Origin of the sequence: Streptomyces sp. NPDC058284, assembly GCF_042881135.1 — a bacterium.
Classification (GTDB): Bacteria; Actinomycetota; Actinomycetes; order Streptomycetales; family Streptomycetaceae; genus Streptomyces.
In genome coordinates, this window is sequence record NZ_JBHVYE010000044.1 from 1 (window position 1) to 43,610 (window position 43,610).

A 43,610-nucleotide genomic window follows, 5' to 3' on the forward strand; every position below is an offset into this window, starting at 1 on the left:
TCGAGCGGAGCCGAGAGCTTGGGGACGATTGCGATCGGAGTGCGGAGTTCGAGGTCATGTGGCGGAGCCACATGACCTGGGGCTCCGTGCGCCGAGGGCACGTGCCGGGCGCCGGGGCGCAGACGGGGGTTCAAAGACAGGCCTCAGCCCCCTCAGGGGCGCGGGGAACTGCGCGAACAACCCGAGACGACCCGCATCCGCCGAACCGAAGAAGCCCCGCCCGGCAGGCGGTCTGGCGCGGGCGTCTGCCCGGCCAGGGCCCTTCGCGGCTGCGGGTCGTTCTTCGGTCGCTCGCGCAGTTCCCCGCGCCCCTTACAGGGCCCTCAGGTCAAGTAGTCCCGGCCCAGACGCTCCGCGAGGACCTCCAGGATCGGGCCCGCCTCCGCGATGCACCGCACCACGTCCGGCTCCACGTCCGTCAATGCGTACGCACGGCGGATACCGGCCGCACCCAGCGTCTCCGGAGGCAGCGCGAGGCGGCCGCAGACCGCGACGACCTCGACCCCGGCGGCCCGTGCCGCCGCCGCCACGCCCGCGGGGGCCTTGCCGTGCAGGGTCTGCTCGTCGAGCGAGCCCTCGCCCGTGATCACCAGGGTGGCCCGCTCAAGCGCGGGCGCGAAGCCCAGCACGTCGAGCATGACGTCGATGCCGGGCCGGAAGCCCGCGCCGAGGCCGACCAGCGCGCCGTACCCGATGCCGCCCGCGGCTCCGGCGCCCGGCGACTGCGCGTACTCGGCGGCCTTGGGGCCGATGGACTCCTCCAGGACCGTGGCGAAGTGGGCGAGGGCCGCGTCGAGGGCCTCGACGTCCTCGGGGGACGCGCCCTTCTGCGGACCGTAGACGGCGGGCGCGCCCTTCGGCCCGGTCAGCGGGTTGTCGACGTCGCTGGCGAGGACGATCTCGACGTCCTTCAGCCGGGGGTCGAGACCCGACAGGTCGGCGGTGGCCAGTTCCCCCAGCGGTCCGCCGCCGGGTCCGACGGGTTCGCCGTCCGCGTCGAGGAAGCGCGCGCCGAGCGCGGCGAGCATGCCCGCGCCGCCGTCGGTCGTGGCGCTGCCGCCGACGCCGAAGACGATGGTGCGGGCCCCCGCGTCGAGCGCCGCGCGCAGCAGCTCCCCGGAGCCGTACGTCGTGGAGGTGAGCGGCGCGAAGACGCCCTCGGGGAGCAGCTGGAGGCCCGAGGCCTCGGCCATCTCCACCACGGCGGTGCCGTCCTTCAGCGCGTACGCCGCCGTGACCTGCTCGCCGAGCGGGCCGGTGACCCGCACCTCCCGGCGCTCGAAGCCGCCCGCGACGGCCGCGGCGACCGTGCCGTCACCGCCGTCGGCGACCGGCAGCGCCTCGACCGGCACGCCGGGGGCGACGCGGTGGAGTCCGGCCGTCACCCGCTCGGCGACCTGCACGGCCGTGAGCGAGCCCTTGAACTTGTCCGCGGCGATGAGTACGCGGTGCGCGTTCCCGCGCTGTGCGCCGTCGCGCCCAGCGTGCGCCTGCCGCTCGTGTCCCGCCGTCCCTGCAGCGTCCGCCACCTTGGTTTCCCCTTGCTTTCCGGGCCTTGCTCGCGTCAAGGCAGTCGCGCCGCTGCGACCATAACCGCAGACAGGGCCCGCTGCCCATGGCCGACCGGGGCGCGAGACGGCGCGCCCCGACGAAAAATCCCGCCATATCGCTCCATAGTGGTGCGCCATGAGCACGGAATTGATCGATCAGCCCCCTCCCGGCGAGGACCCGCCGGACCCGCCGCCGACCGACCGGGACCCGGCGGACGGCTCACCGCACGACGGCACGCCGGACTACGTGGTCGTCGGCATCGGCGTGGCCGCCGTCCTCGCGGTGGTCGGCTGGGCCGCGATCGGCAAGAGTTCCTTCGAACGCGCCTCGGACGCCGCGCTCGCCTGGGTCCTCGCCAACTTCGCCTGGCTCTTCGTGATCGCCGCCGACGCCTTCCTCGTCCTCTGCGTGGTCCTCGCGCTCAGCCGTTTCGGCGGCATCCGGCTCGGCAAGGACGACGCGCGGCCGGAGTTCACCAACCTCGCGTGGATCGCGATGATGTTCAGCGCGGGCATGGGCATCGGCCTGATGTTCTACGGCGTCGGCGAGCCCCTGACCCACTATCTGAACCCTCCCCCGTCCTCGGGCGGCGAGCCCCGCACCGGCGGCGCGGCGCGCACCGCCCTGGAGTACTCGTTCTTCCACTGGACGCTGACCCCCTGGGCGATCTACGGCATCGCGGGCCTGGCCCTCGCCTACGCGGGCTTCCGCAAGGGCCGCGGCAACCGCCTGAGCGCGGTCTTCGTGCCGCTCATCGGGGCCCGGCGGGCGGCAGGCTGGCCCGGCCGCCTCATCGACCTGCTCGCCGTCTTCGCGACCGTCTTCGGCACGGCGACCAGCCTCGGCGTCGGCACGCTCCAGGTCGCCACGGGGCTCAACCTCACCACCGGCGTGACGGACTCCACCACCCTCCAGCTGATCATCATCGTGGCGCTCGGCGCCGCGTTCGTGGTCTCGGCCTTCTCCGGCGTGCACAAGGGCGTCAAGTGGCTCAGCACCCTCAACATCGTGCTCGCCGCCTGCCTGATGCTGTTCGTCTTCGTCCTCGGGCCGACCGTCTTCGTCCTCGACGCGATCCCCTCCAGCGTCGGCGGCTACCTCCACCAGCTGCTTCCGATGGCCTCGCGCACGGGCGCGTTCACCGACAGCGGCTGGCTCGGCACCTGGACGATCTTCTACTGGGCGTGGTGGCTGTCCTGGGCGCCGTTCGTCGGCACGTTCATCGCCCGCATCTCGCACGGCAGGACGATCCGCGAGTTCCTGATCGGCGTGCTCCTCGTGCCGAGCGGCGCCACCATCGTGTGGTTCTGCGTGATGGGCGGCACGGGCATCCGGCTCGACGCGACCGGCCGGGTGGACATGGCCGCGAAGGTGGAGGAGGGCGCGGAGGCCTCGCTCTTCGCCATGCTCGACGCGCTGCCGCTCGGCACGGTCACCTCCTGGGTCGCGATGATCCTCGTCATGACGTACTTCGTCACCAGCGCCGACTCCGCCTCCCTGGTGATGGGCTCGCTCAGCAGCCGCGGCTCGCTGCACCCGCCCACCTGGCTGGTCGTCACCTGGGGCGTCCTGATGGCGGCGGTCGCGGCGGTGCTGCTGGTCGCGGGCGGGCTGAACTCGCTGCAGAGCACGACGATCCTGGTGGCGCTGCCGTTCGTCGTGGTGATGCTGGCGCTGTGCTGGGCGCTCCTGAAGGAACTGCGCGCGGACCCGGGCGCGGGACCCGCACGCGGCCAGGCGCTGCACGGGCTGCGGGACGCGGTGCGCACGATGGTCGGCGACGCGATCACCGAGCAGACCCCCGACCGGCACCGCCGCCTCCGACGGGCCATCAGGTCCCGCAGCGGGGAAGGGGATTGACGTCCCGCCGGGCCCATGCCGGGCTGCGGCTACGCTTTCCGGATGACCATCCAGGACTACGCCACGTACATCGCCGGACTCCCCCGCGTCCTCGTCGGCGCCGCCGCGCTCTTCCGCGACGCGGAGGGCCGCGTACTCCTCGTCGAGCCCAACTACCGTGCGGGCTGGGCCCTGCCGGGCGGGACCGTCGAGTCGGACGACGGGGAGACGCCGCGGCAGGGCGCGCGCAGGGAGACCCTTGAGGAGATCGGGCTCGACGTCGGGCTCGGGCCGCTGCTCGTGGTGGACTGGGTGCCGCCGGGGCCGGTGCGGAGCCGGCCGCCGCTGGTGGCGTACTTGTACGACGGCGGGGTGCTCGACGCCGACCAGTTGAAGTCGGTCAAGTTGCAGGAGGAGGAGCTGCTCTCCTGGCGCCTGGTGGCCCCCGAGGACCTCGCGGAGCACCTGCCCGAACCGCTGGGGCGCCGGGTCGCCGCCGCCCTCGACGTGCTGGCGCGGGGCGGCGGGCCCGTGGAGCTGGAGGACGGGCGCAGGCCGTAGCGCCGCAGAGGCCCGCGGGCGCGGGCGCGGACCAGGGCCTCGTCAGAAGAGGACGTCGTCGGAAGAAGACGTCGTCAGAACAGGACGTCGGCCCCGGTCCGCGTCGCCCCGCCCTCGAAGGCCAGCAGTCGCTGCTTGCGGTCGAGCCCGCCCCCGTACCCCGTCAGGCTGCCGTTGGCGCCGATGACGCGGTGGCAGGGCACGATGACGCCGATCGGGTTCTTGCCGTTGGCGAGGCCGACCGCGCGGGAGGCGCCGGGCCTGCCGAGGAGTTCGGCTAGTTCGCCGTACGTACGGGTCTCGCCGTAGGGGATCCCCTGGAGCGCACGCCAGACCGTGCGCTGGAACGGCGTGCCGTCGAGCCGCAACGGCACGTCGAACTCCGTGAGCTCCCCTGCGAAGTAGGCCGCCAACTGGTCGGTGGCCTCGGCGAACGGGGTCGCATCGCGGTGGCCGAAGGTCTCCTCGGGCGGGCGGTGGCGCTGGTCGGTCATGTAGAGGCCGCTGAGCACGCCGTCGGTGGCGACGAGGGTGAGCGTCCCGTAGGGGCTGTCGATGTGGGTGTGCAGGCGTTCCGTGACCATGGTCGGGATGTTCCTTGCGTCTCGTCGTCCCCTACGCGGGGAGGAAGTTGATGGGGTGGACGTCGGTGGCCCACAGGTACTGGACGGCGTAGGCCCGCCAGGGGCGCCAGGCCGCGGCGCGCGCCGTGAGCGCGGCCGGGGTGTGCGGCAGGCCCAGCTCCTTCGCGGCGCGGCGGATGCCGAGGTCGGAGGGGAGGAACGCGTCGGGGTCGCCGAGCGCCCGCATCGCGATGACCTCCACCGTCCAGGGGCCGAAGCCGGGGAGCTCGGCGAGCCGGGCGCGGGCCTCGTCCCAGCCGTTCTCCACGCCGAGGCCGAGGCTGCCGTCGGCGAGCCGGTGCACGAGCGTGGTGAGCGTGGCGCGGCGGCTGCGGGGCAGGGCGAGCGACTCGGGGTCGAGTGCGGCGAGCGCGTCGGGGCCGGGGAAGAGGTGGGTGAGGCCCCCTTCGGGGTCCTCGACCGGCGTCCCGTGCGCGGTGACCAGGCGTGCGGCGTGGGTGCGGGCGGCGGCCGTGGAGACCTGCTGGCCGAGGACGGCGCGTACGGCGAACTCGGCCTCGTCGACCGTGCGCGGCACCCGCCGCCCCGGGGCCTTGTCGACGAGCGGCGCGAGCAGCGGATCGGTCCGCAGCCGGCCGTCGACGGCGGCCGGATCGGCGTCCAGGTCGAGCATGCGGCGGCAGCGGCTGATGGCGATGGTCAGATCGCGCAGGTCGGTGAGGGCGAGCCGGCAGCCGATGTGGTCGGGGTACGGGGTGAGGGCGACGATGCCGTGCCCGTAGGGGAGGCTCAGGGTTCTGCGGTACGCGCCGTCCCGCCACTCCTCGACGCCGGGCACGGCGGTGGCGACGAGGTGCCCGAAGAGGTTGTCGGGGTTGAGCGGGGCGCGGAACGGCAGCCGCAGGGAGAGGACGCCGCCCGCCGCTCCGGGCCGCGCGATACCCGGCCGCTTCGGCGCGCGGGCCCGCAGCTCGCCGGGGGCCAGCGCGAAGACCTCGCGCACCGTGTCGTTGAAGGTGCGGATCGAGGCGAAGCCCGCGGCGAAGGCGATCTCCGCCATGGGCAGCTCGCTCGTCTCGATGAGCAGCCGCGCGGTCTGCGCGCGCTGGGCGCGGGCGAGCGCGAGCGGTCCTGCGCCGAGCTCGGCGAGGAGCTGGCGCTCGACCTGCCGGGTGGAGTAGCCGAGGCGGCGCGCGAGGCCGGGGACGCCCTCGCGGTCGACGACGCCGTCACCGATGAGGCGCATGGCGCGGGCCACGAGGTCGGCGCGCTGGTTCCATTCGGGCGAGCCCGGGCTGCTGTCGGGGCGGCACCGCTTGCAGGCCCGGAAGCCGGCCTGCTGGCAGGCGGCGGCGCTGGGGTAGAACGTCATGTTCTCGGCCTTGGGCGGGACGACCGGGCAGCTGGGGCGGCAGTAGATCCGGGTGGTGACGACTGCCGTGAAGAACCAGCCGTCGAAGCGGGCGTCCTTCGACTGAACGGCGCGTACACAGCGTTCCGTGTCGGTGTGCATGCTCTCAAGGATCGCGGTTCCTGCGCCGGGTGGCTGGCGAGAATGCGACATCGACGTAGCGCTGCCTGGCCGCCCGCGCGGGCCTACCGCGCCGCTGCCTCCGCCGCGGTGAAGGCGTCGTACGCCTCCTGGCCGAAGAGGACGAAGCGCACCTCGTCGAAGTGCGCGGGATCCGCGGACTCGCGGACCGTCCGGACGGCGATGCGGGCCGCGTCGTCGAGCGGCCAGCGGTAGATGCCGGTGGAGATCGCGGGGAAGGCCACCGTACGCGCGCCCAGCTCGGCGGCCACGCGGAGCGACTCGCGGTGGCAGGAGACGAGCAGCTCCGAGCGGTCCTCGTCGGCGGACCAGACGGGGCCGACGGTGTGGATCACGTGCCGGGCGTCGAGCCGGCCCGCGGTGGTGGCGACGGCACGGCCGGTGGGGAGCCCCTTGCCATAGTGCGAAGCGCGCAGGCGGCGGCAGTCGGCGAGGATGTCGGGGCCGCCGCGCCGGTGGATGGCACCGTCGACGCCCCCGCCGCCGAGGAGCGAGGAGTTGGCGGCGTTGACGATGGCGTCGGCGTGCTGCTGGGTGATGTCCCCTTGGACCAGCGTGATGCGCGCGGTCACGGTGTGCTCCTCAGTGCTTTCCATACGGCCTTCGCGGCGTTGTGCCCGGACATGCCGTGCACTCCGGGTCCTGGGGGCGTCGCGGACGAGCAGAGGAAGACCGCGGGGTGCTGGGTGGCGTACGGGAAGAGGGACGGCTTGGGCCGCAGCAGCAGTTGCAGGCCGCTCGCGGCGCCGCAGGCGATGTCGCCGCCCATGTAGTTGGCGTTGGACGCGGCGAGCTGGGGCGGGCCCGCCGTGGCGCGGGCGAGGACGCGGTCGCGGAAGCCGGGGGCGAAGCGCTCGAGCTGCCGCTCGATCGCGTCGGTGAGGTCGCCCTCCCAGCCGTTCGGGACGTGGCCGTACGCCCAGAAGACGTGCTTGCCCTCCGGCGCGCGGGAGGGGTCGACCAGGCTGGGCTGCACGGTGATCAGGAACGGCGCGTCCGGCGCCCGGCCTTCGCGGGAGGCGGCGTGCAGCGCGGCGCCGATCTCCTTGCTGTCCGCGCCGACCTGCACGGTCCCGGCGCGCCGCGCCTCCTCGGCGGTCCAGGGGACGGGGCCGTCCAGGGCATAGTCGATCTTGAAGACGCCGGCCCCGTACCGGTACCCCGCATAGGCGTTGCCGAGCCCCGCGATCCTGGCGAGCGCGGTCGGCGAGGTGTCGAACACGTAGGCGCGGGCGGGCGGCAGGTCGTCGAGCCGCTTGACCTCGTAGTCCGTGTGGACGGAGCCGCCGAGGTCCTTCAGATACGCGGTGAGCGCGTCCGAGATGGACTGCGAGCCGCCGCGCGGGACGGGCCAGCCGCGGGCGTGCGCGGCCAGCGCGAAGACCATGCCGACACCGCCGGTGACGATGCCGTCGAGCGGGGCGATGACGTGGGCGACGAGTCCCGCGAAGAGCGTGCGGGCCCGCTCGTCGCGAAAGCGCCGCATCAGCCATGTCGACGGCGGCAGCCCGACGAGTCCGAACCGGGCGAGGGTCACGGGGTCCCTCGGCAGCGAGCTCAGCGGCAGGGACATGAAGTCCCGGAGCAGGACGTCCCACTTGGGCAGGAACGGCTCGATCAGCCTCCGGTAGGCGCCCGCGTCGCGCGGCCCGAACGAGGCGGCGGTCTCGGCGACGGAGCGGGACAGCACGGCGGCGGTACCGTCCGGGAAGGGGTGGGCCATGGGCAGCGGCGGCTGCAGCCACTGGAGCCCGTAGCGCTCCAGGGGCATCGAGCGGAACGCCGGGGAGTTGATGCCCAGCGGGTGGGCGGCCGAGCAGGGATCGTGCCGGAACCCCGGAAGCGTCAGCTCCTGTGTGCGCGCTCCGCCGCCCACGGTGCTCTTCGCCTCGAAGACGGCCACGGAGAAGCCGCGGCGGGCCAGCTCGACGGCAGCGGTCAGCCCGTTCGGCCCCGCCCCCACGATGACGGCATCAAGCATGGACGGCACCTTGGGACTCCTTCGTCAGCCGCTGGCCACGTCAGCCGCTGGCCACTTCCGCCAGGATAGGCCGGGGCACCGGCGCCGATCCGCGGGCCCCGGCCCTCCCGGAGCCCGCCTTCGAGTGAACTGTCACGCGTGCCGTGCGCCCATCCTGAGCGCCAGTTCTCGTGCGTGGTCGGCTGCCGCCGGTCCGCGGCTCGGGTCGGGCGCCTCGGAGAGGAAGACGAGAGCCAGCATCAGTGCGGCGTCCAGGCGGCAGACGTGCAGGCACGGATCGCTGTCGGGTGGCACCGTGGCCGTCCTCGCGTAGCCGCTGCGGATCGCTGCCATGTCGAGCTCGTTCTCCGGGTACCTGGCGTACTCGGTCAGGCGCCCGAACTCCAGCGAGGTGGAGCCGAGCAGGGCGTTCGACCAGTCGAGCAGGGCGACGGTCCGCCCCTGCCGACGCCGGATGTTGTCGCTGCGGACGTCGAGGTGGAGGAGGCTGTCCTCGGTGAGGCCGGTGAGCCGGCCGGCGATGAGGGACGGGTCCGGCGGCTCGGGCCAGTCATCGACGAGGCGGCCGATCTCGGCCCAACGGCGCCCGATGCGTGCGGTGATCGCGCTCGCCGTGGGCACCGCCTCCGATGCGACGGGCCGCAGCCGCGGCGGCGGCACCTGGTGCAGCCGTGCGAGGAGCTGCCCGAGCGCGAAGGAGTCGAGAGCCGACCCGTCATCGGGGACGTATGCGGAGAGCAGTACGTCAGGGGAGTCCGGATCGTCCGCCAGGACGAGTTCCTTCGCCTCCGCGACCGGCAGACCATGGGCGGCCAGATGCCGCGCGATCTCGTACTCCTGAAGGAGCAGGGTCCGGGTGTCCACGTGGGGGTCATTGGCGTTCGAGTCGAATCGCCGGTGCGCGAGACGTACCGCGACGGGCCGCCCGTCGCGCCCTTGGGCCTGGTAGACGGAGAACTCCAGTCCCTTGCCCACCAGTTCCAGACTGCTCAGGCCCCACCGCTCGGCAAGGCTGTCCAGCTCGGCGAATCTCTCACTCATCATGTGCACCTTCGGGGATCTTGCGGTCGTCGGTGATCCTGCTGTCCTTCAGCAGGGTGAAAGCGATGGGCGGACACATCAGCAGGGTGACCGCGCCGCCGACCGCGAAGGCCGTCCGCGGCCCCGCCGACGTGCTCAGCCAGCCGAAGATCAGCGCGCCGAGGGGCATCGTCCCCCAGGCGAACAGCCGGTACACGCCGGTTGCCCGGCCGAGGAGGCGGTCCGGGATGAGTTCCTGACGCAGGGAGACAGCCACGACGTTCCAGACCATGAGACCGAACCCGGCGGCGCAGTAGCCCGCGGTGACCACGTACACGCTGTCGGTCGCCGCTACCGCCAGGCCGCCCAAGCCCATGAGGGCCAGGTTTCCGATCAGGGTGGGGACCCGGCCCAGCGCTCCGGTCATACGGCTCGCGGCCACGCTGCCGGCGACGCCCCCGGCGGCTCCGGCGGCAAGCAGCGCCCCGTATGCGGCGTCCGGGAGCCCGAGCACGTCGCGCACCAGGATGACGAAGACGGCGATCTGTCCGAGGTAGACGGCGTTGATGACGCCGGCGGAGAAGGTCAGGGCGCGCAGCAGAGGATCACGCAGCACGTGGACCAGGCCCTCGCGGATGTCGGTCAGGAGCCGCGGCCTGACCGCGGACCGCTCGGGCCGCGGCCCGCGAACGCCGGTCAGCAGCGCTGCGGACACCAGGAAGGAGAGCGCGTCGAGCAGGAGGGGAATCACCCTGCCCAGCACGAAGAACACACCCCCGAGCACATGTCCCAGCAGGTCGCGGCCCACGGTCTGGACCGCGAAGAGCCTGCCGTTCGCCGCCTCCAGCTTCTCCCTGGGAACGATGCCCGGCAGCAGCGCGAAGGACGCGCAGTCGAACAGCACCTCCCCGACACCCAGCAGGAACGCCGCGGTCATCAGGGGCCAGAAGGTCAGCCAGTCGCAGGCGAGCAGCACCACGGTGACGATCAGCGTCGCGGCGCGCAGCAGGTCGGCGGCGACCATCAGACGACCACGCTCGAACCGGTCGGCGTACGCCCCTGCCGGCAGACCGAACAGCAGCCAGGGAACCGTGGTGGCCGCGGTGACGGCGGACACCTGGAACGCGTCGTGCAGCAGCGCGGCGGACAGCAGCGGAAGGGCCGCGAAGCGCATGCCGTCGCCGACCGCCGACGCGCTCGCGGCGCCGATCATGCGGTGGTAGCCGGAACCGAAGCGAACAGTGGTGTGCGCGCTCACCCCGTGCTCCCCGGTGAGAACACGGCGCACCGCAGCTCGCTGGTGTAGCGGTGACCGCGCACGCTCAGCCAGCGTTGGGCGGGCGTGGGCAGCATCTCGGAGATCTCCAGTGTGCCGTCCTTCCGTGCGGCAAGTCGGCACAACTGCCGTACCAGGAGCGGTGCGTGCCAGTCGACGTAGACCGGTTTCGGCTCGCCGGGGATCTTGACGAAGACGTGCCGGGGCAGGCCGAGCTCGGAGCGCAGTCGGCAGGCCGCGACGAACTCCGCGGCCTCCTCCCCGCCCGTCCGCCCCACGGGTCCCTCGAAGGCGGCCGCACCGCGCAGGCGGGCGGCGGAGACCCGCCAGGTCTCGCGTTGCAGGACGACACGGCCGCAGCGGATACGGGGGATGTGCGCCAAGGCGGGGGCGTCCAGTCCCGCCCCGCCGAAGTGCCGCGGGAAGGCGAACGGGGAGAGCGGGTCCTGGCGGATGCTCGGTCCGCCGGCCGGGGGCGCCATGAGTCGCAGCCTTCCCGCGACCCCGTGGGCCCGCAGCTCCAGCCGTCCGTCACGGAGCACGACGTACAGCTGGGACGGCTGCACCACCCGGTCGCGCGACTGCCCGGAACGGCCGTAGACCTCCAGGTCGTAGCAGGGGTAGACGAGCTGTGTCGATGACTTGTCCGGGTGGCCCCGGGACAGGTTGGCGAGGACCTCGCCGTCGTCGAGCAGGGACAGGTAGCCCTCGTAGACCTGCGGCAGCAGCTCCGGCGCGCGTTCCTGGATCAGGGGACCGAAGCTGGTGTGGGTGATGACCTCCCGGACGGCGTGGCAGTCTCCGATCACCGCGGTGAACCGGCCCTCGCGCAGGTCCTGAAGGCTCGTGGCGGCGAACAGCACGTCCGGGTCGACGACCGCCGCGGGTCTACGGGGACGGTCGGCGAGGATCGCCTCCATCCGCTCCCTCTCCACGACGACCTCCGGCCGGTCCGTGCCCCCCTCCCCCATCAGGGCGTCGGTGATCGAACGGTCGAGCGCCGCCAGCTCGGCCTCGACGGCGGCGCACTCCTCCTCGATGGCGTGCCGGTCCCGGAAGAACTCCGAGTAGAGGCGGTCCAGGGGGACCTCGACACCGGCGCCGAAGCGCTCCGCCACCCATCGGGTGAGAATGGCGAGCTCACGCCGCATGCGCAGGCGTGGACGCGCGAGCACGGTCTCGTACACGATCGACAGTTCGTCCGTGATGAAGCGGGCGATGTCCGGGCCGATGGTCAGGTCGACCGGCTCGCCGTGGGCCTCCTCGAACAGGACGCTCCGGTCGGCGTAGTGCAGGCCGCTGTTGCGGTTCGCGGGGGTTCCCGTCACCTTCTCGAACCTGGCCTTGATCGCGGCCAGCGCGGCGGGGCGCTCGGCGAGGGGCAGCGTCGCGAAGCGGGCCAGGTCCTCCTCGAAATGCCCGATGGCCGAGAGGACCGGCGCGGCCTGCTCCGGTGGAGCGGAGAGCAGTTGGCGGCGCAGGGCGGTCAGGGGCTCGTGGTCGCCGACGGGGATCTCGAACTCGGCCACCACCCATTCCCGCGCGACCAGCTCCTTCAGCACCTGGTCGAAGGGGGCGGGGGTGTGGGAGCCGAACGCGGTGTCCCACTCCGCGCGCAACTCGCGCAGCGTCCGTTCCCCGTCGCAGCGCTGCCACAGCCATTGCTCGTGCGCCGCCGCCTCCCTGCCTCCGAGGTGCTGGAAGTTCCAGTCGGTGTCGAGGCCGTCGCGGGTGGTGAACGCGTAGAGGTCGATGCGTCCTTCGCGCAGGAAGGACAGCGGGCGCCTGCGCGGACGTACGCAGTCGAACAGGCCGGGGACCTCCGCGGCGCTCTGGGCCAGCTTCTCCGCGGCCCAGTGGCTGAAGAGCGTCCGGCGCTCCATCTCGCGTTCCGAGGTCCAGGCGATGCCCGGCGCTTGTCCGACCCGGCCCACGGTGAACGGTCCGAAGTGGGAGTGGGTCTCGTTCTTCGTCGTCACCCGCTGGAGGTACATCGTGAGCAGGTCGGTCATCCTCCGGGTGTGCCGGCCCATGTCTTCCTGGAAGCTGTCGAGCCATGCGGCGAACTCCGGGTACGCGGAGTCGTTCGACAGCAGCAGCACTTGCCGCAGGCGCTCGTCGCCGAACGCCTCGGCCACGGCGGTTCTCGCAAGGTTGAGGCGCGTGCGGTACCGGGCCGTGTACGCCTCCTGCTCCGCGGTGAACTCCTCGGCGGACGCCTGGTAGGTGTGCAGGGTGTGCGCCGCCTCGTCGGGCAGTGCCGCGGTGGCACGCCGCACTTCACGGCCGGACAGCGGTCGCAGCAGGCCCACGCGCGACGCCGACTGCCGGCAACCGGGCACCTGGTGCTGCCGCAGTACGGGCTTGAGGTCCCGCGCCAGCGAAGCCAGCCGGTCCCTGCTCTCCAGGAGAGCGTGGGCCTCGTCGAGGGAGGCGGTGTCCACGAGGGGGTCGAGCGCCTCCATCGGGAAGCCGGCCTGTCGGAGCACGACGATCGGCACGAGTCGCCACGCCTCGCCCGGTGCGGGGTTCGTGCTGCTCTGGGAGTCGTTGACGCTGGTCACAGCCCTGCCTCGGTGCTCGTGCGGACGGGACGACGCTCGTGCAGCGCGTCGAGGACGGCCAGGGGGTCCGCGGGGAGCGCGGGCAGCAGGCCGGGCCGCGGCGCCCAGGGCTTGACCCGCACCCCGTGGTAGTCGGACCCGGCGGTCGGGACGAGGCCGAGCCGGTCGCATACATCGGCGAGGAGGCGGCTCTCGGCCGGGGTGTGCCAGCTCGTCCACACTTCGAGCCCGGCCAGTCCGGCCTCCCGCAGCGGCTCGAGCAGCGCCACGCACCCGGGTCCGTCCAGGTCCGTCACGAACTGGCCCGGGTGGGCGAGGACGGCGGCCCCGCCGGCCTCCTCGATCCATGACAGGACGTCGACCACGTCGGGCTTCTCGGGGTGCTCGACATGGAGCGGCCTGCCGGGACGGCACCAGTCGGCCACGAGCCGGTCGTACGCATCTGCCGTGTAGTCGGCGAACCTCGCATCGTCGTGCGCCGCCTCGAGGAGCAGGGCGAGATAGTCGCCCACATAGGCCACCCGGTGGCCGCCCAGGCGTCGCACCACGTCGTCCCAGGTGAGCGGCGCTCCAATGGTCTGCGCGCGGTCGGTCCAGGTGCGCCACCACGCCAGTTCGGCGTCGTGGACACCACCGATCCGTTCCCGGAACCGCAGGTCATGGGGGTCGATGAAGTAGGCAAGGCAGTGGGTTTCCGCGCCGCGCCAGGTGGCGGTGACCTCGCAGGCCGGTACCACGGTGAGGCGCCCGCCGACGGCCTGCTCGAACGCGGCGACGCCGGCCACGGTGTTGTGGTCGGTCACGGCGGCCACGCGCAGCCCGGCGTCGACACAGCGCCGGGCCAGCTCGGCCGGGGCCTCGTCCCCGTCGGAGTGCCGCGTGTGCAGATGCAGGTCGACCGGGGTGGCGAGAGTGGCGGACGCCCCCCGCATCAGCGCGCTCCGGGCAGGGCGCGCCGCCAGGACGCGGCCAGCCATCGCTCGTAGTCGGGTCCTGACGGCTCGTCCATGACCAGGCACAGTGGCTCGATGATCCGCCCCGGGCCGCCGGCCAGGCCGCCGTGGAGCATGGTGAGGTTGTGGCCGAACAGCAGGTCGCAGTGCTCGCCCGGTGCGAGTACTTCCCAGCGGCGCCGGAATTGCGCCCAGGTCAGGCCGGTGGCCATCAGCACCTGGTGGCAGAAGAGGCGTGCCGCCTCGCCCTCGCACTCCCCGCAGGCGCAGCGCCGGGCCAGCGGCACGGCGGCGGGGTAGCGGACCCGTTCCTCCTTCGTCAGCACGGCCTCGCTGTGGTGGAAGGACAGGCCGTGCCAGAGAGGTTCCTGAAGACCGAGCATGGCTCCGAGCGACGGATAGGCACAGCCGTGCTCCGGCTGACGCTCCAGCCCCCGGCGCAGGTTGTCACCGAGCCAGCGGGCCGCGGCGGCCGGCCGGTCGTCCCCGGCTTCGATGTCACGCCGGTCGAGCACGTCGTCGATGACACCGAGCCAGTCGTAGTACGTCGTGACGCTCAGCCCTTCTCCCACGTCGGGGAGGAAGATGCCCTGGTACATCTTGTGCGCGGGAGTGGTGGTGTAGCCGGAGCTGCCGAATTCCCGCCAGGCGGGATCCCAGTCGGGCGCGTCCTGGAGACTGGGCGTCAGGTAGGAGCAGTGCTGTCCGTCGTGGTGGGGCAGCAGGGTCCGGGTGGAGAACCCCTCGGGGACGTACGTCTGCTGCGGCCGGTCGACCTCCAGCCGCATCTTCGCGGGGGCGCCACGGGCGATCAGCGCGGCGCGGATCCGTTCGGCCAGGGCTGTCGAAAGGCGGCGGCTCTCCTCGACGCCCAGCCGCAGGCGGCCGATGCGGAACACCGCGAAGCCGACCCGGTGGATGACGTCGACGGACGCGGCGGCCATGTCGTCCAGTGCCTGCTCGCGCCGGTCCGCGGGCCCGGAGACGAGAGCGGTGCAGTCGAACCGGGCTTCGGAGGGGGTGAAGTTCACTGGTGCTCCAGGGGTTCGTCACAGGCGCTTTCGGACCAGGGCGCGAAGTCGGACGGGACGCACTCGGTGCGGAACAGGAACTCGAAGAGCAGGCGTGCCGCGATCTGGGCGGTGCTGCCCGACGGGTCGTAGCGGGGTGCGACCTCCGCCACGTCGACGGCGCCGACGGGCAGCGCGCGGAGTTCCTCGTAGACATCGAGGAGTTCGCCGGTGCTGATGCCGCCCATGGTCACATGGCCGGTTCCGGTGGCCGAGGCGCTGTCGAGTACGTCGATGTCGAGTGAGACGTAGACCGTGTCGCACCGGGAGCCGAGTTCCTCGATGAGGGGGCGCAGTGCGGCGGCGGCCCCGTCCCTGGTGATCCGGGAGCCCGGCACGATGTGGAAGCCGCTGTCGAGCAGCCCCCGGTACTGGTCGTACTTGGTCACGTCGCCGACGCCGACGAAGGCCATGTCCTCCGGGCGCATCTGGGGGATCTCGCTGATCCTGCGGGAGTTGGAGCCGTGGTACAGCGGTCCGTGCAGCGTGCTCCAGTTGCCGAAGTCGAAGTGGTGGTCGATGTTGATGAACCCCACGCGGCCCGCGCCGCGGTCGAGCCGTCCGGCACGGAAGCCGGCGAAGGTGGGGAAGGTGCACGAGTGGTCGCCGTTGAGGAAGACCAGACACGGCGCGGACTGGCTGAGACGGCGGCTCTCCGCCGCGACGGCCTGGAAGGTCCGCACGGTGTCCGTCGGGTAGACGTGCAGGTCACCGGCGTCCGCGACCTGGGGGGCGCGGTAGCGGAAGGCCTGGCCGGTGCGGGTGTCCAGCATGCGCCACTGGCCCAGGCTGGTCAGGTAGCTGGAGAAGACCAGGCTTGCCTGGCGGATGGCCCGGGGGCCCTCCGCGGCTCCCGGCCGGGAGCTTGCGGTGGCGTCGAAGGGGACGCCGGACACCACCCAGCCGTCCTCTCCCACGTCCACCCGGTCGGCGGGAGTGGTGGGGGTGCCGAAGAGTGTCGCGACGCCGGCCCAGCCGGGCAGCGGATCCTCCTCGAAGTCCTCGGCCTTGACGCTGTTCTGCAGCGCTGCGAAGTCGGGGAGCTCGTTCATGTCACTTCTCCTGCGCAGAGGACGTGGGAAGGGGCATCGGGGTGCGGATGATGTCGTGCGCGGCGGCGACCTTCTCCTGGAACAGGTCCCAGCTCGCTTCGGGAGACAGGTGCTGCGGCCGGTAGACGACGGGTACGTCCTCCCGCCAGTCGGCGAAGTCCCAGTTGAATATGCGCTCACGCAGCCTCGGGAAGTCCGGGGTGAGCGGGTAGGGAACGAAGTTGTAGAGGTTGAAGAGCCACAGCGCCGAACTGTTCTCCCGCATCCAGTCGACGGTCTGGCCGTGCGCGGCTTCCGTTTCCTCGTCGAGGCCGCCCATCATGTTGAGGACGACCTTCAGGCCTGCGTCGCTCAGCTTATGGATTTTCGTGGTGTAGTCGTCGAGGCCGCGGGAGAGTTTGTTGAGCCGTTTCAGCATCTGGGAGTCGGCCGACTCGAAGCCGAGTTCCACGGCGACGACGCCGAGTTCCCGCATGGCGTCGACGATCCAGTCCTTCACCTGCATGACATGTGTCTGCACGATGAACCGGTATCCTGGCCGGTCGCGGAAGACGTCCAACAGGTTGGCGACCGCTTCGCGTGACTGGCCGAATGTCTTGTCGCCGATGTAGAAGAGCCGGGTGTCCGGGAAGCGGGCGGTGAGTTCGTCCACTTCCTTCTCGAGGGCGCCCTTCTCCACGAGGGTGAGCTGCTTGCTCCAGGCGTCTCCGCAGAAGGAGCACTGGTACAGGCATCCGTGGCTGGCGTTGAGCCGCAGCAGGGGGACCTGGCCTTCGTAGCCGCCGAGATGGCGGTAGTCCGGTGCCCAGGTGATCCGCTCGGACACCAGTCCGGGGAGAAGCGGCTTCTCCAGGTTCCCGCCCGCTCCGGAGGCGAGACCGGCGAGCCTGCGCACGAAGGTGGCGTCGAGCTGGCCGCGGTGTACCGCGTGGACGGCTCCGTCCGGGGCGAGCGGGGCCATGTTCCCGCCGAGGACGACGCGGCGTCCGGCGTGCTCCAGGTGTTTGGCCACGTCCAGGGCGAGGCGGAAGTTCTGGGCGAGAGGCGACATGAGGACCAGGTCGCCGGGGGTCGTCGCCTCCATCAACGGCTCGGAGCAGGCGTCCGGTTCGGCCGGTGTCCTCGACAGGTCGCGGAAGACGGAGTCGATGCCCGCGGTGTCGAGCAGGGCGGTCAGATGGGCGACCCATAACGGCATCTCCCATAACCCGTCGGACGGGATGAAGTATTCGGGGAGTAACGCCCGGAATCGCCGGTCGTAATCGTCGTAGTAGCTCGACAGATGAGGGTCGGGGTCATGACTGGAGGGGAAAGGAAGTTGGACTACGCAGCTCTTCGGCATCGTCGTTCCTTTGCTCGATGATGATGGGGGCATCCTCGAAGTGGAGTCGTCAGCCGGAACCGCGGGAGAAGACCGCACAGCGCAATTCGCTCGTGTGGCGTTCTCCGTCGATCTCGAGCCAGAGCTGTTCCGGCGACGGAAGCATTTCGCTGAATTCCAGGGGAGAATCCGACCGCCGGGCGAGGCGGAACACCTGCCTGACGATGAGGGGGGACTCCCAGTCGACGTACACCGGTTTCGGCTCACCGGGGATCTTCAGGAATCCGTGGCGGGGCAGATCAAGGTCACGGCGGAGCCTGCGGGCGGCGGCGAACTCGGCCGCGTCCCCCTTCGCCGGGCGCGTGCCTGGGCTCCATCCCCGAAGGGCGTTCGCGGGTATGCGCCAGCGCTCCCGGTGCAGTACGACGCGGCCGCAGCGGATGCGTGGCAGGTGGTCATGTCCGGCGCTGCGTATGCCGACGCCTCCGAAGTGCCGGGGGAAGGCGAACGGGGACAGCGGGTCCTGGCGGATGCTGGGTCCGCCCGCCAGCGGAGCGAGCAGCTTCAGCCGGCCTTCCACTCCCCGGGCGCGGAGCTCCAGGCGTTCGGCGGTCGCCACGACGTACAGCTGGTGGGGCTGGAGCACGGCGTCCCGGCTCTTCGGGGACAGCCCGTGCACCTCCAGGTCCGGGCAGGGGTAGGCCAGTTGGGCGGCGGTTTTGTCGGGATGCGAGCGGGAGAGGTCGACCAGCACCTCGTCCTTGTCCAGCAGGCTCTGGTACCGCGCGTAGACCTCGTCGAGCAGGTCCGGAGCCTCGGCCTGCAACAGCGGGGCGAAGCTGGAGTGGGTGAGCGCCTCACGGACGGCATGGCAGTCGCCCACGACGGCGAGGAAGTCGCCGCCCGCGAGCGCGTCGGCGTCCCGTGCGGCGAGCATGACGTCCGGATTGCACAGTGCGGGCGGCGTGGCCGGATGGCGCGAGAGCAGCTGCTCCAGCTGCCCCCGGTCGACGACCGTCTCGTGCTGGTCGCCGGTGGCCCCTGCCAGCAGTACGGCAGTGATCTCGTGGTCGAGCGCCGCGATGTCCCGGTCCACTTCCTCGCACTTGAGGGCGAGTTGGGGCTTGTCCTCGAAGAAGCCGGCGTAGAAGTGCTGGAGAGCGACGGGGTTTCCCTGGCCGAAGCGTGCCTTCATCCAGTCGTGCAGGATCTCCTGCTCGCGGCGGACCCGGAGCCGGGGGGCGAGAAGCGTCAGGTCGTAGACCACGGACAGCTCGCGGCTGACGACGTTCTCGATGTCCTGGCCGAGGGCCATGTCCCTGACCGGGCTGTAGGCCTCCTCGTAGAGGACGCTCCGGTCTGCGTAGTGCAGTCCCTGGGAGCGATTGGCCGCGGTCCCGGTGGTCTCCTCGAAGGTCTTCTTGAGGCGGCCGAGGAGGGCTGCGCGGTCGACGGCCGGGCCGTCGGCGAACTGTCGCAGCGTGTCGGCGAACCACCGCACCACCGCGCGTTCGCCTGCTTCCTTCTCCAGGTGTCCCTCCAGGTGTCCGTCCAGCGTCCGGAGGGGATCGGCGGTCCCGACGGGAATCTCCCAGCGCGCTGTCAGCCAGCCCTTGCTGACCAGTTCACGCAGTACCTCGTCGAAGGTGCGGCGGGGCGGGGTGCTGCCGCGTCGCGGCCAGGCGGCGCGGAGCTGTGCCACCGTGCGCTCGCCGTCGCAGCGTTCCCACAGCCATGACTGGTCGTCGTCGAACGTCTCGGCCGTCACCTCGACGAAGCGCCAGTCGTCCGGCATACCCGTGCGCGTCTCGAACGCGTACAGCCGGATCCGCGGACCCTGGCCGAACGCGAGCGGCAACCGCCGAGGACGCACGGTCTCGAAGAGCTCAGGACGGCCGCTGAACGCCTCGGCGAGCGCTTCGCCCGCCCAGTGGCTCAGGAAGGCGACGCGTCGCAGTGGACCGGTGGACCAGGAGATCCCCGGGGTACCGGGTGCCACCCGGGCCACCGCGAGAGGACCGAAGTGGGAATGCGTCTCGTTCTTCGTCGTGACCCGCTGGAGGTACATGGCGAGCAGGTCGGTCATGCGCTTGACGTGCCCGTCCGATCCGCCTCCGCCACTGTCGATCCAGTCGGTGAACTCCTCGAAGCGCGCGTCGTTCGACAGGAGCAGAACCTGCTGGAGTGCGGGGTCCCGGAAGAGGCGTACGACACTCTCGCGACCGCGGGCCAGCGCTGCGGCGTGCTCCTTCTCGAAAGCGCTCCACACGCTGTCCAGGGCCAGAACCGCGTCCTGGTAGCACGTGACCGTCTCCAGGGATGCCTGGCTGAGGTCCGTCTCCAGGCGGGCGAGATCCCGTGGCGGTAAAGGGCGCAGCATGCCCACCCCGGAGGCGATGTCTCCCTGCGTGCCCACGCGCTCCTCGCGCAGCACCGCTTTCAACCGCTGTCCGATCCGACGCGCCTCATCGCAGCGGGCGAGTACGGCATCCGCGGTTCTCGCAGACGCCGAATCGGCGACTTCCCGCAGGAGAGAGCAGGGGAATCCGGCGTGGCGCAGCAGCATGACCGGGGCGAGCGCCCACGCGTCGCGGTCACTGGAGCGGCCGGTCGGAGTGTTGCCGTCCGGCAGTCGTGTGTCGTCCTGACGCTGTCCTCGACGGTCCATGACTGCCCCCGTTGGCCGCTCAGTGCTCACCACTGGGCGTGACGCTAGCCACGGAGTGCGGCGTCTTTCAATGGCATATGCATGGGCTTGCCGACTTCATGCCAAAGATTGGCCTGATCACTCTCCACACCAGGCACTTCACGCTCCGTGCGCCACGGTGGTCGGTGTGCGGGGCGTGCGTGCCGGGCGTCGGGGCGCGGGCGAGGACCGGCTTCTCAGGCGGCGCCCGTGAGCAGGTCCGCGACGCGTCGGGCCGTGGCGGCGTCCCGGGCCGCGGTGAACGGCAGCGTGTTGCCGCCGCCGATCCGGAAGGGCTCACCCGTCAGCGTCAGGTCGGCGCCGCCCGCCTCGGCCACGAGCAGCAGGCCCGCCGCGTGGTCCCAGGCCAGCTCCCACGAGAAGGCGACGGCGTCCAGCGCTCCCCTGGCTATGGCGAGGTACTCAAGGCCCGCCGACCCGCACGGCCGGGGCCGCACGCCGTCCACCGCGAGGCCGAGCAGGGCCCGCTTCTGCTCCTCGGTGGTGAAGTCCGGGTGCGAGGTGGCCACTTCGAGGTCGGCGCCCGCGGCGGGCGAGCCGGCGGTCAGCCGCTCTCCGTTCAGCCAGGCGCCCCGGCCGCGGATCGCCACGGCGAATTCGTCCAGCGCCGGCGCGTACGTCCAGGAGGCCTGGACCTCGCCGCCCACCGCCAGTGCGACGAGCATGCAGAACCCGGGGTCGCCGTTCACGAACTGCCGCGTCCCGTCGACGGGGTCCACGATCCACACCGGCGCGTCACCCCGGATCGCGTCGTACGTCGACGGGTCCGCGTGCACCGCTTCCTCGCCCACGACCACGGAGCCGGGGAGGAGGGCGGCGAGGTCCACCGTCAGCTGCTCCTCCGCGCGGCGGTCGGCGACGGTCACCATGTCGTGCGGGCCGCTCTTCTCGACGACATCGCCCTCGGCGAGCTGCCGGAAACGGGGGGTCACCTCGGTGGCCGCGGCCTTGCGGACGGCTTCTTCCACGTCACGTACGCCGTGCGTCAGAAAGTCTTCGATCATGTGTCCATGAGAGCACGACGGACTGACATCCCGTTCGGCCGCGGAGAATGGGGGGTGAACGGGGGGACAACTCCTGGGGCGGTCACGTCGCCCCGCGCCGCGGGGGAGCCGAGCGCAGCGTCACCGCCCCACCGCGTACCCCTGCGCCCCCCGGGGATTCGCCGCCGCCGACAGCACTCCGGTCCTCGGATCCCGTGCCACCACGCACAGGCGGCCCTCCGACCAGCCGCCGCCCACCACCACGTCATGCCCCCTGCGCCGCAGCTCGTCCACCACCTCGGGGTCCATCCGGGATTCCACCGCCAGGCTGCCGGGCGTCATCCGGCGCGGGTGGAAGGAGCCGGGGAACGCCTCCGTGTGCCAGCTGGGCGCGTCGATCGCGCCCTGCAGGTCGAGTCCGCCCCGTACGGAGGCCCGCGCCACGACGCCGAGGAAGAAGTGCACCTGCCACTGATCCTGCTGGTCGCCGCCCGGCGTACCGAAGGCCATGACGGGCACCCCGTCCCGCAGCGCCAACGACGGCGTCAGCGTCGTGCGCGGCCGGCGCCCGGGTGTGAGCGAGTTCGGCAGGCCCTCCTCCAGCCAGGCCATCTGGAGCCGCGTTCCCAGCGGGAAGCCCAGCTCGGGCACGACGGGGTTGGACTGGAGCCACCCTCCGCTGGGCGTGGCGGACAGCATGTTGCCCCACCGGTCGACGACGTCGAGATGGCAGGTGTCGCCGCGCGTCGCGCCGTCCACGGTCACGGTCGGCTCCCCGGCTCCCGCCGCCGCCCCGGCCCCCCGGTCGAGACCGGCGGTCTCCCCCGCGGCCACCGCCAGCGCGTGCGCGGAGAGCCGCGGTTCGAGCCCCCCGGGCGCCCCGGGCCGCAACTCGTACGAGGCCTTCTCCCCGATGAGCCGCCGCCGCGCCGCGTTGTACTCGGGCGAGAGCAGCTCCCGCACCGGCACGCCGTCCGCGCCCCGCTCCCCCGCGTCCCCGTACCAGGCCTCCCGGTCGGCCATGGCCAGCTTGCAGCCCTCCACCAGGAGGTGGACGTACGCGGCCGACCCGTACTGGGGAAGTTCCGCGGCGGTCGAGGGCAGCAGCGCGAACTGCTGCAGGAACGCGGGGCCCTGGCTCCAGGCGCCCGCCTTGCACAGGGTCCAGCCCTCCCAGTCGTACGTGACGGGGTCCTCGTAGGAGGCCGTCCAGCCGCGCAGGTCCCGCGCCGAGAGCGTCCCCACGTGCCGCTCGCCGCTGGTGTCCATGGTGGGCTGTCCGGCCTGCCGTACGAGCGCCTCGGCTATGAACCCGCTGCGCCACACCTCGCGCGCGGCCTCGATCTGCGCCACCCGCGCGTCACCTGCCGGGGCGCCCTCCGCCTTCGCCTTGGCTTCCGCCTCCGCCGTCAGGCGCCGCCAGGTCGCGGCGAGCGCGGGGTTGCGGAACAGCTCTCCGGGGCGGGGGGACCGGCCGCCGGGGAGGTAGATCTCGGCCGACGAGGGCCACTCACGCTCGAAGAGCTGCCGTACCGTCTCCACGGTCTCGCCGACCCGCTCGACGGGAGCGTGCCCGTCCTCCGCATATCCGATGGCGTACTTCAGTACGTCGGCGAGTGGCTTCGTGCCGTGGTCCCGCAGGAGCAGCATCCACGCGTCGAAGGCGCCGGGCACGGCGGCGGCGAGCGGGCCGGTGCCGGGCACGAGTTCCAGGCCGAGGGAGCGGTAGTGGGCCACCGTGGCCCCGGCCGGCGCGGGCCCCTGCCCGCAGAGCACGCGCACCTCGCCGCCCGCGGGGGCGAGGATGATCGGGACCTCGCCCGCGGGCCCGTTCAGGTGCGGCTCGACCACGTGCAGGACGAATCCCGCCGCGACCGCGGCGTCGAAGGCGTTGCCGCCGTCCTCCAGTACGGCCATCGCGGACTGGGAGGCCAGCCAGTGGGTGGACGACACCATGCCGAAGGTGCCCTGCAGAGTGGGACGCGTCGTGAACATAGGCCCTCTCACCTCGCTGTTTCGCCCTCCTGGCCCGGGAGTTGGGCGCGCGGGACGGACGTGCGGCTTCCCCGCTTCCCAGGAGGCTATCGATCACCCCGCACCCCTTGGTCCCCGAGGAGGACTTCTGATGCGCAGCGTGACCTGTTCGATGAGCGTTTCACTGGACGGCTACATCGTCGGACCGGACGGTCGTTTCGACTGGACAGCGCCCGGCAAGGAGGTCTTCCGCTTCGCGAGCGACGAGGTGCGTGCACTCGGCGTCCACCTGCTGGGGCGACGGCTGTACGAGACGATGCTGTACTGGGAGACCGCCGACCGGGACCCGGCGCCCACCGCCGCACTGGACTGGGAGAACGCCGACCAGGACCTGCTCGGCTTCGCCGCGCTCTGGAAGGCGCTCCCCAAGGTGGTGTTCTCCACCACGCTGTCGGAGGTGCGGGGCAATGCCCGCCTGGCCTCCGACGGCCTGGCAGCGGAGATCGAACGGCTTCGGGCGGAGCCCGGGGACGGCGACATCGCGATCGGCGGCGCGACGCTCGCCGCCGAGGCGGCCGCGCTGGGGCTGATCGACGAGTACCGGATCAGGGTCTACCCGACGCTGGTCGGCGGCGGCGTTTCGCTCTTTCCCCGGCGCGAGCGCCGGACGGATCTCGAACTCGTCGAGACCCGTACCTTCAACACGCAGGTCGTCTACCTCCGCTACCGCGTGGCGCGCTCCAGGACCTCATCGCCGCCCCGGCATCCGAGGGGCTAGCGGACGTCGACGTAGTCCTCGCTTCCGTAGTCCGCGTAGGAGGAGGCGGTCGTGTCGGTGTAGCGCATCTGCCAGGTGCCGTCGCGCTGCGCGGTGAACTTCTTGCTGAACGTGCCGTCGGTCAGCGTCTTGGTGCTGCCCAGTTCCTGCCACGCGGAGCCGGCCGTCGCGGCCTTGAACCAGACGCGGATCTTCTGGCCGCCGTACGGCCGCCAGGTGGACCCCGCCTTCCGCATCAGGCCGCCCTTGGCCGTGAGCGTCGCCCCCTTGCGCACGCCCTCGGGCGAGACACCGTCGTTCCAGATCTTGGTGTACGTGCGGCCGAGGTCGAAGCCCGCGCCGTTCACGCCCGCGTTCACGAGGCGGAGCCGCCACTGGGCACCCGCATCCCCCTTCTTCGGCGAGGACGCCGTGAAGGTCGCGCCGTACGCGGCGTCGAAGGTGCCGGTGCTCGACCAGGTCCCGCCCGCGGAACGGCGGTCGATGGACACCTTCGCCTTGGTCCCCGCCGGGTACGAGCCCTGCGTGACACCGAGCTTTCCGGTGAAGGTGACCTTGCGGTACTTGCTCACCCCGGCCTTGACGTTCGACAACGCGCTCGTCCGAGGGGGCGTGGCCAGCGTGAAGGAGTGCGGGGCCGGTGCCGTGAACCAGTTCGACGCGGTCGGCAGGACGCTCACCTGCCCGCCCTGCTTGACGGTGTACGCCGTGGAGAAGGCGCCGTTCGCACCGCTCACGACGGTCCCGTCACCGATCCGCACCTCGGCGGCCAGCGGCTTCTCGGTGCCGTCGTCCGCGATACGGGTGAGCTTGCCGCGGACGGGGATGTCGCTGCCGTACGGGGCGGTGACCGTGCCGGTGGGGGTGTCCACCGTGAGCTTCAGCGGCTGCTTGCGGAAGGGCAGGGTCAGCGACTCGTACTGCTGGTCGAACATGTACTCGTAGGTGGTGGCGGTGCTGTACTCGTCGAAGTGCTGGGAGGACGTGAAGCGCCCCGCCTCGTCCGTCCACACCCATCCCTCGCCGTGGGCCTCGCGGGCGCGGTAGTACAGGCCCACTCCGGCGAACGGCTTCACCTCGTGGGTCCGGGGGTCCTCGGCCACCACGGACCCGGAGACCGTGAGGTCGGCGTTGTCGTAGGAGATCCACGGGCGGCTGCTGGTGAGGGTCAGCTTGGGGTTGAGACCGTAGTTGAGATAGCCGGTCGACGGCTCGACGACCTCGTCCGGCTGCCCCTCCCTCGCCACGACGTCGATCACGTAGGCGCCCATGGAGGGCAGGGTGACCGGCTCGGACCTGAAGGTGTCCTCGTAGCAGTCCTCCGTGTCGGGACATGCCTCGGTGCCGTCGAGGCGGACATCGGCGAGGACCCTGCTGTCGTTCTTCGCGTGAATCCTGAGCGTGACGTCCTCCGGGCGGAAGCGCGAGGACATGTGCTCATAGAGGGCGTAGACCTTGCCCCCTTCCACCACGGTTTCCGTCCGGCTCTTCGCACTGCCGCCACCCGCGTGCGCCGCGGGCGCGGCGACCAGTGCGGCAGCGCAGACCGCCATGCTCGTGGCCAGCGCTGCCGTGTACTTCTTCAAGACGTGAACTCCCCCATCGGGTTTTGCCATACGTACGAGCGTTTGACCTGCGAGGGGGGTGCAGGGTTGCGCGACTGCGTGCCTCAATTCGGTTCCGTCGCGCTGCCGCGCCGCAGCCGTTTCCGCACCGCATCATGGCTTCGTGGCGGCAGAGAACGTGCAGTACACCGAGGACGGTCACTTCATCGTCGTCAAGGGGCGGCGGTGGCGGGCCACCGATCCCCGTGTGCCCGACGACGTGAGAGAGCGGCTGGTCCGCCATCTGATGGCGGCCCGCAGGGCCGTTGCCGCCGCGGGTGACGACGCGGAGGCGCGGGGGGCCGCCCGGGCGCGTGTGCAGCTCGCCAAGACGGGGCTGGGGGAACGGGGCACGGCCTGGTGGGAGCAGTCCCTCGCCGAGCGGCGCCGGCGGTGGGAGGACTGCCTGCGGCGCCTGGACGAGGAGGCGACGGCCGGGGCCGCCTGAGCCGCACGGTCCGGGAGGGGCTTACGGGGTGGATCAGGGGTGATCGGGCGTACCGCAGTTGTGCCCCTTTCGGGGACGGCGGATTCTGGAGCAATGAACGAGGCTGATGTGGCGGCATGACTGCATGGAACGCGGAGCAGAGCACCGACTTTCGTGGGCCCCTCGACGTCACCAGGGCGGCCACGGCGGTCGTCGACGCCCGGGACACCGTCATCGGGTGGAGCGACGCGGCGGAGCGGCTCCTCGGCCATCGGCTCCTGGAGATCGTCGGCCGGCCCCTGACCACGTTCCTGTCGTCACCCGGCACGACGCCCGCCCTCCGCCCCCTCTCCCCCGGGTCCTGCGGTGACGAGATCCGCGTGGCCCGGCACCGGGACGGACGCGAGCTGATCGTCGCCATGGCGGTCTGCGCCCTGCGAGGGAGGGACGACGGCTCGACGCTGCGCGTCCTCGTCATCACTGAGCTGGCGGATCTCCGGTTGTGGGAGTCCCGGCAGTCCCTGTTGCACGGCCTTGCCACCCAGTCCCCCGTCGGCCTCGCCATCTACGACACCGACCTCTGCCTGACCTGGTGCAACACGGCGTACGAGCGGGACATGGGGCGGCCACTCGCCGAGTTCCGCGGTGCTCGGGCCGATGAGCTGTACTCGGAGGGGAAGTTCGTGACCAGGGGGCACCCGCCCACTCTCGACGCCGTCATGCGTCATGTCCTGGACACCGGCGAGCCCTTCCTGGACCTGCACTTCCAGGGACGCCCGCCCAGCGACCCGGAGACGGACCACCTCTGGTCCTGTGCCTACTACCGGCTGCAGGACGCCGACGGGAACGTGTTCGGAGTGTGCGAGGACGCCTTCGACATCACCGACCGCTACCGGGCACAGCGGCGGCTCGCCCTGCTCGTCGAGGCGGGCCGCGGCATCGGGACCGCCCTCGACGTGCTGGCCACCGCCGAGAAGATCACCGAGGTGGCCGTACCGGAGTTCGCCACCACGGTCACGGTCGACCTCGCGAAGCCGGTCCTCGATGGCGAGGCACCGGCCACCAGCGGCGCGGCGGCGATGTCGCTGGTGCGGGTCGCCCGCTGCCCGGCGAAGGAGACGGAAGACGCCGAGGTCCTGCGCCCTCCTCGCCACAGCCCCATCGCCTATCCACCCGGGACCCCGCAGGACCGCTGTCTCTCCTCCGGCGGGCTCGTGCTCGACGACACCGTCCTCGTCGTGCCGTTGCGGGCAGGGAACAGCGTGCTGGGGCTCGTCACCTTCCTCCGCGAGGCGCCGGCCGCCACGTTCGACAGCGGTGAGGTGGCGCTGGCCGACGAGTTGGTCGCCCGGACGGCCGTGTCCATCGACAACGCGCGCCGCTTCACCCGCGAGCGCACCGCCTCCCTCGCCCTCCAGCGCCAGTTGCTGCCGCAGCGGCTGCCCGAGCAGTCGGCGGTCGATCTGGCCTACCGCTACCTGCCCACGGACGACGTGACGGGGGTCGGCGGTGACTGGTTCGACGTCATTCCGCTGTCCGGGACCCGGGTCGGGCTCGTGGTCGGGGACGTGGTCGGCCACGGGTTGCAGGCGGCCGCGACCATGGGTCGGCTGCGTACGACCGTGCGCGCGTTCGCCCAGATGGACATGGACCCCGTCGAGCTGCTGTCGCGGCTCGACGATCTGGTGGGGCAGTCGGCGGAGGAGCAGGGCGGCGAGCGGGGGGCCTCCGACGGTGCGTACACCGATGTGACCACCGGGGCGACCTGTCTCTACGCGGTCTACGACCCGGTCTCGCGGCGCTGCGTCATGGCCAGGGCCGGGCATCTGCCGCCGGCGGTCGTCGATCCGGACGGGCAGGTGTCCTTCCCCGACCTGCCGGCCGGCCCGCCGCTGGGCCTCGGCGGCCTGCCGTTCGAGTCCCTGGAGATCGAGCTGCCGGTGGGCAGCCTGCTGGCTCTCTTCACCGACGGCCTGGTCGAGGCCCGGGACCGGGACATCGACCACGGGCTCGACACCATCGGACGGGTGCTCAGCGACCGGCACGCGTCCCTGGAGGAACTGTGCGACCGGGCCGTCGCGGAACTCCTGCCGGGCGGCTCGACGGCGGACGACACGGCCCTGCTGCTCGTCCGCACCCGCGAACTCGACACCGCGCAGGTCGCCGAGTGGGAGGTGTCCGCGGAACCGGTCGCCGCAGGCCGTGCCCGGGACCTGGCCACCCGGCAGCTGCACCGGTGGGGCCTCGAAGAGCTGTCGTTCACGACCGAGCTCGTCGTCAGCGAGCTGGTGACCAACGCGGTCAGGTACGCGGACGGTCCGATCCAGGTACGCCTCATCCGGGACCGCACCCTGCTGTGCGAGGTCGCCGACACGGGCCACACCTCACCGCACCTGCGCCACAGCGGCGAGGACGACGAGGGCGGGCGCGGCCTGTTCATCGTCGCGCAGCTCGTCCAGAGATGGGGCACGCGCTACACGCCCTCCGGCAAGACCATCTGGACCGAGCAGGCCTTCCCCACGACGGTCTGAGCCGCCCGTACGCATCCCAACGCCCCCGCCCGCCGCTCACGCCGCTCACGCCGCTCACGCCGCGAACAACGACTCGATCCGGTCCGCCGCCGGCCGCAGCCCGGTCAGCCGCTCGACCCCCGGCGCGTACGCCCCAGCCCCCGTCGACCAGCCCGGCCCCGCGACAAGCACGGTGGGATGCGTACGCGCGCCCCGCACGCCCCACTCCGCCTCCGCGACGAGGTGCACCAGCGCGCGGTCGGCGGTGTTGCGCGAGTGCGCCCAGAGCACCACGGCCGAGGGGCCGATGCGCCGCACCGCCTCGTACAGCGCCTCCGCGGGGAGGGCGGCGCCGAACATCCTGGTGGGCAGGCCCCGTTCGCCGAGGACCGCGGTGAGGGCCTCCAGCGCGAGGGTGTGCTGCTCCCCGGGTACGCAGGTGAGCAGCACCGGCGCGAGGGGCACCGTCGTGAGCGGCGGGGCGTCGGCCGCGGCGGTGTCCTCGAGGTCCGGGACGCGGCGCAGGACACAGGAGACGTGCCAGGAGAGCAGATGCTCGACCTCCACGTACCGCTCGCCGCAGGACGCCCATTTGCGGCCGATGGCGTGCAGGGCGGGGGCCATGACCTCCTCCCACCCCTTGGTGAAGCCGTACGCGGTCACCGTGGTCCGCAGCTGCGCGTCGACGGCGGGCGCGTCGAGCCGCACCGCCGCCCTGGCGAGGCCGCGGCACTCCTGACGGACGGTACCGAGGGAGAGTTCGCCGGGGTCGCTCCCGCGTCGGGGCCGCGGCACCTCGGCCCCGGCTTCCCGCAGGGCCAGCCGCGCGGCCTCCGCCGGCGGTACGCCGAGCGCGGTCAGCCGGCACATCTCCTCCACGCGGCCCACGTCCCCGGCGCTCCAGCGGCGGTGCCGGCCCTGCTCGCGGCGGTGGGCGGGCCCGATGCCGTACCGCCGCTCCCAGGAGCGCAGCGTGGTCGGCGCGACGCCCAGTCTGCGGGCGACGGACCCCGTGGTCAGTGCGGGTTCGTCCGTGCTCCGCCGGGAGGGGTCCGGCTGCCCTGTAGCGCCCATCCCGCGACGATACGACGCACAAGCGCTGCGAGTTGTCGTCTTCGGGGACTGTCACCAGTCTGAGAGCCTGTCTTTGAACCCCCGTCGTCCGCGCGAAGCGCGGGCGCAGCGGCGTTCGGTGCGTGCGATCGGTGTGCGGAGTTCCAGGTCATGTGGCGGAGCCACCTGTCCTGGAACTCCGTGCGCCGAGGGCGCGTGCCGGGCGTCGCTGTGCAGGCGGGGGTTCAAAGACAGGCTCTCGGGGCGACTTCGGCCTCCGGACGAGGAGTACGCGCTCGGCGCGGGCTGCGCGCGTCGCGGGACGGCCCGGGACGCCCGTCCGGTCCGGAGTACCCGGTGTTGGGCAACTCTTGGAGCCTTGGAGGCAGAACTATGGAAATCACGGGCGCGAACGTCCTGGTGGTCGGTGCCACCGGCGTCCTCGGCGGCCTCACCGCCTGCGCCTTGGCGGAGCGCGGCGCGCGGGTGGCGCTCGCGGGCCGCAACCCGGTGCGGCTCGCCGCTCTCGCCCAGGACCTCGGCGACGTACCCGCCCGGAGCTTCGAGGCGTGCGACCTGGACCAGTGCACCGCGCTGGGGCCGTGGGCTGCGCGGTTGTTCCCGCGGCTCGACGGGGTCCTCGTGACGGTGGGGGCCGCGGGTTTCGGCGCCGTCGAGGACGTGTCGAACGCGGCGGCCGGGCACCTGCTCACGGTGAACGCGCTCTGTCCCATGGCGGTCCTGCGGGGCGCGGCTCCGGTGACGGCGGACAAGGGGTTCCTGCTTGCGGTCACCGGGTTCGACCGCGCCGGACGCCTCGCGGGCAGCGCGGACTACACCGCCTCCAAGGCGGCGTTGAGCGGCTGGCTCGGCGTGCTCGCGGAGGAACTCGCGCCGCGCGCCGTCGCGGTCCACGACTTCCGCGCACCGCATCTGGACACCGGCTTCACCGAACGGCCGCTCATCGGCAGTCCGCCCGCGCTGTCGCCGGGCACCGACGCGCTGTCGACGGCGCTGTCCCTGGTGGACAGGATCGCCTCGGCCTGAGGGCCTGTCTTTGAGGGCTTGCCCTTGAGAGGCGTCGTCATGCGATACCCCTGGCCTGCTTGAAGCGGCTGAGTCCGTCGGCCAGTTCGACGAGCGGCTCGGGGTAGTCGTAGCGCGCCCGCTCCGCCGCCCGCAGCTTCCACGGTTCGTGGACCGCCGGGCCGCGCAGCTCGCCGAGTTCCGGCACCCAGCGGCGTACGTACGCTCCGTCCGGGTCGTAGCGCTTGGCCTGGAGCACGGGGTTGAGCACCCGGTTGGGGCGGCTGTCCGTGCCGGTTCCCGCCACCCACTGCCAGTTGAGCTGGTTGTTGGCGAGGTCGCCGTCGACCAGGAGCCGCCGGAAGTGGCGGGCGCCGACCCGCCAGTCGACGTAGAGCGTCTTGGCCAGGAAGCTCGCGGTCAGCAGTCTGCCGCGGTTGTGCATCCAGCCCTCGTGCAGCAGCTGGCGCATCGCCGCGTCGACGATCGGGTACCCGGTGCGTCCCTCCTGCCACGCGGCGATGTCCTCGCGCGCCGACTCCTCGGAGCGCCAGCGGTCGCCGCGCGTGCGGTAGTCGGCGGTGGCCGCGTCGGGGCGCGCGGCGAGCACCTGGTGGTGGAAGTCGCGCCAGCACAGTTGCCGGACGAAGTCCTCGGCGCCCCGGGACGTCCGCCTGCCCGCGTCGCGGACGAGTTCGGCGCCGGACAGCGTGCCGAAGTGCAGATGCGGCGAGAGCCTGGACGTGGCGTCGCCCGCCAGGTCGTCGTGGGTCTTGTCGTACCTGTCGATGCCGTCGCGCAGCCACGCCTTCCACCGCGCGCGGCCGGCGCTCTCACCGCCCTCGGCGAGCCCCGGCGAGAGCCCCTTCACCCGGTCCCTGGCGGGCAGGGGGTCGGAGCGGACGTCGTCCGGTACGCGCACGGTGCGCGGGGCGGCGAGGACGGCCCGCACGCCCTGCGCCGACCAGCGGCGGTAGTAGGGGGTGAAGACGGCGAAGTGGCCGGAGCCCGCGGGGGTGACGGCGCCGGGCTCGACCGCGGTGATCACGGCGTCGTGGACGTGCAGGTGTTTCCCGTCCGCTTCCAGTGCCGCGCGCAGCCGCTTCTCGCGGGTGTGCGCGTACCGGCTGACTCCGGCCGCCATGTGCACCTCGTCGGCGTCCGTCGCCCGGACGACGGCCCGCACCTCGTCGACGGGGTCACCGGCGCGCACGACGAGCCGGCCGCCGCGGTCCCGCAGCCGCCGGTCGAGGTCGGTCAGGCAGTCGGCGAGGAACGCCTCGCGGTTGGGGCCCGAGCCGCCGAGGCCGCCGATGGTCCGGTCGAGGACGAAGAGCGGCACCACGGCGTCCGCGCGCTTGACGGCGGCGCGCAGCGGCGGGTGGTCGTGCACCCGCAGGTCGGAGGTGAACAGGACGACGGAGATGCGCATGGGGTGGGCTCCAGTGGACGAGTGCCTCGGGCACGTGGCGCGGTGCCGGTGCCGACCGCTGTCCCCACTCTCCGCCGGACCGGCTCCGGGGCCGCGCCGTGCGGCGCGTGTTGCCCTCATATGGCGCGCGGAAAGGGACATTCCCCTACTCGGTTAGCGTGGGGGGACGATTCGGAACAGTGAGCCGAGGGCGGTTGCGCCCCTCGGGCATGGAGGAAGCACGTGCACGGTGAGTACAAGGTCCCCGGCGGCAAGCTCGTCGTGGTCGATCTGGACGTCGAGGGCGGCGCACTGCGGAACACGCGCGTGGCCGGTGACTTCTTCCTCGAACCCGACGAGGCGCTCGACGCGATCAACGGCGCGCTGGACGGCGCGCCCTCCGACACGGACGCCGCGGGTCTCGCCGCCCGCATCGACGCCGCGCTCCCCGAGGGCACCGTCATGTACGGCCTGACCTCGGACGGCATCGGCGTCGCCGTCCGCCGCGCCCTGGCCCACGCGACGGACTGGACCGACTACGACTGGCAGCTGGTCCACGAGGGGCCGCAGCCGCCCGCGCTGCACATGGCGCTCGACGAGGTGCTGACCCAGGAGGTCGCGGCGGGCCGGCGCCCGCCGACCCTGCGCGTCTGGGAGTGGGCCTCGCCTTCGGTGATCATCGGCAGCTTCCAGTCGCTGTCCAACGAGGTCGACGCGGAGGGCGCCGCCCGGCACGGCGTCGAGGTGGTGCGCAGGATCTCCGGCGGCGGCGCGATGTTCGTGGAGCCGGGCAACACCATCACGTACTCCCTGTCCGTCCCTGACGCCCTCGTCCAGGGGCTCTCCTTCCAGGACAGCTACGCCTATCTGGACGACTGGGTGCTCGGCGCTCTCGCCGACATGGGCATCAAGGCGTGGTACCAGCCGCTCAACGACATCGCGACGGACGCGGGGAAGATCGCGGGCGCCGCGCAGAAGCGCATGGTGGCGGTGGGCGGCGGGGCGGGCGCCGTGCTGCACCACGTGACGATGTCGTACGACATCGACGCGGACAAGATGCTCGACGTGCTGCGCATCGGCAAGGAGAAGCTGTCCGACAAGGGCACGCGGAGCGCCAAGAAGCGCGTCGATCCGCTGCGCCGCCAGACCGGTCTTCCCCGCGAGACGGTGATCGAGCGCATGATCGACTCCTTCCGCTCCCGCTACGGACTCGCTGAGGGCAGGGTGAGTGACGAGGAGCTGGCGCGCGCCGAGGATCTCCTGCGCACCAAGTTCACGACCCCCGAGTGGACTGCGCGCGTGCCGTAGTCGACGCGCGGGCCGGGTGGTCAGGTCATGACCGGGACGACCGACTCCGCGTACGCGTCGATGACCTCCTCGCGCGCGTCGTGCATCGCGTACACCGCGAACTGGTCGACGCCCAACTCCTTGAGTTCCCGCAGCCGTTCGAGGTGCGCCTCGACGGGTCCGAGGAGGCAGAACCGGTCGACGATCCCGTCGGGCACGAAGGCGGTGTCGGGGTTGCCGGTGCGGCCGTGGTGGCTGTAGTCGTAGCCCTCGCGCGCCTTGATGTACGCGGTGAGGGCCTCGGGCACCATCGAGGAGTGCTCGCCGTACCTGGCGACCAGGTCGGCGACGTGGTTGCCGACCATGCCGCCGAACCACCGGCACTGCTCGCGGGCGTGCGCGAGGTCGTCGCCGACGTAGGCGGGCGCGGCCACGCAGATCTTGACGTCCGCCGGATCGCGCCCGGCACCGGCCGCCGCGTCCCGTACGGCCCTGACCATCCACCGCGTCAGATACGGGTCGGCGAGCTGCAGGATGAACCCGTCGGCCTTCTGCCCGGCGAGCGCGAGCGCCTTCGGGCCGTACGCCGCCATCCACACCGGCAGCCTGCCGTTTCGCACCCACGGCAGCCGCAGGGTCTGCCCGCCGACGTCGGCCTCGCGGCCCTCGGCGAGGTCACGGATGACGTCGATCGACTCGCCGAGCCTGGCCAGGGTGTTGGGCTTGCGCCCGGCGACGCGCATCGCGGAGTCACCGCGCCCGATGCCGCACACGGTGCGGTTGCCGTACATGTCGTTGAGCGTGGCGAAGGTGGAGGCCGTGACCTCCCAGGTCCTGGTGCCCGGGTTGGTGACCATGGGGCCGACGGTCAGTCGCGTCGTGTGCTCCAGGATGCGGCTGTAGATGACGAACGGCTCCTGCCACAGGACGGACGAGTCGAAGGTCCAGCCGTAGCGGAAGCCGCCCCGCTCCGCGCGCCTCATGAGGCCGACGACCTCCGAGGCGGGCGGGTCGGTCTGCAGTACGAGTCCGAAATCCATTGCCCCGACTCCTCACGCACGTCACGCAGGTCGAATGACACCCGGGAAGCCGCCCGAGGGAGCCGGGAGCCGTCCGGGAAGGGACAATCCTCGGCTTCCGGCCGGAGCTTGGCAAGAGGGACACGACGGCCGTCGGGCGGCGCCGTCAGAGCGCCATGGCGGGCAGGGCGCCCGGCACGCCGTCGAGGTCCTCGTGGCTGATGGAACGGATCCGGCCCTCGTCCAGGGTGAGGATCCGGTCGGCGGCGGCGAGGCCCGCCCGTTCGTGCGTGACCAGGAGCGTGGTACGGCCGCGGGTGGCGTCGAGGATGTCGGCGAGCACCGCGGCCGCGGTGTCCGGGTCGAGGCCCTCGGTGGGTTCGTCCAGGACGAGGACGGGCGGGTCGGCGAGCAACGCGCGGGCGAGGAGCAGGCGTTGGCGCTGACCGCCGGAGACCGTGGCGCCGTCCCCGCCGAGTACCGTCTCCCAGCCGCCCGGCAGCGACTCGATCCAGTCCAGGATGCGCGCCCTGCGGGCCGCGTCGCGCAGCTCCGCGTCGGTGGCGTCGGGGCGGGCGAGGACCAGGTTGGCGCGGATGCTCGCGTGGAAGACGTGCGCGTCCTGGGTCATGCCGGTGATCGCGCGGCGGGCGTCGGCGCCCGCGCAGCCGCTCAGTTCGCGCCCGCCGACGCGGATGCTGCCCGCTTCGTACGGGACGAACCGCATCAGCGCCGCAATCAGCGTCGACTTGCCGGACCCGCTGGGGCCCAGGAGCACGACGCGGTGGCCGCTCGGCACCCGCAGGTTCACCCCGTCGACGGCCGGGGGCCCGCCGGCGGTGTGGCGCACCCGCAGGTCGCTGATGACCACGTCGAGCGGCCCTTCGGCGGGCAGCGGGGCCGGGTCGGCGGGGTCGGCGACCGGCGCGGGGGTGTCGAAGAGGTCGGCGAGGCGCTGCGCGGAGGCGCGCACCTCGGCGAAGCGGCGCGCCGCCGCGGGCAGCGGCGCGAGCGCCTCGAAGGAGACGAGGGCGAGCACCGCGAGGACGGTGAGCTGCACGGCGGGCAGGTCGCCCGATGCGTGGGCGCGCAGCGCGAGCCAGGTGACGCCGACCGTCGCCGCGCCTTGGAGTACGAGCACCACGGCCTGGGCGAGCGAGGTGGTCAGCGCCTTGTGGCGTTCGAGGCGGGCGATCCGGGCCGCGACGTCGCGCGCCCGGTCGTGGACGCGGCCGCGGGCGCCGTACGCGGCGAGGTCGGCGGCCCCCTGGGTCAAGTCGACGGTGACGGCGGAGAGTTCGGCGCGCGCCGCCTTCTCCGCGCGGCCCGCGCGCCGGGACAGCGCGAGGACGAGGGCGGGCACGAGGAGTCCCGCCACGGCGAGCAGGACACCGAGCAGCACTCCGGCCCCCGGCAGCAGCACCACGACCATGCCGGTGGCGGTCGCGGCGACCACGAACGCCGCCGTGGCCGGGATCATCACCCGAAGCAGCAGGTCCTGGGCGGCGTCGACGTCGTCGACGAGCCGGGTCAGCAGGTCGCCGCTGCGGAAGGCGGGGGTGCCGGCCGGGGCGAGCGGCACGAGCGATTCGTACACCCGGGCGCGGAAGCCGGCCACGGCCCGCAGCACGCCGTCGTGGCCGAGGAGCCGGTCGATGTAGCGCAGTGCGCCGCGTCCCAGGGCGAGCGCGCGTACGGCGACGATCGCGACGCTCACCGCGGCGATCGGCGGCTGTTCGGCGGCGCGGGTGATCAGCCAGGCGGCGGTGGCCATCAGGGCGGCGGCGGCGAGTTCGCTGCCTGCGGCGGCGAGCGCGGCGGGCAGCAGCCTGCGCCAGTAGGGCAGGAGGTGGTGCAGGAGGCGGACGGTGGGGCGGGGCCCGCGGGGGCGCCCGGGGGCGGCGGCTTCGGTGTACGTGGTCATGAGGCCACCAGCCTTTGCGTGGGCGGGAGTTCGGGGTGGGCGGGGAGCGCGGGGGCCGGCGGGAGGTGGATGCCGCCCGCCCGGACCGTGATGATCCGGTCGGCGTGCGGCAGCAGGCTCGTACGGTGGGCCACCACGATCGAGGTGCGGCCCCGCATGAGGGCGACGGTGGCGCGGGTGACGGCGGCCTCGCTCTCGGGGTCGAGGTGCGCGGTCGGTTCGTCCAGGAGGAGGACGGGGGCGTCCTTGAGGAAGGCGCGGGCCAGGGCGATCCGCTGGCGCTGGCCCGCGGAGAGCCCGGCGCCGTGCTCGCCGAGCGGTGTGTCGTACGCCTGGGGCAGCTCCTCGACGAAGAGGTCGGCGGACGCGGCGCGGGCCGCCTCGCGCACCTCCGCGTCGCTCGCACCGGGGCGTCCGAGGCGGATGTTCTCGGCGACGGAGGCGGCGATCAGGTGCGGGCGCTGCGGCACCCACGCGACCTGGGCGCACCAGTCGTCGGTGCCGATGTCCGCGAGGTCGGTGCCGTCGGCGGTGACTCGTCCGGAGGTCGGGGCGACGAAGCCGAGGAGCAGCGAGAGCAGGGTGGACTTGCCCGCGCCGCTGGGGCCGATCAGGGCGACGTGCTCGCCGGGTTCGATCGTCAGGCTGACGTGGTGGAGGGCGGCCGCGGCCCGGTCGGGGTACTGCACGGTGACGTCGTCGAGGCGCAGTCGGGCGGTGCGGGCGTCGGGGGCGGGGGCGCGGTCGGCGGGGGCCGGTGCCGCGTCCTCCTCGTCGAGGGTGGTGAAGACGCGTTCGGCCACCGCGATGCCTTCGGCGCTGTCGTGGAAGGCGCCGCCCATGGCGCGCAGCGGGAGGTACGCCTCGGGGGCGAGGAAGAGGACGATCAGGGCCGTGTGCAGGCTGACGTCGCCGTGCAGCAGCCGCAGTCCGACCGGTACGGCGACCAGCGCCACGGAGAGGGTGGCGACGGTCTCGAGGACCAGTGAGGAGAGGAAGGCGACGCGCAGGGTGCGCATGGTGGCCCGCCGGTGGGCGTCGGCCATCTCGCGCACCACCTTGGTCTGGTGGCGTTCGCGGCCGAACGCGCGCAGGGTGGGCAGTCCGGCCACCACGTCGAGGAAGTGGCCGCCGAGGCGGGAGAGCAACCGCCATTGGCGGGCCGTCCGTTGGGCGGTGTGCATGCCGACGAGGGCGCCGAACACGGGGATCAGCGGCAGGGTGATGAGGATGATCAGCGCGGATGTCCAGTCGGTCCACCACACGCTGGCGACGACCGTGAGGGGGACGACCGCGGTGGCCGCCATCGTGGGCAGGTAGCCGACGACGTAGGGGTCGAGGGCGTCGAGGCCCCGGGTGAGCAGGGTGGCGGTCTCGCCGTGGCGACGGGCCGCGAGCCGCAGGGGGTTGGTGTGCTCAAGGCGTCCGGTGATGCGGTCGCGCAGGGTGCGTTTGGCGTCGGCCGCGGCGCGCTGGGCGAGCACGCCGCGGAGCCAGGTCAGCAGGGCGCGCGCCGCCATGACGGCGCCGAGCGCGGCCAGCGGCCCGACGCGCAGCGCGTGGTCGGCGAAGCCGTCCGCGAGGACGGTCGCGAGCAGGACCGCCTGGGTGACGATGAGCCCGGCGCCCGCCAGGGCCAGTACCGAGGAGTACGTCATATGGCGCCGCAGCACTGGGATTTCCCGCATCAGGCGGCGTTCGACGGGCTTCATCGTGGGGGTCCCTCTCGTCGCTTTCCGGGGGTCAGAAGTAGCTGGGGTGACGTTGGCCCGTCCGCCCCCGGAAGGCCCACCAGCTCCAGAACTGGTAGGCGAGGATCGTCGGGATCACCAGGACCCCGAAGCCGCTCAGGATCTTCAGCGTGGCGTCGTCGGTGATGGCGTGGTCGATGTCCAGACCGGCGCCGGCCCCGGTGATCAGGAGGTACGGGTAGTGGCCCGCCCCGAGGAGCAGCACGGGCAGCGCGGTCGCGGCGCAGGTGGCGACGAACGCGAGGACGTTGTGCCCGCGGGTGAGGTACCACCAGCCCGCGGCGAGGGCCGCCACGAACGCGGCGGTGATGACCGCCGAGGTCGCGCGGTTCGTCATCGAGGCGCCCTCGCCGAAGAGCGTGAGGAGCAGCGCGAGCGCTCCCACGACACCGGCTCCCGTGATCAGGCTCGCGCCCATCTTCCGTGCCTTGGCGCCGATTTCGGGGCCCGAGCGGAGTGCGACGAAGGTCGCGCCGTGGGCGGCGAAGAGCAGCAGGGTGGTGACGCCGCAGACCAGCACGAAGGGCGTGAAGACCTCGCCGAGGCCGATGTGGAAGCTGCCGTCGGCGCGGCGGGGCACGCCGTGGAGCAGCAGGCCCACGACGAGGCCCCAGCACACGGCGGGCACGCCGCCGCCGACGACGATCAGGGCGTCCCACATCCGGCGGCCCCGCGCGCTGTGGGAGCGGCGGCGCAGCTGGACCGCGGCGTTGCCGAGGACCAGTCCCGCGAGGATCGCCACGATCAGCGGGTACATGCCGGACAGGAGGGTGCCTTCCAGGTGCGGGAAGGCGCCGAACAGGACGCCGGCGAAGGCGACCAGCCAGACCTCGTTGCCCAGGAAGAACGGCGCGATGGCGTCGAGGGCGGCGTTCCCGCTGGTGCGCTTCTCCTCCTCATCCTTTCGGCCGAGGAAGGGGTGCAGCATCTGTGCGCCGTAGTCGTAGCCGCCGAGTACAAAGTACCCGGCGAGTAGCAGGCCCAGCAGGGCCAGCCAGACGGTCTCCAGACTCATCTCGCTCAACTTTCCGTTACAGCAGGGGAGTTCATGGCGGGGGTGCCGGGCGGTTCCGGCTCAGAAGGCGGGCACCGGCTGCTTCTCGTCGGCGCTGCCCTCCGGCCCGTCGGGGACGTCGTCCGGGAGCGGTTCGTTGACGCCGAGCTGGGTGGCGTCGGGGCCGCGCAGGGCGAAGCGGGTGATCAGGGTCCAGTTGGTCACGGCCAGCGCCACGAAGATGGCGATGAACAGGACGCAGGACAGCAGCAGCGAGGTCCTGCCGACGTTGGAGAGCGCGTCCTCGACCGTCAACTGGCCGTACACGAGCCAGGGCTGGCGGCCCACCTCGCGGACGATCCAGCCGCCCACGGAGGCGATGAAGGGGAAGGGGATCGTTGCCACCATGACCCACGAGGCCCAGCGCCAGCGCATCAGCCGGTCCTTCCACAGAAGGATCAGGGCGATGGCGGTGATGGTGGACACGGTGTTGCCGATGAGCGACATGGCGTCCATCGAGATCCGCATCGTGTCCTGCCACGGCACGTAGTTGCCGGGGCCGTGCTCCTTGACGAGCTGGGCCTGCAACTCGGCGACGCCGCTGTTCTCCAGGACCGCGTCCTTCATGGGCTGGGTGCGCTCGATGATGGGCCGCTGCATCTCGCCGACGACGACGACGAAGAACGAGGCGACCGTCGAGACCCAGAGGCCCAGCTTCAGGGAGGTGCGGAAGAGTTCCCGCTCCTCGGTGTGCCGCAGGAAGTGGTAGGCGCTGATGCCGGCGACGAAGCAGCCGCCCGTCGTCAGGGCACCGAGCGAGAGATGGAGGAGGGCGACCAGGGCGCTGGAGTTGGTGAGCAGCGCCGCGAAGTCGGTCAGGTAGGCGACTCCGTCGCGCACCTCGTAGCCGACCGGGTGCTGCATGAAGCCGTTGGCGATCAGGATCCAGTACCCGGAGGCGTACGCGGTCAGGGCCACGAGCCAGATGAGCGTGACGTGCACACCGCGGCGCAGCCGGCCCCAGCCGAAGATCCACATGCCGAGGAAGGTGGACTCGGCGAAGAACGCGATGAGGGTCTCGAGGGCGAGCGGGGCGCCGAAGACGTTGCCCGCGAACTTGCTCAGGCCGCTCCAGCTGAGTCCGAACTGGAACTCCATGACGAGGCCGGTGACGATGCCGACCGCGTAGTTGATGACGTAGAGCTGACCCCAGAAGCGGGTCATACGCTCCCGGACTGCTCTCTGGGCGGGATCACGGGTGAACGCGGCCCGGGTGTGCATGATCGCCACGATGGGGACGAGCCCCATGGTGAGGATCACGAACAGCCAGTGGATGCCGGTCGTGGCCGCGAACTGGAGTCGGGCCAGATCCGCAGCGCTCATGATGCGACCTTCCTGGGGGGACGGTTTCTGTGGGTGGGCGGTGGACGGTGGGGCCGCCGCTTCGCGTGTGCGGATGCCGGGCTCCGTTGCCCGCCATCCGTGCGGTGACCTCGATGAAGACCGTAGAGAGAATTCCTTATGCATTCCAAGACCGGTTTTGCCATGTGATGATGTCCCGGAAGGCATAAGTGAAGGTGGATCATGGATCTTCTGCAGTTGCGCTACTTCCAGGCCGTCGCCCGTTACGAGCACATCAGCCGCGCCGCGGAGGAGCTGCGCGTCGCCCAGCCCTCGCTCAGCCGCACCATCGCGCGCCTGGAGGGCGAGCTCGGAGTCCCGCTCTTCGACCGGCAGGGCCGCCGCATCCGGCTCAACCAGTACGGCACCGTCTTCCTGCGCCACGTCGACCGCGCCCTGAGCGAGCTCGAAGACGCCCGCAGGGCGCTGAGCGACGCCCGCGACACCGCGTTCGGCCGGGTCGGCGTCGCCTCCGAGACCCTCCTGACGATCACCCATCTCCTCGGCAGCTTCCGGGCCGCCTACCCCCGCGCCGACGTCAGGCTCTACCAGTCGAACGCGGAGGAGATGGACCGTCAGCTGCGCGCGAGGGAGGTCGACTTCTGCGTCGCCTCACAGCCGCTGACCGGCGCGAACCTCGACTCGATCGAGCTGGCCCGCGAAGAGGTGCTGCTCGCCGTCCCGCGCGGCCACTGGCTCGACGGCCAGGAGAGCGTGACGATCCGTGAGATCGCCGCGGAACCCTTCGTCACCACCCGCCCGGGCCAGTGGCAACGCACGCTCCTCGACCGGCTGTTCGCGTCCGAAGGGCTCACGCCGCTGATCTCCTGCGAGGGCGACGAACCGGGCGCGAGCCAGGACATGATCAGCGCGGGGCTCGGCATCGGGCTCATCCCGGCCATCTCCCGCCAGGCCGGAACCGATTCCCAGGTCCCGGTCGCCTGGGTGCACCTGAACGCGCCGGACTGCCACCGGGTCCTCACCCTGGTGTGGAACCGCGACACCTACCTCTCCGACGCCGCCGTGAAGTTCCGCGAGTTCACCACCAGCAGGCCCTTCATGACCCACCGCCTCCCCGACCCCCGCCGCGGACGCGGCAACCGGCCCTAGACCTCTCCCGGGTCGCGTCCTGGGTCGCGTCCAGTCGCGCCCTGGGTCGCGTCCCGGCCACCGCTCCTGGTCCGGCCGGAACTAGTTTGGTACGCTCCGACCCGTTGCCGAGCCCTGGCCCAGGACGTCGCGTGTCCGAACGGCCGGATGGTGTCGGTGAGTTGACCGGGGTGTCGTGTCCCCCGTCGGCCACCGGGCAGCACATCTCCACCTTCCGTCTTTCCACTTGCCAGGCATCCGTGCCACGGCGCGCCCTCGCGTGCGTCCGGATGCCATCGAGGAGCTCCGCCATGCCCAAGATCACGTATGTCGCCGTCGACGGCAACGAGACCGCAATCGACGTCCCGGAAGGCACCAGCGTCATGCGCGGCGCCGTGTTCAACGACATCGACGGCATCGTCGCCCAGTGCGGCGGCAACATGCAGTGCGCCACCTGCCACGTCTACGTGGACGAGACCACCCTCGACAAGCTGGAGCCGCCGAAGGAGCGGGAGGACGAGATGCTCGACTTCACCGCCTGCCCGCGCAAGCCCAACAGCCGGCTGAGCTGCCAGCTCAAGTCGAGCGAGGCGCTGGACGGCCTGATCGTGCACCTCCCCGAGCGGCAGAACTGATGACGGACAGCACCCACCCCGAATCGGTCGTCGTCGTGGGGGCGGGCCAGGGCGGCTACCAGACCGCGGCCTCCCTCCGCGAGGAGGGCTACACGGGACGCATCACTCTCATCAGCGCCGAGGACGCGCTCCCCTACGAGCGTCCGCCGCTGTCCAAGGCGTACCTCAAGGGCGAGGCCGACGAGTCGCAGCTGTGGCTGCGGCCCGCGACGTACTACGTGCGCCAGTCGATCGACCTGGTCGCCGGCACCGTCACGGAGATCGACCCGGCCGCGCGCACGGTGCGCCTCGCCGACGGCTCCGCGTACGACTACGGGCATCTCGTCCTGGCCACCGGCGCCCAGCCGCGCACGCTCGGCGTGCCGGGCGCCGGGCTGCGCGGCGTGCACACCCTGCGCAGCGCGCAGGACGCCGTCGCGCTGCGGGCCTCGCTGGCCGGGGCCCGCCGGGCCGTGGTGGTGGGGGCCGGGTTCATCGGCCTCGAATTCGCCGCCGTGGCCCGGGAAGCGGGCGTCGAGGTGACGGTCGTCGAGGCGCTCGACCGCCCGCTCGCCCGGGTGGTCTCCGCGCGGACCGCGGAGCACTTCACGCGGCTGCACCGGAGCAAGGGCACCCGGCTGCTGTTCGGCCAGGGCGTCGCGGCGCTGCACGGTGACGGCCGCTCGGGCGTGAGCGCGGTGGAGCTTGCCGACGGCAGCAGGCTGCCCGCCGACCTCGTCCTGGTCGGTGTCGGTGTGAGCCCGCGCACAGAGCTGGCCGCCGCGGCCGGACTTCCGGTGGACGGCGGCATCACCGTCGACGCCCATCTGTTGACCGGCGACCCGCACATCTCGGCCATCGGTGACTGCGCGGCATTCCCCCAGGTGCGCTCGGGGAACCGGCTGCGGCTCGAATCCGTGCAAAACGCCGTCGGGCACGCCCAGTCGGTCGCCCGGCGGCTGACAGGAACGGTCCGCGCCTACGACGAACTGCCGTGGTTCTGGAGCGACCAGTTCACGACGACCGTGCAGATCGCGGGCTTCGACGAGGGTCACGAAACCGCGGTGGCGCTGGGCGACGACCCCGACGCGTTCTCGGTTCTCCTCTTCCGCGGGGAACACCTCCAGGCGGTCGAATCCGTGAACCGTCCCGCCGACCATCTCGCGGCCCGGCGGCTCCTCGCGCAGGGTGCCGCCCTGACGCCCGAGGACGCGTCGGCCCCGGGATTCAGCCTGCGGGAGCACCTGCGGAGCCTGGTCAGGGCCGGGACGGAGGCGCCGGTGCCGCTCTGACGGACGGCGTACGCGCGCGACTGGAATCTTCCATTCCGATTCCCGTCGCGCGCCGATCCGCCATCGATGAATTATGGCGGGAACTTTCCAGTCCCGCTCTTGGAATGTTTAAGAATTTGCGCCCGGAGGGCTTACCGGCATGCGCTCTCAAATTCGCGTGCCACATAGCGTTCATTAGCGAAACACCGAAACGGTGTTGATTTGATTCGTTGAACAAGGCAGGATCGCTCAAAGTCAACGGGGGGCTTCCGGCGACTGCTGTCCGCCCCCCTGGATTCACACACCATTCACAAAGGGGACAGCTATGTCTGATTCCGCCGCGGGTGAGGGTTTTACCACCTGAGAATCACTACATTACCGCTGGATCGGAGTACGTCAATGGAAGACGTTATACGGGAGATTCGTATCCGCGGGGCTCTGCAGCAACCCGACTGGAGCGACA

Annotated in this window: 33 protein-coding genes; 10 read left to right on the top strand and 23 right to left on the bottom strand. The window is 72.1% G+C overall.

All coding sequences use genetic code 11. From position 1 onward, the window contains the following. Positions 1–323: 323 nt before the first annotated feature. The gene (locus ACFVYR_RS35705; protein WP_384258559.1) at positions 324–1,439 is read right to left on the bottom strand and encodes a glycerate kinase; all 1,116 of its coding nucleotides are present in this window, start codon (positions 1,437–1,439) and stop codon (positions 324–326) included. A 247-nt stretch (positions 1,440–1,686) separates the two neighbouring features. On the opposite strand from ACFVYR_RS35705, the gene ACFVYR_RS35710 reads away from it, so the two are divergent. Then, positions 1,687–3,411 carry a BCCT family transporter gene (locus ACFVYR_RS35710; RefSeq protein WP_384258508.1) on the top strand — a complete coding sequence of 575 codons (1,725 nt, stop codon included), beginning with the start codon at positions 1,687–1,689 and terminating at the stop codon, positions 3,409–3,411. Between the two features lie 42 nt (positions 3,412–3,453). After that, positions 3,454–3,951, top strand: a complete 498-nt coding sequence (locus ACFVYR_RS35715; protein ID WP_384258510.1) for an NUDIX domain-containing protein — start codon at positions 3,454–3,456, stop codon at positions 3,949–3,951. 74 nt (positions 3,952–4,025) lie between these two features. On the opposite strand, the gene ACFVYR_RS35720 is transcribed toward ACFVYR_RS35715, so the two are convergent. From ACFVYR_RS35720 to ACFVYR_RS35785, 14 genes are all read right to left on the bottom strand, one after another. Then, positions 4,026–4,535: a methylated-DNA--[protein]-cysteine S-methyltransferase gene (locus ACFVYR_RS35720; protein WP_384258512.1), complete on the bottom strand. Its 510-nt coding sequence runs from the start codon at positions 4,533–4,535 to the stop codon at positions 4,026–4,028. Between the two features lie 31 nt (positions 4,536–4,566). Continuing rightward, complete coding sequence (locus ACFVYR_RS35725; RefSeq protein WP_384258515.1) at positions 4,567–6,048, bottom strand: AlkA N-terminal domain-containing protein; 1,482 nt, start codon at positions 6,046–6,048, stop codon at positions 4,567–4,569. Between the two features lie 83 nt (positions 6,049–6,131). Beyond that, complete coding sequence (locus tag ACFVYR_RS35730) at positions 6,132–6,683, bottom strand: O-acetyl-ADP-ribose deacetylase (protein ID WP_384258517.1); 552 nt, start codon at positions 6,681–6,683, stop codon at positions 6,132–6,134. Next, positions 6,656–8,068, bottom strand: coding sequence for a phytoene desaturase family protein (locus ACFVYR_RS35735; protein ID WP_384258519.1), 1,413 nt, complete (start codon positions 8,066–8,068; stop codon positions 6,656–6,658). The genes ACFVYR_RS35730 and ACFVYR_RS35735 overlap by 28 nt, the downstream gene beginning before the upstream one ends. A 132-nt stretch (positions 8,069–8,200) precedes the next feature. Next, on the bottom strand, positions 8,201–9,109 hold the full coding sequence (locus tag ACFVYR_RS35740) for a phosphotransferase (protein ID WP_384258522.1): 909 nt from the start codon (positions 9,107–9,109) through the stop codon (positions 8,201–8,203). Further along, positions 9,102–10,346 carry an MFS transporter gene (locus ACFVYR_RS35745; protein ID WP_384258524.1) on the bottom strand — a complete coding sequence of 415 codons (1,245 nt, stop codon included), beginning with the start codon at positions 10,344–10,346 and terminating at the stop codon, positions 9,102–9,104. The genes ACFVYR_RS35740 and ACFVYR_RS35745 overlap by 8 nt, the downstream gene beginning before the upstream one ends. Further along, positions 10,343–12,928 carry a lantibiotic dehydratase gene (locus tag ACFVYR_RS35750; RefSeq protein ID WP_384258526.1) on the bottom strand — a complete coding sequence of 862 codons (2,586 nt, stop codon included), beginning with the start codon at positions 12,926–12,928 and terminating at the stop codon, positions 10,343–10,345. The genes ACFVYR_RS35745 and ACFVYR_RS35750 overlap by 4 nt, the downstream gene beginning before the upstream one ends. Next, positions 12,925–13,860, bottom strand: a complete 936-nt coding sequence (locus ACFVYR_RS35755) for a PHP domain-containing protein (RefSeq protein WP_384258528.1) — start codon at positions 13,858–13,860, stop codon at positions 12,925–12,927. Before ACFVYR_RS35755 ends, ACFVYR_RS35750 begins: the two co-directional genes overlap by 4 nt. Then, entirely contained in the window at positions 13,860–14,912 is a 1,053-nt protein-coding gene (locus tag ACFVYR_RS35760) for a hypothetical protein (RefSeq protein WP_384258530.1), read from the bottom strand. Before ACFVYR_RS35760 ends, ACFVYR_RS35755 begins: the two co-directional genes overlap by 1 nt. Then, on the bottom strand, positions 14,909–16,003 hold the full coding sequence (locus ACFVYR_RS35765; protein ID WP_384258533.1) for an arginase family protein: 1,095 nt from the start codon (positions 16,001–16,003) through the stop codon (positions 14,909–14,911). The genes ACFVYR_RS35760 and ACFVYR_RS35765 overlap by 4 nt, the downstream gene beginning before the upstream one ends. Before the next feature lies 1 nt (position 16,004). Further along, a complete protein-coding gene (locus ACFVYR_RS35770; RefSeq protein WP_384258535.1) occupies positions 16,005–17,201 on the bottom strand; it encodes a B12-binding domain-containing radical SAM protein in 1,197 nt (398 codons plus the stop codon). Between the two features lie 193 nt (positions 17,202–17,394). After that, positions 17,395–19,992: a lantibiotic dehydratase gene (locus ACFVYR_RS35775; RefSeq protein WP_384258538.1), complete on the bottom strand. Its 2,598-nt coding sequence runs from the start codon at positions 19,990–19,992 to the stop codon at positions 17,395–17,397. A 215-nt stretch (positions 19,993–20,207) separates the two neighbouring features. Further along, on the bottom strand, positions 20,208–21,035 hold the full coding sequence (locus ACFVYR_RS35780; RefSeq protein WP_384258540.1) for an inositol monophosphatase family protein: 828 nt from the start codon (positions 21,033–21,035) through the stop codon (positions 20,208–20,210). 120 nt (positions 21,036–21,155) lie between these two features. Beyond that, a complete protein-coding gene (locus ACFVYR_RS35785; RefSeq protein ID WP_384258542.1) occupies positions 21,156–23,009 on the bottom strand; it encodes a gamma-glutamyltransferase family protein in 1,854 nt (617 codons plus the stop codon). A 130-nt stretch (positions 23,010–23,139) separates the two neighbouring features. Between ACFVYR_RS35785 and ACFVYR_RS35790 the strand changes: the two genes are divergently transcribed. Beyond that, the gene (locus ACFVYR_RS35790) at positions 23,140–23,766 is read left to right on the top strand and encodes a dihydrofolate reductase family protein (protein ID WP_384258544.1); all 627 of its coding nucleotides are present in this window, start codon (positions 23,140–23,142) and stop codon (positions 23,764–23,766) included. On the opposite strand, the gene ACFVYR_RS35795 is transcribed toward ACFVYR_RS35790, so the two are convergent. Beyond that, a complete protein-coding gene (locus ACFVYR_RS35795; protein ID WP_384258547.1) occupies positions 23,763–25,352 on the bottom strand; it encodes a hypothetical protein in 1,590 nt (529 codons plus the stop codon). The genes ACFVYR_RS35790 and ACFVYR_RS35795 overlap by 4 nt on opposite strands. 142 nt (positions 25,353–25,494) lie before the next feature. On the opposite strand from ACFVYR_RS35795, the gene ACFVYR_RS35800 reads away from it, so the two are divergent. Together ACFVYR_RS35800 and ACFVYR_RS35805 are read left to right on the top strand one after the other, a co-directional pair. After that, positions 25,495–25,818, top strand: coding sequence for a hypothetical protein (locus ACFVYR_RS35800; RefSeq protein WP_384258549.1), 324 nt, complete (start codon positions 25,495–25,497; stop codon positions 25,816–25,818). A gap of 116 nt (positions 25,819–25,934) precedes the next feature. After that, positions 25,935–28,328 carry a SpoIIE family protein phosphatase gene (locus tag ACFVYR_RS35805; protein WP_384258551.1) on the top strand — a complete coding sequence of 798 codons (2,394 nt, stop codon included), beginning with the start codon at positions 25,935–25,937 and terminating at the stop codon, positions 28,326–28,328. A gap of 54 nt (positions 28,329–28,382) precedes the next feature. On the opposite strand, the gene ACFVYR_RS35810 is transcribed toward ACFVYR_RS35805, so the two are convergent. Next, the gene (locus tag ACFVYR_RS35810) at positions 28,383–29,381 is read right to left on the bottom strand and encodes a MerR family transcriptional regulator (RefSeq protein WP_384258553.1); all 999 of its coding nucleotides are present in this window, start codon (positions 29,379–29,381) and stop codon (positions 28,383–28,385) included. A 372-nt stretch (positions 29,382–29,753) separates the two neighbouring features. Between ACFVYR_RS35810 and ACFVYR_RS35815 the strand changes: the two genes are divergently transcribed. Further along, the gene (locus ACFVYR_RS35815) at positions 29,754–30,407 is read left to right on the top strand and encodes an SDR family NAD(P)-dependent oxidoreductase (RefSeq protein ID WP_384263694.1); all 654 of its coding nucleotides are present in this window, start codon (positions 29,754–29,756) and stop codon (positions 30,405–30,407) included. A gap of 37 nt (positions 30,408–30,444) precedes the next feature. On the opposite strand, the gene ACFVYR_RS35820 is transcribed toward ACFVYR_RS35815, so the two are convergent. Then, complete coding sequence (locus ACFVYR_RS35820; RefSeq protein WP_384263697.1) at positions 30,445–31,818, bottom strand: cryptochrome/photolyase family protein; 1,374 nt, start codon at positions 31,816–31,818, stop codon at positions 30,445–30,447. A gap of 222 nt (positions 31,819–32,040) precedes the next feature. Between ACFVYR_RS35820 and ACFVYR_RS35825 the strand changes: the two genes are divergently transcribed. Continuing rightward, positions 32,041–33,105, top strand: a complete 1,065-nt coding sequence (locus tag ACFVYR_RS35825; RefSeq protein WP_384263700.1) for a biotin/lipoate A/B protein ligase family protein — start codon at positions 32,041–32,043, stop codon at positions 33,103–33,105. Positions 33,106–33,125: 20 nt separating this feature from the next. Here ACFVYR_RS35825 and ACFVYR_RS35830 read toward each other — a convergent pair whose 3' ends face one another. The 5 genes from ACFVYR_RS35830 to ACFVYR_RS35850 form a co-directional block, all read right to left on the bottom strand. Continuing rightward, positions 33,126–34,124, bottom strand: coding sequence for a TIGR03842 family LLM class F420-dependent oxidoreductase (locus ACFVYR_RS35830; protein WP_384263703.1), 999 nt, complete (start codon positions 34,122–34,124; stop codon positions 33,126–33,128). 145 nt (positions 34,125–34,269) lie between these two features. Continuing rightward, entirely contained in the window at positions 34,270–36,027 is a 1,758-nt protein-coding gene (gene cydC / locus ACFVYR_RS35835; RefSeq protein ID WP_384263706.1) for a thiol reductant ABC exporter subunit CydC, read from the bottom strand. Continuing rightward, on the bottom strand, positions 36,024–37,739 hold the full coding sequence (gene cydD, locus ACFVYR_RS35840; protein ID WP_384263709.1) for a thiol reductant ABC exporter subunit CydD: 1,716 nt from the start codon (positions 37,737–37,739) through the stop codon (positions 36,024–36,026). Before cydD ends, cydC begins: the two co-directional genes overlap by 4 nt. A 31-nt stretch (positions 37,740–37,770) precedes the next feature. Beyond that, a complete protein-coding gene (gene cydB, locus ACFVYR_RS35845; RefSeq protein WP_384263712.1) occupies positions 37,771–38,793 on the bottom strand; it encodes a cytochrome d ubiquinol oxidase subunit II in 1,023 nt (340 codons plus the stop codon). Between the two features lie 60 nt (positions 38,794–38,853). Continuing rightward, positions 38,854–40,155, bottom strand: a complete 1,302-nt coding sequence (locus ACFVYR_RS35850) for a cytochrome ubiquinol oxidase subunit I (RefSeq protein ID WP_384263715.1) — start codon at positions 40,153–40,155, stop codon at positions 38,854–38,856. A gap of 201 nt (positions 40,156–40,356) precedes the next feature. Here ACFVYR_RS35850 and ACFVYR_RS35855 point away from each other — a divergent pair, with 201 nt between their 5' ends. From ACFVYR_RS35855 to ACFVYR_RS35865, 3 genes are all read left to right on the top strand, one after another. Beyond that, positions 40,357–41,283, top strand: a complete 927-nt coding sequence (locus tag ACFVYR_RS35855; protein ID WP_384263718.1) for a LysR family transcriptional regulator — start codon at positions 40,357–40,359, stop codon at positions 41,281–41,283. Positions 41,284–41,573: 290 nt separating this feature from the next. Then, a complete protein-coding gene (locus tag ACFVYR_RS35860; RefSeq protein WP_384263720.1) occupies positions 41,574–41,897 on the top strand; it encodes a 2Fe-2S iron-sulfur cluster-binding protein in 324 nt (107 codons plus the stop codon). Continuing rightward, the gene (locus tag ACFVYR_RS35865) at positions 41,897–43,168 is read left to right on the top strand and encodes an NAD(P)/FAD-dependent oxidoreductase (protein ID WP_384263723.1); all 1,272 of its coding nucleotides are present in this window, start codon (positions 41,897–41,899) and stop codon (positions 43,166–43,168) included. Before ACFVYR_RS35860 ends, ACFVYR_RS35865 begins: the two co-directional genes overlap by 1 nt. Positions 43,169–43,610: the final 442 nt, after the last annotated feature.

Coding starts and splice junctions, on each gene's coding strand:
- ACFVYR_RS35710 (WP_384258508.1), top strand. CDS start 1,687: ATGAGCACGGAATTGATCGATCAGCCCCCTCCCGGCGAGGACCCGCCG.
- ACFVYR_RS35715 (WP_384258510.1), top strand. CDS start 3,454: ATGACCATCCAGGACTACGCCACGTACATCGCCGGACTCCCCCGCGTC.
- ACFVYR_RS35720 (WP_384258512.1), bottom strand. CDS start 4,535: ATGGTCACGGAACGCCTGCACACCCACATCGACAGCCCCTACGGGACG.
- ACFVYR_RS35725 (WP_384258515.1), bottom strand. CDS start 6,048: ATGCACACCGACACGGAACGCTGTGTACGCGCCGTTCAGTCGAAGGAC.
- ACFVYR_RS35730 (WP_384258517.1), bottom strand. CDS start 6,683: ATGGAAAGCACTGAGGAGCACACCGTGACCGCGCGCATCACGCTGGTC.
- ACFVYR_RS35735 (WP_384258519.1), bottom strand. CDS start 8,068: ATGCTTGATGCCGTCATCGTGGGGGCGGGGCCGAACGGGCTGACCGCT.
- ACFVYR_RS35740 (WP_384258522.1), bottom strand. CDS start 9,109: ATGAGTGAGAGATTCGCCGAGCTGGACAGCCTTGCCGAGCGGTGGGGC.
- ACFVYR_RS35755 (WP_384258528.1), bottom strand. CDS start 13,860: ATGCGGGGGGCGTCCGCCACTCTCGCCACCCCGGTCGACCTGCATCTG.
- ACFVYR_RS35765 (WP_384258533.1), bottom strand. CDS start 16,003: ATGAACGAGCTCCCCGACTTCGCAGCGCTGCAGAACAGCGTCAAGGCC.
- ACFVYR_RS35770 (WP_384258535.1), bottom strand. CDS start 17,201: ATGCCGTTATGGGTCGCCCATCTGACCGCCCTGCTCGACACCGCGGGC.
- ACFVYR_RS35775 (WP_384258538.1), bottom strand. CDS start 19,992: ATGGACCGTCGAGGACAGCGTCAGGACGACACACGACTGCCGGACGGC.
- ACFVYR_RS35780 (WP_384258540.1), bottom strand. CDS start 21,035: ATGATCGAAGACTTTCTGACGCACGGCGTACGTGACGTGGAAGAAGCC.
- ACFVYR_RS35785 (WP_384258542.1), bottom strand. CDS start 23,009: ATGTTCACGACGCGTCCCACTCTGCAGGGCACCTTCGGCATGGTGTCG.
- ACFVYR_RS35790 (WP_384258544.1), top strand. CDS start 23,140: ATGCGCAGCGTGACCTGTTCGATGAGCGTTTCACTGGACGGCTACATC.
- ACFVYR_RS35805 (WP_384258551.1), top strand. CDS start 25,935: ATGACTGCATGGAACGCGGAGCAGAGCACCGACTTTCGTGGGCCCCTC.
- ACFVYR_RS35810 (WP_384258553.1), bottom strand. CDS start 29,381: ATGGGCGCTACAGGGCAGCCGGACCCCTCCCGGCGGAGCACGGACGAA.
- ACFVYR_RS35815 (WP_384263694.1), top strand. CDS start 29,754: ATGGAAATCACGGGCGCGAACGTCCTGGTGGTCGGTGCCACCGGCGTC.
- ACFVYR_RS35820 (WP_384263697.1), bottom strand. CDS start 31,818: ATGCGCATCTCCGTCGTCCTGTTCACCTCCGACCTGCGGGTGCACGAC.
- ACFVYR_RS35830 (WP_384263703.1), bottom strand. CDS start 34,124: ATGGATTTCGGACTCGTACTGCAGACCGACCCGCCCGCCTCGGAGGTC.
- cydC (WP_384263706.1), bottom strand. CDS start 36,027: ATGACCACGTACACCGAAGCCGCCGCCCCCGGGCGCCCCCGCGGGCCC.
- cydD (WP_384263709.1), bottom strand. CDS start 37,739: ATGAAGCCCGTCGAACGCCGCCTGATGCGGGAAATCCCAGTGCTGCGG.
- cydB (WP_384263712.1), bottom strand. CDS start 38,793: ATGAGTCTGGAGACCGTCTGGCTGGCCCTGCTGGGCCTGCTACTCGCC.
- ACFVYR_RS35850 (WP_384263715.1), bottom strand. CDS start 40,155: ATGAGCGCTGCGGATCTGGCCCGACTCCAGTTCGCGGCCACGACCGGC.
- ACFVYR_RS35855 (WP_384263718.1), top strand. CDS start 40,357: ATGGATCTTCTGCAGTTGCGCTACTTCCAGGCCGTCGCCCGTTACGAG.
- ACFVYR_RS35860 (WP_384263720.1), top strand. CDS start 41,574: ATGCCCAAGATCACGTATGTCGCCGTCGACGGCAACGAGACCGCAATC.
- ACFVYR_RS35865 (WP_384263723.1), top strand. CDS start 41,897: ATGACGGACAGCACCCACCCCGAATCGGTCGTCGTCGTGGGGGCGGGC.